Below are 57,671 nucleotides of genomic sequence, written 5' to 3'. Positions count from 1 at the left end.
GCTAATGCTAACCCTTGACGAACAATTTCCACTGGATTAGCATCTGTTCCCATATCAAAAACGGGAACTTCTAATTGTTGACCTAAAACCTTCAACTGATCAATCGCTGCTGGACGATAAACGTCACCAGCGATTAAAAGCGGACGAGCGTTTTCAGTTTTCATTAAGTGTTTTGCTAATTTACCAGTAAAAGTTGTTTTACCAGCCCCTTGTAACCCTGTCATCATAATCACTGTCGGGATTTTTGGAGATTTATTCAGTTCAACCGTTTCTGAACCTAACGTTTTCGTTAATTCTTCATCAACAATTTTTACAATTTGTTGGGCTGGTGATAAGCTTTCTAATACTTCGACTCCTACTGCCCGTTCTCTGACGCGTTTTGTGAAATCTTTGACCACTTGTAAATTAACGTCGGCTTCTAATAAAGCCAAACGGATTTCTCGCATCATTTCTTTTACGTCGGCTTCGGAAACTTTTCCCTTACGACGGATTTTACTCATTGCCTGTTGTAGGCGGTTTGTTAAACTCTCAAAAGCCATAGTTTCATTCCTCTATTTCTTGAATTTGTTCAATATATTTTTTGATTTCACTATCTTTGGGATAAGTTTCTTGAACATACTGCTGTAGTTGTTCAAGATATTCTTTCCGTACAACATAGTTTGAATAAAGATGTAACTTTTTTTCATATTCTTCTAAAATTTTTTCGGTTCGTTTAATGTTATCATAAACCGCTTGGCGACTAACCTCATATTCTTCCGCAATTTCTCCTAAAGAAAAGTCATCAGCATAGTAAAGCTCCATATAATTCATCTGCTTTTCCGTTAATAATGTCGAATAAAATTCAAATAACGCATTCATGCGGTTTGTTTTTTCCATTTCCATGAGCCGTGCTCCCATCTTCAATCCCTTATAGGTTACCGATTTCATAGGGAATAGTCAATCTTTTTTTACTAAGTTTTTACCTTTTAAAAAGAAATGTCCGCAAGTTGCCATGTTTCTTCAGAATAAACGGTCATTCCTTGTTGAATAAAATAAGCAGTTGCGACTCCAACTCCAGCTTTTTTAATGCCAGAAAATTGTCCATCATAAATCAGCTGGCTGCCACAGCTGGGACTTTTTTCTTTCAAAATCAAGGTTGTAATTTGTTGGGCTTTTAATTTTTGATACGCGCGTTGTGCCCCTGCTTTAAATGCCTCAGTGACATCTTCCCCGTTATCCGTATATACATAAGCAGTATTCGCCCAAACATCGAAGCCGTCCCCGCCAATGATTTCTGCTGGCGGACGTGGAATGGGCAACTCTCCTAAAACTTCGGGACAAATCATTATTGCTTTTCCATTAGTTACAAGTTGTTTTAACGCTTCTTGTTCTTGAGATTTTCCATCGTAACGGCAACAAATCCCACCTAAGCAACTACTAATACCAATCATTCGCTTCTCCTCATTTCATTTCTCTATTATACCATGAGTTGACTTTTCTCAAAAGTAGCATTCTCGCTTACTTTAAAGTACGTTCTTCCTCTAAAAATATGTTAAACTAACAATAGTGAAATATACACTTATTTTCAGAAATTTCTTGAAGGAGTTATGTAAATGAAAAAAGTTCTTGTCGTCGATGATGAACCATCGATTTTAACTTTGTTAACCTTTAATTTGGAAAAAGAAGGCTATCAGGTGACTACTTCCGAAGATGGTAAAAACGGCTTCGAATTAGCTTTGTCTAATCAATATGATTTTATAATTTTAGATGTAATGCTTCCTGGTATGGATGGCTTAGAAATTACCAAAGCACTTCGTCGAGAAAAAATTGACACGCCTATTTTGATTTTAACTGCCAAAGATGAACAAGTAGATAAAATCATCGGCTTAGAAATTGGGGCAGATGATTATTTAACAAAACCTTTTAGTCCCAGAGAAGTCCTAGCACGCATGAAAGCTATTTTTCGTCGTTTAAAACCTACCACGACCGAACCGCTTCAAGAGGACACACCTAAAGCTCCGCTTGTGATTGGCGAGATTCGTGTGGATGAACAAAATTATGAAGTCTTTGTGCGCAATCAGCCCATTGAACTAACACCGAAAGAATTTGAATTACTCGTTTACTTTATGAAACGCAAAGATCGGGTCATTAATCGGGAAACCTTGTTGGAACGAATTTGGCAATATGACTTCGCTGGACAAAGTCGCATCGTCGATGTCCACATTAGTCATTTACGTGATAAAATCGAGCCCGATCCCAAACGGCCCGTTTACTTAGTAACTGTCCGTGGCTTTGGCTACCGTTTTCAGGAGCCAAAACGATGAAAAAGAGACTGCGGATTGAATATTTTTTAGTTGCGGCAGTCATGCTTTTATTATTTGTCGGGAGTATTGCAGCGACCAATTTTTTCTTTCAAAAAGAAATGGTTGCTCAGCAAGAAACCTATTTAAGAAGAAAAAATACCCTTTTAACAGACCAGTTGCCCCCTTCCGTTTTCGAAAAAGGGCAACTGACAAACCAACAACAACTCCTTGTCACCCATGCGTTAGATGATGCAGAAGAACGGGTAACTTTGTTGCAAAAAAATGGTACCGTCTTTTTTGACAGCAGCCAAAATGAACCGCTAGAGTCGCACAAAAAACGACCTGAAATCGCTGCGGTTCTATCAGGAGCTACCTATGGTTCAGCTTTACGAAAGAGTAAAACGTTAAATAAAGAACTTCTGTACGTTGCCACGCCTGTTTTAAAATCAGGAGAAATCGTTGGTATTATTCGGATTTCGGAACAAACCGCGCTATTTTCTAAAAATATCCAATCTTTTCGTCGCTATATTATCTTTACATTTGGCATCTTGTTCCTACTAATTACCTTGTTTATCTTTTTATTGTTACGGCAAAAAAATCAACCGCTAGTGACTGTCTTACCGATTCTGAAACGAATGCTTAAACATCCAGATGAAAATCGATCCATTATCCAGCAATCTTCTGAATGGAATGAACTTTACGAAACTATTAACTTACTGAGTCAACAAGTAAGTCAAACGTATAAAGCGTATACGTCTGCGGATGAGCAATTTCACGAACTTTTAGATGAGTTGATGATTGGTGTCTTTATCATTGATACGCAAGGACGGCTTCGTCTGTTGAACCCTAAAATGCAGGAAATGTTAGGACTCTCTGCTAAAAATATGCAAAGCAATTATCTTGAAGTGATTCAAGACGCCGATTTGATTCATTTAATCCATCAAGTCGTCGCTGAAAAAAACAGCTTACATCAAGAAATCACTGTGACACAGGGACCAACACCTTTACGCTTAGATCTTTCTCTTCGTTACTTGGATGATCAAAGTGCCAATGATTATCAAGTGTTAGGAATTGCCTATGATTTAACGCGCGTTCGCCAACTAGAAAAAATGCAAAAAGATTTTGTATCAAACGTGTCTCATGAATTAAAAACGCCTGTCACTTCTCTTTTGGGCTTTACCGAGACACTCATAGACGGCGCCAAAGAAGATCCGGAAGTCCTTAATCAATTTTTGCACATCATGCAAAAAGATGCCCAGCGTCTGCAACAATTAATTCAAGAAATTTTAGAACTTTCTCGGGGCAGCGCGACAATTCCTTATGCAGAGCAAGAAATTACTTTAGAAAAATTTATTACAGAAATTCTCGGTTCTTATCAGCAACAATTGGCAGCAAAACAGCTGAAAACAGTCGTTCATGGTCTGCCAGAGAGCCAGTTTTTCACCAAATACGAATTGTTTTATCCAATCGTGAAGAATCTAATTGAAAATGCCATTCAGTATTCCCAAGAAAATGGTCAGATTACTATTTCTTATGCTATAGAAAATCAGCAATTACGTTTATCTGTTCAAGATACTGGCATTGGCATTAGTCAAAAAGACCAAGAACGGATCTTTGAACGGTTCTATCGTGTCGATAAAGCACGTAGCCGTCATTCTGGTGGCACCGGTCTAGGTCTAGCTATTGTCCAAAATTACACAGAATTATTAGGCGGTAAAATCGCCATTGATAGTCACTTAGGCTTAGGGACCACTTTTACAATCACCTTGCCTTTAACAAAAAAAGAAGCCTAAAAAAACTCAGCCAATCCTGTTTATTGGCTGAGTTTTTTTGTTTATTTTTCAGTTACTTTTCCATTTACATCACGTTCTACTTGCATATCTGTGATGGCTAAATAACCTAAGTCTTTGACAATTGTTTTTTGAACATCATCGGTGACCATATAGTCTAAGAAGGCTTTTACATCTTTATTAGGCTCCCCTTTTGTATACATATGTTCATAAGACCAGATTTTCCATGAATTGTCTTTCACGTGTTCTTCTTTTGGTTCAACACCATCAATGCTTAAGGCAACGGTGGAATCATCCATATAAGAAAAAGCTAAATAGCTGATTGCTCCTGGTGTTTGTTCAACAATTTTACGAACTGTTCCCGAAGAATCTTGTTCTTGTGATTGAACTGGTTTAGCTCCATCTAAGCCCCATTTTTCAAATGTTGCTCGGGTGCCACTTCCGTTTGCGCGGTTTATTACGACGATTTCTTGATCTTTGCCGCCCACTTCTTTCCAGTTTTTGACTTTGCCAGTAAAGACATCAATCAATTGTTGCTTCGTTAAATTCTTCACGCCGACTTCTTTGTTGACCACTGGTCCCATACCGACCACGGCCACCCGATGATCGACTAATTTAGAGGCATCCACGCCATCTTTCTCTTCGGCAAACACATCGGAATTTCCAATGGTCACTGCGCCATCTGCAACTTGCGAAAGTCCTGTTCCGCTGCCGCCACCTTGGACAGAAACTGTATAATTAGGATGTTCTTGTGTAAATTGATCTTTCGCAGCATCTACTAACGGTTGTAAAGCGGTGGAACCAACAGCGACAATTTTAACTGGTTTGTTACTATCCGCTTCGCTGGATTTTTCAGTTGTGCCTCCTTGAGCTCCGCACCCAGTTAATAATAACCCTAGACTCAGCATAGTTGCTGCAATTACACGTTTTTTCATCTTTGCACTTCCTTTTCAATTAGTTACAAGTTTAGTCTACCAAGACTCTGTTAATTCTGTTTCAATTAAATGTAAATAAAAGGTAAAGGTGTGTAAAGAATCTATAAAGGCTAGTGCGTTACGCGTTGTGTCGCCATGTAATGTGCAATTCGTTCCATGGCCGTTGTTAATTTATCCATATCGGACGCATAACTAATTCGGACGTATCCTTCTGCTTCTGGGCCAAAAGAAATACCTGGAATCAACGCTACTGCTTCTTTTTGCGCTAAATCAATACAAAATTTCATAGAATCTTGTTCATAACCAGTAGGAATCTTAGCAAAAATATAAAAGGCGCCATTTGGACGTGCAACCTCAAACCCCAATTGAGTCATCTGTTCATAAACAAAATCGCGCCGTTTCCGATACTCTTCTTTCATAATTTCAGCATCATGCATTCCTTCGATTAAGGCACGAACAGCCGCTTTTTGAGACACTGTTGCAGCCGCAGTAACTAAATACTGATGAACTTTAATGATCTCCGCTGTTAAAATCGCTGGTGCAAAAATAAAGCCAATCCGCCAGCCTGTCATGGCATGTGATTTCGACAAACCGTTAATTAAAATCGTTTGGTCACGTAACATTTCAGCAATCGAAACATGACTCTCATCATAAGTTAACTCACTATAAATTTCATCGCTAATCACAAAAATGTCGTATTTTTTTAGAACATCAGCAATTGCTTGCAACTCTTGGCGGTTATAGGTGACACCAGTTGGGTTGCTAGGATAATTTAAAATAATTGCTTTGACTTGTTCCCCATGCTCGGCCATTGCCGCTTCAATCATTTCAGGGGTCAAGACAAAATCGTTGCCTCGTGTATCCAAATATACCGGTTCCGCCCCCGCCAATGTAATAATTGGTTCATACCCTGGGTAAATAGGTGCTGGCAATAGCACTTTGTCACCTTGTTCTAAAATTGCTAATAACGAAGCTGAAATCGCTTCTGTTGCTCCAACTGTTACTAAAATTTCTGTCCCAGGCTGGTAAGTCAAATGGTACTTTTCTTTCATAAAATAAGCGGCTGCTTCACGGACATCTAATAAACCAGACATCCCTGTATAATGAGAAAAATTCGTATCAATTGCTTCTTTGGCTGCTTTTTTGACATGCTCAGGTGTGTTAAAATCCGGCTCTCCTAGCGTTAATTTTAAAATACCTTCAATTCCTGAGACTTGTTCGTCAAATTGACGAATTAAAGAAACAGCAATTTTATTTACTTGACGATTAAAACGATTGGTTAAATCCATTTAGCTTCACTCCTTCAGTTGACGTTATAGTAGCACAAATTGACCGTAAAATGAATGATTTTCTCATTGTTTCGCTAGATTTTTATTATAAATATCTCAAAAAAACGACAGAGAAGAAAATAGGAGAACTTTGTCCTTTTCAACAAAGTTCTCCTATTTATTTATTTTTCGAAACGCCATGTCCGAATTTCAAACGGACGTAATGGTGCATCAACTTCTATCGCTGGTGTCAACGGTTCTTCTAATACATTTGTTAAACAAGTCGCTGGTTGTGTCTCTTTGTGAAGTTCACAAGGAATATTTTGCGCTGTTAGATTAAAGCCACGAACGACTAAATGATTTGTTTGCTCTTGACGTTTAACGGCTGTCCAACCAATTGGTCCTTCTGCCGTTGTCAAATAGACATGGTTCGGTGCTAGTTTACCTTCATGACGCGTAGTAGTAGCTGCAGTAAAAGGAATTTGTGCACTATAGGCTTGTTGATACGTAGCAAAGCGTTCTTCTGGTTTTCCATGCAATGACAAACCATATTTAAAGGTATATTCTCCTTGGCATTGTGCTTCTGGTGTCGCAAAATAGCCCCAATCACCTAGTTCGCCAACACAACGAATTAATGTGACCGCAATGGTTCCATCTGCCAATACTTCATACTCATTTAAGCCTTCATTGAAGATAGTCACGCCTTTATTTTGGTCATGAACATTCACAAACGCTTGTTGGTGCTGCGGGTTTGTTGGATTTTCCCATGCGTCGCTTACTTGATTTGGTCGTGTCACGACTTCATAAATACTATCCGCTTCGTGTGTTTCTGTGACCATGCCAGTTGGGAAAAGCACGCGTAAACGATGATCTTTGATTTGATTATTAATGGTTGTTTCAAAGAATAATTGGTTACTTTCTTTGATCATTGTAACCACTGTCGTTATTTCGAACGGGCGAAGCGTCGTTGAACGTTGTGCTTGGCGTTCTCTAAACTCACGAACAGCCTTTTGTTCTTCTTCTAATCGTTCATCTGCTGAAACTGGTAACATGACGGTTTGTTTAATTTGATAACTTGCTTTTACAGGGGAATTTTCTTTATTCGTAATTTCAGCCGTTACATTTTCGGTTGTAATTCCTTGGTCTTCGGTCGGTTTGAAAAAGATATATTCATTCCCAATGTCGCCAGTATCTTCAAATGTTAACAATTTTGAAAATGTTTCTCCTGTTTTTTTGTCAGCAATGGTTAAGCTACCATTGTTTTCAATTTTCACTTGAATAAATTCGTTTTCCATTTCATTTGTTGCTGGTTGAGCCAAAAGACTTCCTTCAAAAGCTTTCGTTTCTCCTTGAATCAATGCAAAGCTATCCCAAGAGAATGGCGCCATTTCTTTGACAGATAATTCGACCATTAAGTATTTAGCCATGTACGGTTGACGGAAAGCATCTTTAGGTAAATCGTAACCAAAACGAACATCTTCTTTGACAATACGGCTTGCAACGGCTTTTCCAGTTGGATCAATCACTTGATAATCTGGGGTGGCTTTTTGTTTTAATTCATGATAAAGATCTTCAGGTTTTCCTGTATAAAATGGCAATCGTTCAATCTCCACTTCCACAGTGACAACCTCCGTTTTCTGATAGCCACTAGTATTAAATAAAACAAACGGGTGCGCTTTTTCTGGGAAAACACTTGTATCAATTGCTTCTGTTAATTGTCGTGTTGCTTCATCTGCTAAGAAATGCCCGACATCATTGGCATTTTCAAAGCGAGTCATCATGCCTCGGTGAACCTCGTCGACAGAACAGCCACAAATACTATCGTGCGGATGGTTTTGAAGCAATGTTTTCCAAGCATAATCAAATTGCTCATGTGGGTAGTCGCCAGTTACTTCGTAAGCCATTGCTGCTAAAGGTTCTGCGATATTTTCTAATTGGCGTTGGACTTTTGTGTTCCACTGTTTTAAATAGACGCGAGCAGAAGAAGTATTGGCTAATGTGTACCAGCCATCCGTTTCTTGACTCGTTAATTCGCCTGTTACTGTTCCTAAATCTTCTGGTAACTCCTCTTGAACAGCTTTCAAATAGTCATCGAAATTGGAATGAATAAATTCATATTCTGGGAATAGTTCATTGGCTAAAGCGATGGCCTTAGTAATATCTCTTTGTACCGGTTGGTGGTCGACCCCATTCATCATCAATAAATGGTTTGTGGAAGCGTAACGTTCCACATCAGCCAATTTTTGTTTCCAAAAAGCGATTGCCGCTTCTTTTTCTGAAGGAATTTCGTTCCCGTTACTATACCAGTTCGCAAAAAGCAAGCCGAAAATTTTCGTTTGGTCAGGACCTTCCCACCACATTTCAGAATATTGTGAGCTATAGTCGCTTTCTAAGACTTGATTATCAAAGCCAATCGGTTTCACCCCACGTCCAAAGGCAGCCGCAGGCAGATTTGCTAATTGCATCATTTGAGGCGTTTGACCCATGTTACCAAATGTATCCGGGAAGTAACCTAATTGAACTGGTGCTCCCCATTTTTGACTTTCTAAATGCCCAATCAGCATGTTTCGAACATTGGATTCAGAGCTAATTAAAAAGTCATCTTGTAAAATATAAAATGGTCCGATTTTTAGTTTGCCTGCTTGGACAGCTTTTTTCACGGCTTCTTTTTTCTCTGGGCGAACTTGTAAATAGTCGTCTAAGATAATCGTTTGTCCATCTAAATGGAAACTGTTAAACTCTGGATCATTTTCAATTAAATCTAATACATTATCCACTAATTCAATTAAGCGCATATGATGTTCTTCATAAGGAAGATACCATTCACGATCCCAATGACTATGGGAAACAATATAGACTTTTTTCTTTGTCATCACTTTTCCTCCTATTTTTCCACTCGGATGTCAAAATAATCCATAACTAATTCACAAAACATCATATTAGCCCATGAAAACCATTCTCTTGTATAATTTTCAGGATTATCTACGTCAAAACCTTCATGCATCAAATGAGTCCCCGCATCTGTGGCAACTAATAAATCTAAAATTCGTTCTTTTTCTGCTTTATCTTTGGTTGTCATTCCTTCCATTGCTAAAGCAATCGGCCACACGTAATTTTCTGGTGTATGCGAGCTACCAATCCCTTTCGCATATTTGCCTTCATAGAAGTAAGGATTTTCTTTACTTAATAAGGTTTGACGCGTTGTTAAATATTGTTCATCCTCTGTTGAACAATAACCCAGATAAGGGGCTGCTACTAAATTGGGAACATTACTGTCATCCATCACGCTTGCATTGCCTAAGCCATCCACTTCATACGCATAAATCGTTTCGTTATTTTGATTTTTTGTTCGTCCAAATGTTTGGATGCCTTCTTCAATCTCTTCTTGTAATTTTTTAGCAATCGCCACAATCGTAGCATCTTCTAAAACATCAGAGAAAATTTCTTGAATATAGCCTAAAATTACGACTGCAAACATATTAGAAGGAACTAAGTAACCATATTGGCAGGCATCATCACTAGGACGGAAGCCTGACCATGTCATCCCTGTTTTGCCGACTGGCGTTCCTTTCCCTGCTTCAACCAACGTATCTTCTTGACGCCACGTATCTCGTTCAAATAAATAAGGTGACTGTGCGTGATCTTGTTCTGTTGTAAAAACGTTGAGAATTTTTTTGACGCCTTCCACAAAATCTGAATTAAATTGTTCGGTCATCCCAGTATTTTTATAAAGTAAATAGGCTAATTGGACCGGGTAACATAATGAATCAATTTCATATTTCCGTTCCCAAATCCAGCCATTCATTTCGGTCTTATCAGTTTGATGGCCTGCATGATTATCTGTTTCATTAAACGCATTGGCATATGGATCAATGCAAATATAACGAAACTGACGCTTAACCAACCCAGCAATCATTTGAGCAAGGTCTTCGTCTTCTTTCGCAATCACTAAATAGGGACGAACTTGTGCTGTTGAGTCTCTCAACCACATTGCTGGAATATCGCCTGTTAATAAAAAGGTAGTACCATCTTCTTGACGTTTCACTGTTGTTAGTAAAGTATTGGCAAAGGCCGCCTGAAAGTTTTTTGCCCAATCTTGATGTGCTTCACCGCATTTTTCTGTAATTGTCTCCATAAATGTTGCTACGGATTTTGGAACTTCTGTATAAACCATTCTCGTCACCTCTTAAATTTGATATATCATTTCACAATTGAATTATAGCGTTTACATTTCACTTTGTCTAGTGATTTCAATCATTTTTTTCATTTTAAAACCAATTAATTTATGGTAAACTATAAATAAGATATATCTTATTGTGAGGTGAAATGAATGAAGCAACCATTATATCAACAAATTATTGATTATTTACAAAATGAAATTGATTCAGGGCGATTGCCTGTTGGAGCGCAAGTGCCTACCGAAAAAGAATTATCGGCTCAGTTTAACGTCAGTAGAATTACGTCCAAACGAGCGCTAACTGAGTTGGAAACGCAAGGCGTAATCCAACGTCACCAAGGAAAAGGAAGTTTTGTTCAAGCACCAAAGCACCCTCTCCATACCTCTTTAAATAAAGTTCTTTTTTTATTGCCTTTTGCAGACGATTTATCAGTAGGAAATTTCTATAGCGGTTTGGCCCCTACTATTCAAGCAGCTGGTTTAGAAGTCTTTATGACCTCGCCTAATTTTTTGAGAGAGAAAAATGCTGCGGACATTGTGAATGAGTTTGCCGGGCTTGTCTATTATGCTGCTACTAGTAATGACTATCTCGACTTACTGTTCGAGTTGGCTTTGATGAATTTTCCAGTCGTTGTCTTGGATAAAAAGATCCATGATTTGCCTTTTGCAACCATTCAATCAGACAACTTTGCTGGTGGTAAAACAGCAACCGAACGCTTAATTGGCTTAGGACATACAAAAATTGGATATATCCTTTCAGGAAGTCCAGCCCTACAATCCGTTCGGCAACGTTATTTAGGTTATCTCCAAGCTTTAAAAGAAGCCAATCTGGCATTTCATACAGCAATCACGGAAACCAATCTCTTAGATGAACACAACTTTAAACAGTATTTTGAGGCGCACCAACTCACAGCCGTGGTCTGCGATAATGACTTCAGCGCGTTACATTGTTTACGAAACTGTAAAAACCTAGGTATTCATGTGCCAAAAGAATTATCGATTATTGGTTTTGACGATATTCAAGCAGCAGCATTTGTCGAACCGCCATTAACAACCATGGCACAAGACTTTAAAGAAATGGGAAAACTAGCTGGCGAAGTGTTATTACAAACGATGCAACAGGACGTTCAAGTCATAGAAGACATTCAAGTGCCTGTCACATTAATTGAAAGAGAAACCATTTCTACTGTTTCAAAATGAGCCAAAAAAGAAGAGCGTGGGACAAAAATCACTTTGGATTTTTGCTCCACGCTCAAAAACTAATAAACGGCGGGAACAGAAGCAACTCCTTCGGAAATAAGCCGAAATTCTCCAAAAATTAAAGAACAATTTTCGGAAATTCCTTCTTATTTCTCGGAGTTAAACACTTCTGTCCCGACCTCTTCTTTTTATTCCTTAGTGCTAAACGTTTTGGTATCTACCTCTTTTTTAAACAACGCTTTTAGTTCTTTGATAAAGTAGCGACCAATCGGACTGATTTCCCGATTTTTGGGAAAGAGTAAACAAATACGATTTTCCAAAGCTGGCGCCAATGGCACTAACCGAATTTCTTTCTTCGTAAAACCCGTTACGACACCTGAACCAGAAGCATAAGCATTGGTTTCTACCAACAAATTCATTAAAGTTCCACGATCCGTAGTATGAATGACCGATTCCTGTTCAGGAATTTCAACTAAATCTTCAGAAAAATAGGAAAAATTGCTTCCTTCTTGATTAAAGCGGACTTGTGGATAGGGAACTAATTCCTCTAAATGAATTTCTTTTTGCTTGGCTAAAGGATGATGATTTCCTAAAAAAATGTGTGTATTAAAAGTACTAATTACCTCGTAGGCTAGATTAGCTTGTTCTAAATACCGTTCAATACTGACACTATTTTGTTCATTTAAATAAATAATCCCCAACTCACTGTGAAATCCTTTGACGTCTTCAATTACTTTTAAGGTTGTGGTTTCAAAGACACGAAAATCTTTATATTGATCCCCATACTTTTTAAGAACTTTGGCAATTACCTCACCTAAAAAATCGTAATGTTGCGAAGAGATGGAGAATCGTTCGCTGGTCACTGTCTCGCGATAGCGATTTTCCAATAACTCCATTTGAACTAAGACTTTCTCTGCTTGTTCTAAAAAAACCATTCCTTCTTCTGTTAAAAAAGCGCCCTTATTGGTACGTAAAAAGAGGGAAATCCCTAGTTCTTCTTCTAATTCTCGAATACTATTTGACAAGCTAGGTTGTGTAATAAATAGTTTTTTGGCTGCTTCCCGAAAACTCCCATTGTTAGCTATGGCAGCAACATACTTCATTTGTTGAATATTCAACACTTTTTCCTCCACACACTAATCATTTGAAAAATAAATCTTACGCCCATTCAACGGCTGAAGGGGCCGATTGTTAAAGGCCAACATACCTTCCTTGATCTTATTTAAAAAGGCTTGATCCATTTTTTGAATGGTATCAAATACAAACCATTTCACTGGACCCTTAGTTGGCGGTGTTGTTAACGAGCCTACATAATGGTAGTGTAGACGTTCCTCTGGTAAAAAGATTGACGGATTAAACCATTGTTGGTGCGTGCCGTTTTCCCAGTCCATCGGATGATTCGCTTCTGAAAAACGATTTTCTTCCTCTGTGATGGTAAACAGGCAACCGACAACTAAATTTTCGCCAGCATCATTCATATGAACCAAATGGAATTCTAGCGGATACTGCTTTCCCGACAGCAAATGTTCGCTAGGCATATGAAAATGGATATCGGTTAAATGATACGCAACATTTTCAAACATTACGTAACTTTCCGTATTTGGTGGTACAAAATGAAACGTATTTTTGAATTCTTTTTCAGTGAATTCTTCTTTTTTATAATGAAACGTAATCTGAGAATTTACTGTCTCAGCACTTTCTTTTTCTAAAGCAATTGGCGATTGATAAGCAAACTTAGCACCTTCTGCAAACCAGTCACATAGCGTATGCCAATGTTCCGGTCCATCGTTGCCTGTATAGCTCCATTCAACGTCCATATTTTTTATTTTTTTCATACACTCTTCCTTCATTTCCACATAGTAATCAGGTAAAACTCATGTTAAAACTCTATCCTAACATCTTTTCTACGTCAAACAAAAGAACTTAGATCATTACGCTCCTCGGCAAATGACCTAAGTTCTCCTACCGTTAAATCTGGTTACTGAAAATGATACTAAAAATCAGACGACAAGAACCATCTTTAGTTCAACGGTTATTTGCCCCAGTTTTCAGGATCTTTTTTCCATTCTTGTAATAAGGTAACATCTTTTTCTTCGATATAATTTGCTTCTAATGCAGCATCAATTAAAGTTGAATAATTGGTTAACGTTAGTAACGTCATCTGTTTATCTGCAAAATTTGCCGTTCCTTTGGGTAACTCATAAGTGAAGATTGCCGCAACGCCTAAAACCGTTGCTCCTTCACGTTCCGCCGCTTCTGCCGCTTCTAACACGCTACCGCCGGTTGAAATTAAATCTTCGATAACTACCATTTTTTGTCCTTCAGAAATTCGGCCTTCAATTTGATTCCCTTTGCCGTGATCTTTGGCTTTACTGCGGATATAAACCATTGGTAATCCTAAAATATCGGCTACCCATGCCGCATGTGGAATCCCTGCGGTAGCTGTCCCAGCAATCACTTCGACTTCTGGGAAAGTCTCTTTAATTTTTGCCGCTAAGCCTTCTGCAATTTCTTTACGCACAGCAGGATAACTCATTGTGATACGGTTATCACAATAAATCGGGCTTTTTATGCCACTAGCCCAGGTAAAAGGCTCATTAGGGTTTAAAAATACCGCTTCAATCTCTAATAAATCTTTGGCAATCTTTTTTGCTACTTTTGTCATGTTACTTTCCGCTCCAGTCTTTTTTGATTTCTTGATAGGCTTCATAAGGATTTTCTGCTTGGGTAATAGGTCGGCCAACAACGATATATGTGGACCCGATTTCGCGAGCATGTTGCGGCGTAACGACCCGTTGCTGGTCACCTACTGCACTTCCCGCTGGGCGAATACCAGGTGTTAAGCAAATAAACGTCTGCTTGGTTGCTTCTTGAATACCACGTGCTTCTAATGCTGAACAAACCACGCCATCCAGACCCGCTTTTTCCGCACATTTAGCATAATGAATGACACTTGTCTCTAAAGAAACGTTGATTAATTGATCGTGGTGCATCTCTTCTTCACTAGTAGAAGTCAACTGGGTTACAGCAATTAACTCAGGAACCTTAGCGCCTGGCTGAGTCCCTTTGATTAGACCTTCCTTAGCTGCTTGCATCATTCGAACGCCCCCTGCTGCATGGACATTGGTAATGGCAACGCCTAATTTTGCTAAATTTGTCATCGCTTTTTCCACAGTATTCGGAATATCATGTAATTTTAAATCCAAGAAAACATCATGTCCTTGTTCTTTAAGCCAGCGAACAATCGCTGGTCCTTCTGCGTAAAAAAGTTCCATCCCCACTTTAACAAACAAGGCTTCTTCCTTAGGAAATTTTTCTAAAAAAACAGCCACTTCTTTTTGCGTGGGAAAATCTAACGCAATAATTGGTCTATCGTGCATTTTGCTGCCCCTCTCTCACTTCTTTAATTAATTGTTCCAACGATTCAATACCTAACTCTTCCATTCGCTTAGGTAATCCGTCAATCAACTTCGGACAAATATATGGATCTGTAAAGTTGGCCGTACCAACACCGACAGCGCTAGCACCTGCCATGAACATTTCCAAGACATCATCCACTGTTTGAACACCGCCCATTCCAATAATTGGCAACTGAGAAACACTGGCGACTTGTCGGATTAAGCGAATAGCAACAGGTTTAATGGCTGGTCCAGATAGTCCACCAGTTTGATTGGCTAAAATAGGTTTTCTCGTTTTTAAATCAATGCGCATCCCTAGCAATGTATTAATCATAGAAAAACCGTCTGCGCCCCCTGCTTCAATTGCTTGGGCGATCGGCACAATGTCCGTTACGTTTGGTGATAGTTTAACATAAATCGGAACAGAGGCGACTTTTTTGACTGCTTGTGTTAATTGAAAAGCAACCTCTGGATCTGTACCAAAAGCTATGCCGCCATGTTTCACATTAGGACAGGAAATATTCAGTTCAATTGCTTTGACGTTAGGCGCTTGCCCAATTTTTGCGCAAACAGCCACATAGTCCTCTTCGCAAGCACCTGCAACATTTGCGATAATCGGTAAGTTAGGGTATTTTTCTAATTTCGGTAATTTTTCTTGCATAACCACTTCTAAACCTGGATTCTGCAATCCAATGGCATTTAGCATACCACTAGGTGTTTCAGCTACACGTGGTGTGGGATTTCCATATCGTGCTTGGGGCGTTGTTGCCTTAATCATAATTGAACCTAATTGATCAAGGTCATAATAGTTAGCATATTCTTCCCCGAACCCAAAGCAACCACTGGCGGGAATAATTGGATTTTTTAATGTTAAACCTGGAATTGAAACGGCTAAAGGATTTTTCATCATAAGATAACCTCACTTGCTTTAAAAATCGGACCTTCATCACAGACCTTGACACTTTTTGCTCCAGTAGTGTCTCCTTTTTTATGGCAAACGCAGGCATAGCAAGCCCCAATTCCACAGGCCATCCGTTCTTCTAAAGAAAGGTAAACGTGTGGATGTGTTGGAAATAAAGAATCAATTGCTTTTAACATACCATTCGCACCACAAGCATACACTGCATCAGGGATCCGTCCTTTTGCTAACGCTTCTGACAATAAACGGCCCACGTTGCCATGAGCGCCAAACGAGCCGTCATCTGTGGCAAAATGTGTTTCTCCTAATGCCATAAATTCTTGTTGGTAATAAGCAACCTCTTTTGATGCATAACCAAGAAAATGAATCACTTTCACGCCTTTTTCATTGAGTTGTTTTGATAATTCATACAATGGGGGAATCCCGATTCCTCCGCCAACGATAAAAGCAGTTTGACCAGCTGCTACGGTAGTTATATCAAAGCCGTTTCCTAAAGGACCTAAAATATCTAATTGTTCACCAGCCTTCATGGTGGCAAACACTTCCGTTCCAGCGCCTTCGACTCGATAAATCAAACGACAGGTTTCGTTCGAATGATCAATTTGGTTGATGCTAATCGGTCGCCGCAAAAGTAAATCTGCACGCGGAACCTTGATATGCACAAACTGTCCAGGTCGTGTCATGTCTTTCACTAACTCGCCTTGTAAGTCTAACTGATAAATCCGTGGCGCTAACTGTTTTTGAGCTACAATGGTCATCATTTCTTGCTTTCTCTGCATCAGTGTCCTTCACTCCTTTATTCTCTGATTCCCCTATAAATGATTTTCTATTTCTTCGTAAAAGAATCTGGAACAGTCCTCCTGAGACGATTGTTCCAGATTTTTGCTTAAATGGCTTCTGTCGTAAAGGCTCTTGATTCTAAAACTTTTAAAATCGCATTCGCTGTGTCAAGTGAGGTAAACAATGGAATCCCATGTTCGACTGCTTCCCGACGGATTGAAAACCCATCTTGGTTGGCACTGGAACGATTTTTATCCATAGTATTGATTACCACTTGCGCATTCCCATTGCGAATGACATCCAGCACGGTTTCCCCTTCAGGATTAGAAATTTTCGTCACTTTCTTAACAGGCAACTGATGCTTCGCTAAAAAGTCAGCGGTTCCTTCCGTTGCGACTAAACTATAGCCAATTGCTGAAAAACGCTTAGCAATTTCTAAAGCCTCTTCTTTTGTTTCATCAGCAATGGTGAAAAGTACAGCCCCATAACTTGGCAAATGCAAGCCAGATGCTTCAAAGGCTTTATACAAGGCTTTTTCTAAATAATAATCACTACCCATAACTTCCCCAGTTGATTTCATTTCAGGCCCTAAGTACGTATCTACTTTTTGTAGTTTCGTAAAGGAGAACACAGGGGCTTTCACATGAACTTGTTTACTTTCAGGATATAATCCATCTTGATATCCTAGGTCAGTCAGTTTCTCACCAAGAATCGCTTTTGTAGCAACTTGGGCCATCGGAATCCCTGTGATTTTACTTAAGAAAGGAACTGTTCGACTCGCACGAGGATTCACTTCAATCACATAAACACGATTTTCATGAATAACAAATTGAATATTCATCATACCTACACAGTTTAAACCAAGTGCTAGTTTTTTTGTATAATCGGCAATTGTTGCCTGAATTTCTTGAGAAAGATACTGCGGTGGATAAACCGCCATTGAATCGCCAGAATGCACGCCAGCTCGTTCAATATGTTCCATAATCCCTGGAATTAGTACTGTTTCACCATCACAAATGGCATCAACTTCACATTCTTGTCCCAATAAATAGCTATCAACTAAGACAGGATGTTCTGGAGAAGCTTTGACTGCATGTCGCATATAATCTTCCAAATCCTTTTGATTTTCGACAATTTCCATTGCACGACCACCTAAAACATAACTTGGACGCACTAAAACGGGATAGCCGATACGATCAGCAATCACGACTGCTTCTTCTGCACTTGTGGCTGTATCTCCTGGTGGTTGAGGAATCGCTAACTCTTGCAAAGCTTGTTCAAATAAATCACGATTTTCCGCACGATCTAAATCTTCAATCGTTGTTCCAAGAATTTTAACGCCTTGTTTTGTGAGCGGCTCAGCTAAATTAATCGCTGTTTGTCCACCAAATTGGACGATCACGCCAATCGGATTTTCTAAATCAATCACATTCATGACATCTTCTAAAGTTAATGGCTCAAAGTATAATTTATCAGAAACAGAGAAATCTGTTGAAACTGTTTCAGGATTACTATTCATAATAATTGCTTCATAACCAGCCGCTTGGATTGCTTTGACAGAATGAACGGTTGCATAATCAAACTCGACCCCTTGACCAATGCGAATGGGACCAGAACCTAATACTAGTACAGAAGACTTTTTCGAAACATTGCTTTCGTTTTCCACTTCATACGTGCTATAAAAATAAGGCGTGTGTGATTCAAACTCTGCAGCACACGTATCCACCATTTTATAGACGGGCACAATTTGATTGGCTCTGCGGAAGTCAGCGATGGCTTGTTCTGTTTGTCCCCAAAGTGCTGCGATTTTCCGATCAGAAAAACCATTTTGTTTGGCTTCTTTCAAAACAGCTACGTTGTCCACGTGACTTTCAAGGGCTGTTTCAATTTCGATAATGTGTAAAAGTTTATCCAAGAAGAATAAATCAATTTTCGTTAAACTTTGTAATTCTTCGATGCTATATCCTCTGCGAATGGCTTCTGATAAGTAGAACAATCGATCATCTTGCGCATGGACCATTTTCTTCGTTAATTCTAAATCACTGACATGACTTAGTTCTTCTAACTCGTTGTGATAAGCACCAATTTCTAAAGAACGAACTGCTTTTAATAAGGATTCTTCAATATTGCGGCCAATTGCCATGACTTCCCCGGTTGCTTTCATTTGCGTTCCTAGTTCTCGAGCACCTTTTTCAAATTTGTCAAAAGGCCAACGAGGAATTTTGGAAACAACATAGTCCAAAGCGGGTTCAAATTCGGCATAAGTGGTTCCAGTAACTGGATTTTTCATTTCATCTAATGTTAAACCAACAGCAATTTTTGCAGCTAACTTCGCAATGGGATACCCTGTGGCTTTACTAGCAAGTGCAGATGAGCGAGAAACACGAGGATTAACTTCAATCACATAATAATTAAAGCTATGCGGGTCCAAAGCTAATTGAACATTACAGCCACCTTCAATTTTTAATGCACGAATAATTTTCAAGGACGCATCTCGTAACATTTGGTATTCATAATCTGATAAAGTTTGACTCGGAGCAAAAACAATCGAATCCCCAGTGTGAATGCCGACGGGATCAAAGTTTTCCATGTTACAAACCACAATCGCATTATCAGCCGAATCACGCATCACTTCATATTCAATTTCTTTAAAACCAGCAATACTTTTTTCAATTAAACATTGTGTAACTGGTGATAATTTCAGACCGTTTTCGGCAATCTGACGGAGTTCTTCTTCCGTATCACACATGCCGCCGCCTGTTCCACCTAAGGTAAATGCGGGACGAACGATAATTGGATAGCCAATTCGTTTGGCAAAAGCCACGGCTTGTTCCACCGTATTGACAATTTCACTTTCTGGAATCGGTTGTTCTAATTCTTCCATCAATTGTTTAAATAAATCACGGTCTTCCGCTTGGTCAATCGCACTGAGCTTTGTTCCTAGCAATTCTACATTTAGCTCATCTAAAATTCCTGATTCCGATAATTCCATCGCCATATTTAATCCAGTTTGACCACCTAATGTTGGTAGAAGAGCATCAGGACGTTCTTTCCGCAAAATTCTTGAAACAAATTCTAAAGTAATCGGTTCAATATAAACATGATCCGCGATTTCTTTATCGGTCATGATGGTCGCTGGATTTGAGTTTACTAAGACAACTTCATACCCTTCTTCTTTTAGCGCTAAACAGGCTTGTGTGCCTGCATAGTCAAATTCTGCTGCTTGTCCAATAATGATTGGTCCTGAACCAATCACCATGATTTTCTTGATGTCCGTTCGTTTTGGCATTAGTTTTGCTCCTTCCATGCATCCATTAATTCCATAAATTCGTCAAATAAATGAAGACCATCGTGCGGTCCTGGAGCCGCATCTGGGTGATATTGCACAGTAAAAGCTGGATAATCTCGATGACGCACGCCTTCAACCGTTCCATCATTAACTTCCACGTGGGTCACAAGTAATTTTTCTGGATCAATTGTTGCTTCATCTACGGCATATCCGTGGTTTTGTGAAGTGAAATCAATGCGTCCTGTTGCAATTTCTCGTACAGGATGATTCAAACCGCGATGTCCAAACTTCATCTTATACGTATCCGCACCATTTGCTAATGAAAATAACTGATGACCTAAGCAGATGCCGAAAATCGGAACTTTTCCTTGGATTGCTTGAATCATTTTAATAGCTTCAGGCACATCTTTGGGATCTCCAGGCCCATTTGTCAACATGACACCATCGGGACTTAATTCTAAAATCTCTTCGGCCGTTGTATTATAAGGCAACACGGTTAAGTTGCATTGCCGTTTTGATAATTCTCGCAAAATACTATGTTTCAACCCAAAATCAACGACGACCACATTACGCCCAATACCTGGACTCGGATAAGGCTTAGTGGTGGAGACTTGTGCCACTTGATTTTTCGGCATGACTGTCGCTTTTAATTGATCAAACGCATGCGGCAAATCATCCACGGCATCAATGATGCTCCCCTTCATTGTTCCAGCTGATCGTAACTTACGAGTCAGCGCACGCGTATCAATTCCTGAAATTCCCGGAATCCCTTTGCGCTTTAAAAATTCATCCAAGGTCATTTGTTGACGCCAATTTGAAGCAACCCGCGCATGCTCTTTAACAATGACACCTTTACAGGTTGGTGCAATGGATTCATAATCATCTCGGTTGACCCCGTAATTTCCAACTAATGGATACGTAAAAGTAATCATTTGTCCATTAAAACTTTGGTCAGTAATTGCTTCTTGGTAACCTGTCATGCCAGTAGTAAAAACAACTTCTCCTACTACATTGCCTTCTGCACCAAACGCTTTTCCTTCAAATACTGTTCCGTCTTCTAAAATCAATAACCTTTTCAAACCTACTGCGCCTCCTCCGACCAAGCTAATGCTCCGTCAACAAATGTCATAAGTGTCTTTCCTTTGACTGTCCACCCTGTAAATGGTGTATTGACAGCCATTGATTCAAATGCTTCTGCATCAATTGGTGCAGCTGTTGCTAAGTCAAAAACTGCAATATCTGCTGGTGCACCAATTGTTAGTGTTCCTGCGTTTAATCCAAAAATTTCTGCCGGTTTCACTGCCATCCAATCAATCACTTGTTCTAATGTGAAAATGCCTGTTTCGACAAAGTTCGTATAAATCAATTGGAAGGCCGTTTCACTACCGACAATACCAAAAGGTGCGTTTAAAAATGATTGTTGTTTTTCTTCTAAACCATGGGGCGCATGGTCGGTAGCAATACAGTCAATCGTGCCATCTAACAAGCCGTCAATCAATGCTTGTCGATCTGCTAAACCACGTAATGGCGGGTTCATTTTCCAAAACCCTTCGTCACCAGGAATATCCTCATCGACTAAAATTAAATGGTGTGGCGAAACTTCGGCTGTTACGTGAATCCCTGCTTTTTTAGCATCTCGAATAACGCGCACGCTTTCTTCTGTTGAAACATGACAAACATGATAATGAACGCCTGTTTCTTTTGCTAAAGTAATATCCCGAGCAATTTGTGAAGCTTCCGTTGCACTTAAAATCCCTGGTAGGCCTAATTTCTTAGAAACTTCTCCTTCATGCATCACACCACCAAATAATAAAGATTCATCTTCCGTGTGCGCAACAAGCGCCATATTTAATGCAGCCGCTTCTTTCATGGCTAAGTACATCGTTCCTGCCGTCTGGACACCAACACCATCATTCGTAAATGCAAAGGCGCCCGCTTCTTTTAAGGCCTTCTGATTGGTTAAAACTTCACTCCGTAGCTCTTCTGTAATGGGGGCATATTGTAAAACTTTCACGACTGCATCTTTTTGAATTAAGTCGTAAACCTCACTTAATTTTTCAGCCGTATCTGGTACTGGATTCAAATTGGGCATTGCGCAAACCGTAGTAAAACCACCGCGAGCAGCAGCTTTACTACCCGTTTTAATCGTTTCTTTATACGTAAAGCCTGGTTCTCTAAAGTGAACATGCACATCCACCAAGCCTGGCGTGATTAGTTGCCCGTTCGCATCAAACACTTGCTCAAAATCTGCTTCGTCAAACGATTCCCCGATTGCGTGAATCACACCATTTTCTAGCCAAAGTGCTGCCTCAATCAATTGATTCTCTTTTTTGATGATTTTTCCATTCTTAATTAACGTCTTCATTTCTCCACCTAGGCCTTTCCATGTAAAATTGCTTCCAAAATTGCCATGCGCATAAAGACTCCGTTACTCATTTGCGCGACGATTCTTGATTGCAGACTTTCCACTAATTCATCTGCCAGTTCAACATCCCGATTGACTGGCGCTGGATGCATAATAATTGCGTGTTTCTGTAAACGAGTTGCCCGTTCGTTGGTTAAACCATATTCCAAATGATAGCCTTCTTTTGAAAAACTTTCCTTACCATCATGACGTTCGTGCTGCACGCGAAGTAACATCATCACATCGACTTTTTCAACAATTTCATCTAGCGGCACATATTGTCCATAGACATCAAACTGATGATCATACCACTCTTCTGGACCTGAAAAATAAATTTCAGCGCCTAAACGGTTTAATAACTGCATATTTGATTTAGCAACGCGAGAATGTGTAATATCTCCCACAATCGCCACTTTCAAGCCTTCAAATCCACCAAATTCTTCATAAATGGTCATCAGATCCAATAAACATTGTGTAGGGTGTTGTCCACTCCCGTCCCCACCGTTAATAATAGAACATTGAATCGTTTTACTTTGAATCAATTCATCGTAATAATTTTCTTTACCATGACGAATGACTGCTACATCTACACCAATTGCCGACATCGTTAGTACTGTGTCGTATAACGTTTCTCCTTTTTGAACAGAACTTCTACTTGCTTCAAACTCAATCACTTCTAAGCCTAATTTTTTCTCAGCTACCTCAAAACTTTTATGTGTTCGAGTACTATTTTCAAAAAACAAGTTTGTTGCAAAATATTGACGTTCTTCTGGGTGCCATTTTGCCCCCTGTTTAAATTCTCCTGCGCGACGGATTAACCCCATGACTTCACGGTCGGTTAAAGCCTCAGCAGTTAAAAGATGTTTTAAACTAATTCGTTCAGATGTAATAATCATTCGTCCAGTCCTCCTACTGTTCTTCGCTACGTGCGTTTTCCGGTAAAATTAAATTCAAAACAATTCCTAAGACGGTTGCTAATGCCATTGAAGACAATTCAAAGGTTCCTACTTTGAAGACTAAGCCACCAATGCCGATGACTAAAATTACTGAAGCAATCAATAAATTCTTTTTCTTATCAAAATTAATCTTATTATCGATTAAGATTTTCAAACCACTTGCGGCAATCACACCGAACAAGACGAAACTAATTCCTGAAATAACTGGTCCTGGGATACTTAGAATCAAGGCACTTAATTTTCCAACAAATCCTAAAGCTACAGCGAACACCGCGGCTCCACCAATCACGAAGACACTGTGTACTCTTGTAATTGCCAACACGCCGATATTTTCACCATAACTTGTAACTGGCGGTCCACCAACAAAACCTGCTACAATTTGCGCTAAGCCATCTCCCATTAAAGTTTTAGATAAGCCTGGGTCTTGGAAAAAGTTGCGCTTGGTTAATTTATTCAAGACCATTAAATGACCAATATGTTCTGTCATTGTTACAAAAGCAATTGGTGCCATTGTTGTAATGGCATTTAAATACAATTTCGGTTCATATTGAACAAAAGGTACTTCAAAATTCGGTAAAGCAAACCAAGCAGCTTCTTTAATAGGGGTTAAGTCAATAATTCCGAAAGCTAAAGCGACTAGATACCCACTAACAATTCCCAAAAGAATTGGAATTAATCCTAGGAAGCCTTTGAAAAACATGTTGTAAAAAATGGTTAAGCCTAAAGTAATTAAGGCTACGACAATATATTTAAAATCATAAACGTTGTTGTTATACATTGCGTTATTTGCGGCATTAGCTGCCAAGCCTAAACCGATAACCATCACGACAGGTCCTACAACGATAGGCGGTAAAATTTTATCCAACCAGTCGGAACCAATTTTTTTAATGATTAATGAAACGATTAGGTATACCAAGCCGGTTGTCATAGCACCTTGGGCAATGGCTGGATAACCATCACTCTTCATTAACATCTGCATCGCTGCAATAAAAGCAAAGCTACTGCCAAGATAAGCGGGGATTTTTCCTTTTGTAGTAATCAGATAGACCATTGTTCCTAATCCTGAACTGACTAACGCAATCCCTGGGTCAATTCCTACTAAGATTGGTACTAAAACCGTTGCACCAAACATCGTAAATAAATGTTGTAAACTTAGGCCAACCCAGTGAAAAGCTTGCGGTCTGTCTTTAATATCTAAGACTGCATCCTCATTTCGAAATTCTTTTTCTGACAACGTTGTTCACTCCTTTTTATTCGTTTCCTTTACTGATCATAATACGATCTGCGCCGTCACGCTCTTCCATTTCCACAATAATTTCCTCAGTTTTTGATGTTGGAATATTTTTCCCTACATAATCGGCACGAATCGGTAGTTCCCGATGCCCACGATCTACTAAGACTGCTAAAGAGATTTTTCTTGGACGACCTAAATCCATAACAGCGTCCATCGCAGCACGAATGGTCCGGCCCGTGTACAAGACATCATCCACTAAAATAACTTCTTTACCTTCAATTGAGACTGGTACGTCAGAAGAATGTAATTCAGGTTCCTCCATATCTTTCACATCATCACGATACAAAGTAATATCTAATTCACCAACTGGCACGTCAATATCTTCTAATTGTTTTAAGCGTTCGGCTAGACGTTGTGCAATGTATATCCCACGCGTTTTAATTCCTACTAAAACAATGTCTTGAATTCCTTTGTTTCTTTCAATAATTTCATACGAGATTCGAGTAAGCGCTCGTTTCATTGTGACTGCGTCAACAACTTCTTTCTTTGGCATAATAATTTCCTCCTCATTTCTTTTTTATCTACGTCCTCGCTGTCTTGGGGTCAGCGATTCTTCCTTCAATTGAGCAGCTGAAAAATAAGTGGATTTTTATTGAAATTGTCCTGTTATTTTTTCCAACAAAAAATCCTCCTACCCGTATGAGGATAGGAGGATGTTGGTTACAGTTTAAAAAGGTACAAGGGTACCATGTAGCCCACACAACTTACTAACTAAGCGCACCTAGTGTTCTTTTGCATGATTCCTTCTTAGCCTCACGGGACTAAACTTAAAGGTTACAGTTATTTAGTTATTTTTCTTCTTAAAAAAGAGTTTACCTCTTCTTCAGAAAAAAATCAATGATTATTTCTTAATTGGTGTAAAGTTTTTTCAAAAACTTCTGGTAAAGGTGCTTCAAAGACTAATTGTTCACCTGTAGTAGGATGTGTAAAGCCTAATAACTTCGCATGTAAAAATTGTCCATTGCCAGGCAATGTTTTTTTCGGTCCATATAATGGATCTCCAGCTAATGGATAACCGATATATTTCATGTGAACACGGATTTGATGTGTCCGGCCTGTTTCTAGTTGTAATTCAACTAAGGTAAATGCATCAAAACGCTCTAAAACAGTAAAATGCGTGACTGCTTCTTTACCGCCTTCAATGACCGCTTGCATTTTGCGGTCAACCTTGGAACGACCAATAGGCGCATTTATCTCTCCCTTATCGTGAGGAATAACACCGTGGACCAAGGCAACGTATTTACGTAATGATGTTTTTTCTTTTAGCTGTTTCGCTAATGATTCATGGGCTTGATCATTTTTAGCCACCATCAATAGCCCCGAAGTATCTTTATCAATTCGATGAACAATTCCCGGTCGCACCACATCATTAATCGCCGATAAGTGATCCGCATGATGAAGTAACGCGTTTACTAATGTACCCTTGGGATGCCCTGCCGAAGGATGAACGACCATGCCTTGAGGTTTGTTGACAACAATCACATCATTGTCTTCATAAACAATGGTCAATGGAATATCCTCTGCTACCATATCTAGAACTTCTGGTTCAGGAATTGTTACAACAATTTCATCGCCTGCTGTAACTTTGTAATTTGCGCGGACCGTTTCACCGTTAACTGTTACGTGTTTTTCTTTTAACCATTGTTGAATTTGCGAGCGGGAATGATTGGGTAAATGTTCACTTAATACTTTGTCAATCCGGCCTTTTTCTGTTTGAATCGTTACGTTAATTTGTTCCATTTTTGCCTTCCTTTGCTGCTTTTTCATCTAAAATCAAATAAATAAATATACAAATAACGCCGACCACTAACGTACTATCTGCAACATTAAAAATAGGAAAATTCATAAAATCCGTTTGGAGCATGTCCACCACGTAGCCTAAACGTACACGATCAATAAAATTCCCAATGGCACCTGCTAAGACAAAAGATAAACCTACAGAATACCAGATACTTTTTTTATAATTCTTAATTAATAAATAAATAATCACGACACTAACAATTACTGTGATGACATAAAAGAATATCATCTTTCCTTCTAATAAGCTCCAAGCGGCTCCGGTATTTCTTAAATGGGTCAGCGACAAAAATCCAGGAATGAATTCTTTTGTTTCACCCAAAGAAATGTTTTGGACCGTCAAATATTTGCTCCATTGGTCAAGCCCTACTAATAAGGCACTGATTAAAAAATATACTACTAACAATCGCGTCATTCCTTTTCTCTATGAATACTTGCTAAATCTCTTGGTCGAACAATGCCTACTAACTCACCATTAGGATGGCCACTTTTACTAATAAGCACAGCTTCTAAGCGTGGCTGCTCCCGAAACATTTGTTCAACTTCAAAAACGGTTGCTTCAATTGAAACAAATTGATAGTTGCTGCGTTTATAATTTGATGCCAACAATTCTCGCACCGTTCGGTTGGCAATGTGAACTTCTCCTTTGGTGCTCTCAATGGCAAACCATACACCAATCCCTCGAACCGTGATTAATCCTTTAAATACACCTTTTTCATAAATCGGAAATTGAGAATATTGTTTTTTTGCAATAATCGTTAATAACGTTTCTAAAGAAGTGGTGATTTCAAAAGCTGTAACACGTTTCGCAAATTTAGGCACTACTTTTTCTGGTTTTGTTAAAGCTTGTTCAATCGTTTCAATTCGTTGAACTGCCCATTCGTTTGGCTCTGCAATTACAAAATCATCAGCAATTCGCTCATGAACGATGGCATTTCTTAACTGAGCCATTTGAAGCAAATCCTCTTCAAATTGAGCAATCTGTCCTTTTTCTTTTCGGGAAAGACGTCTTGTCATTTCACTGAATCCCATATTGACAGGATTGTTCAGTCTCTCTCTCATCCACTTTTCAATGCGATTAAAGTGTGCTAAAAATGTATCTGCTCGTTCCCCCATAGTCGTTGCTCCTTATAATAAACTACGCAATAAATTTCCGTCATTATTTTTTATTGAGCTACTTTCAAGTATATACTAAAAATAGGTCTCAGGAAAGAGCGGCTTTAAAAGAGACCGCTCGCTTGACCCGTTTCGTCCACATCCATATTTAACGCAGCAGGAACTTTCGGCAAGCCAGGCATCGTTAAAATGTCACCCGTTAACGCCACGATAAACCCTGCACCGATTTTTGGAACTAGTTCACGAATTGTAATCGTAAATCCTTCTGGCCGTCCTAATTTTTGAGGATCGTCAGAAAGTGAATACTGTGTCTTCGCCATGCAGATTGGTAATTGATCCCAACCATTTTTTGTAAAGTCTGCGATTTGTTTTTGCGCTTTCGGAGAAAAAATCGCCTGTTCCCCGCCGTAAATCGTTTGTACAATGGCTTGAATTTTTTCTTCAATAGTTTGGCGAGGATTATATAAAGGTTGAAACTGTTTTGTATTGGCTTCAATCTCTGCTACTACTGTTTTCGCTAGATTCGTGCCACCTGCGCCACCTTGCGCCCAAACACTTGTTAACTCGACGGGCACGCCTAACGCTTGGCAGGCTTCTTTCAACAGTTGAATTTCCTTCTCTGTATCCTGTGTAAACTCATTAATTGCAACAACTACTGGTACATCATAACGTTGCATGTTTTGAATATGTTTTTCTAAGTTGGCAAAGCCTTTTTGTAACGCTGGTAAATTTTCTTCTGCTAACTGATCTTTCGCCAAACCGCCATGCATTTTCAACGCGCGAATCGTTGCCACAATCACAACGGTATCGGGTGCTTTTCCTAAAGAAGGTACTTTAATATCTAAAAATTTTTCGCCACCCAAGTCGCCACCAAAACCTGCTTCTGTTACGACATAATTCCCTAGATGCAAAGCCGTTTTTGTCGCTAAAATACTGTTACATCCATGAGCGATATTGGCAAAAGGACCACCGTGAACAAAAGCTGGAGTTCCTTCAATCGTTTGAACTAAATTAGGTTTTAAGGCGTCTTTTAATAATAAAGTCAGTGCACCTGCCACGTTTAAATCTTTAACCGTCACCGGCTCTCTTTGATCATTATAGGCGACAATAATCCGACTTAAGCGTTCTTTTAAGTCCGTTAAATTTTGCGCTAAACAAAGAATCGCCATAATTTCGCTTGCCACAGTAATATCGAAACCGTCTTCTCTTGGTACACCTTGGAAAGGACCGCCTAAACCAACAACGACCTGTCTGAGCGCACGATCATTTAGATCCACTGCACGTTTCCAAATCACCCGCCGAGAATCAATCTTTAATTCATTTCCTTGCTGTAAATGATTATCTAGTAACGCAGCTAAGGCATTATTGGCTGTCGTAATCGCATGCATATCACCAGTAAAATGCAAATTGATTTCTTCCATTGGTAATACTTGTGCGTAACCGCCACCTGTTGCGCCACCTTTAATCCCCATCACAGGACCTAATGATGGTTCTCTTAGGGCAATAACTGTTTTTTTATTGATTTGATTTAATGCATCTCCTAAACCAATGGTCACGGTTGATTTTCCTTCTCCTGCTGGTGTTGGATTAATCGACGTAACGAGGATTAATTTACCTTCTGGCTTCGCTTCTAAGGATTGAAGCGTTGGAAAATCTATTTTCGCTTTGTATTTTCCATAAAGTTCGAGCGAATCTTCTGAAAGACCGATTGTTTCGGCAATCTCTTGAATAGGTTTTAATGTTGCTGCTTGTGCAATGTTAATATCTGTCTTCATAACGGACCCCTTTTCAATTCTTTATCGTCTTTGTGACACATTGTTTCTTTTAAATTATAGCTTGTATTGAATAGAATGGCTAGAATAACCTTTTTTAAACAACCCAACCATTGACGTTTGGTAGCCTTTTCTCGTATAATGAAAGTGTCTTTACAAATCTAAAAGGAGCGTGAATTGGATGCAAAAAGGAATTGTCAAATGGTTCGATAACAGAAAAGGTTATGGTTTTATCGTTTACAACGAAGAAGATGAGATTTTTGTCCACTTCACTGCTATAGAAGGTGATGGATTCAAATCACTTGATGAGAATCAATCTGTAGAGTTCGAGATAATGGAAGGCAATCGTGGGCTACAAGCAGCACATGTCAAAAAAATAGATAACTAAAAAAGCTGAACCAACAGCGCTTAGCTCCAAAAAGTAAGTAAACGTAGCGTTTGTTTCAGCTGATTATTTTAAGATTTTGAGAGTGGGTCACCAGTCGTTTCGACTTATGACTCACTCTTGTTTTTTTCTTCTTTTTTATGAAGGCCCAAAGAATGATCTTCTGCTACCTTCAATTCAGGCTTTTTTATCTTAAGTGCCTCAAGAAATAACGGAATCGTTTTCTTTTTCATTAAAAAGACTTTTGAGCCTTCCTTAAATTCTGAGGAAAAAATTTCGATGCTTTTTTCATTGTAGGTTACTTTTTCTATCTGAGAAAGCGGAAGTGCTTTTTTGCGAAACCACAAAACATCTCTGACAATTAAAGATGTTTCTGTCATGTTAAAAGACCGCGCAATTCCTAGATACGCAAACACAAAAAATGGAACCATCACCAGATTACTAATCAAGTAAGGACCATTATTTTCCAATGCTAAAATTAAACTAATAAATAATATACAAAATGTGCAAGACCAGTAAATAATTGTTGATGCTAATTCTGGCTGCCAATAGAATTTCTGTTTTTTCATAAAGTGCCCTCACTACTTCTGGATCAACGCCGCTAAATTTAAATATGTTATAATAGTAACATACTTTTTTTAAGAACAAAAAGAAATTAGGAGTAATTTTATGTTAAGAATTTATGTAGATGCTGCAACAAAAGGCAATCCAGGTGAATCTGGCGGCGGTATCGTTTACCTCACCGACCAATCGCGGCAACAATTGCATGTGCCTTTAGGCATTGTTAGTAATCACGAAGCCGAATTTAAAGTGCTGATTGAAGCTTTAAAACAAGCGATTGCCAATGAAGACAATCAACAAACCGTTCTTCTCAACTCAGATAGTAAAATTGTTGTCCAAACCATTGAAAAAAACTATGCTAAAAATGAAAAGTACCAGCCTTATTTAGCAGAATATCAACAACTAGAAAAGAATTTTCCTTTACTCTTAATCAAATGGCTACCTGAAAGTCAAAACAAAGCCGCCGATATGCTTGCACGGCAAGCATTACAAAAATTTTATCCCAATAAAAAGTAGCACAGATTAGTCAATGCTTTTCCTTTATTAATTTGATAGTTAAGCGTGGAGCAAAAATCCCTAGTGATTTTTGCTCCACGTTTAAAAACAGATAAACAGTTCTGTCTCGACTCCTTCTTATAGCCACTTATTCTTTTGTCGTTATTTCCGCAAATTGCCCATTGGTTAGCGAAAGGATTGCTTCAGGCGCTAATTCAATTTGCATGCCACGTTTGCCTGCAGAAACAATAATTGCAGAATATTGTTGAGCTTCTTCAGCCAAATAGGTGGGAAATTGTTTTTTCATCCCAATTGGTGAACAGCCCCCACGAATATAGCCTGTGGTTGCTTCTAAATCTTTTAAGTGAAGCATTTCTACCTTTTTGTTACCACTAGCTTTCGCTAATTTTTTTAAATCTAATTCTTGATTACCAGGAATGACAGCCACGACTGGACCTGTTTTATTACCTACTGTAACCAAGGTTTTAAAAATTCGTCCTTTGTCAATACCTAAACTTTCAGCGACACTTTCTGCACTTAAATGATCTTCGCTCCAAGCGAATTCATATTCTTTATATGGTACTTTATGTTGTTCTACCATGCGCATCGCATTCGTTTTTTGTTGTGTTTTTTTCTTTGCCACTTTTTTCACCTTCTGAATCACTTGTTTTGTTCGAATGTCTTTAAATAATTTCTTAATACTTGTACGGATAGTTGGCCCGGTGCGGACGCTTGCTGGGCTGAGCCAAAAGTTAGTGCCGACCCGAACAGTTGACCTGTTACGCGACTAATCATCCCTAACTGTCCCATTGACATAGTAACGATTGGGACGGATGCATAATGGGTGTACATTTCATTGGTTGCTGAAAGTAACGTAAGTACATCTGTCGCATCTTGTGGCATCACAGCTATTTTACAAATATCCGCCTGACGCATTTGCATTTGGCGTAACCGCGCGACAATCTCCTCTTGCGACGGTGTTTTCTGAAAGTCGTGATTACAGAGAACAATTTTAATCCCCATCTTTTTAGCTTCGTAAATTAACGTATCTGCCGCCAGCGGATTCGCAAATAATTCAATATCTAATAAATCCAACGCACCCTTTTTCACTAATTCATGATACAAAGCAAAATAATTTTCCTCAGAAAAAGCCATTTCGCCGCCTTCTTTTTGTGTACGAAAAGTTAACAATAACGGTTTTTGCCCCAACCGTTCCATTACTTGTTGTGAAAGATTACATACATCGGAAAAATCAGCGACATTTTCATAATAGTCTAAACGCCATTCCACCAAATCACAATCTAGTGTTTGGCTCGCCGTTGCTTCGGCCAAAATATCCTCGGCTGTTGGAGCAACAATGGGCACCACAATTTTGGGATTCCCTTCACCTATTCGCACATTTTTGACTATAACTGGCTTCACAGTTCCACCTAACTTCCTCGTTTGTTTTTCTCTCTTCATATCATACCATTTCTATTCTTTTTTGCAATTTAAAGAGCTACAAAGACACCTAGAATTAGGAATTCCCTAACACTAAATGCCTTTGTTTGGGTTATTTAACTCTTTCTGTTGTTACGTTAAACTTCCGTACTTTGTAACTGATACATATCCGCATAAAGGCCACCTTCTGCCAGTAACGTTTCGTGCGTTCCTCGTTCTACAATCTGCCCTTTGTCTAAAACTAAAATCAAGTTTGCATCACGAATCGTCGAAAGGCGATGCGCAATCGCAATTGTCGTTCTCCCTTGACGCATTTTGGCTAATCCTTCTTGAATCAATCCTTCTGTTTCTGTATCAATATTAGCGGTTGCTTCATCTAAAACTAAAATTTTGGGATCAGTCACAATCGTTCGTGCAAACGAAATTAATTGACGTTGTCCGCTAGAATAACTCGCTCCTCGTTCAATGACTTTCGCATGATAGGTATTGGGTAACGTGTGAATAAATTTATCTGCCTGAACAAATTCCGCAGCCTGTTTAATTTGCTCATCTGTAATATTGGGATTCAGTAAACGGATATTTCCAGCAATATCTCCATAAAACATGAAAGCGTCCTGTAATACTAAGCCCATCTTTTCCCGTAATTCTGTCATGGGAAAATCACGAATATCACGATCATCAATTAAAATCTGCCCTTCATAAAATTCATAGAAACGCATGAGTACATTAATAATTGAACTTTTACCACTTCCTGTATGACCGACTAAAGCGACGGTTTCCCCAGAATTTGCGACAAAGCTAATATTTTTCAATACTTCGTTTTTGCCGTCATAAGAAAAAGTAACATTGCGAAATTCAATTTTCCCGCGAATAATTTCCCCATTCGCACCTACTGATTGTTGCGGCGTTAATTCTTCCGTATCCATAATTTTTAAAATACGACTACCTGCGACAATCCCATCTGTAAAGATACTTAGGAAGTCCATCATTTGTGTCATCGGATTAAAAAAAGCTTGGACATACGTTACAAAAGCATAAATCATCCCCGCTTCTACAGGAGAATGTAAAGCATCGATGCCAAACATAGTTAAGGCCAATGCAATCGCCAACGTATACAACAAATTAATGATAGGACTTAATAATAACGAATTCATACGAATCATTGCTACTCGTGTTTTTAAATAATCATCATTGGTTTCCTCAAATTCTTTTTCCAAACGCTTTTCTTGGCGAAATTGTTGAATGATTTGCATCCCAGAGATGTATTCATTTAGTTTGGTGTTTAATTGACTTAATTTTTCCCGCATACTGCGATATAATTTTGAACTAAATTTTTGGTAATACCAAATCACAACTAATAAAATCGGCAAGAAAATTAGACAATAAAATGAGATTTCTGGACTGAGTTGAAACATTGCAAAAAATGACGAGATTACGGCAAAAATTCCTGTAATCACCATTAGGAATACATACCAGAATTCAAACAATGTTTCTGTGTCATTTGTAACACGAGACACCGTCGAACCCGCTGGTGTTTGATCAAAATAACGCATACCTAAAGTGTGTAATTTTTCAAATAATTTCACTCGTATATATTGATACGTTTTTAAAGAAGCCATCGAATACAAATACCATTGGAAAAACCAAACAATACTTTTGACAATGACACCAAAAAAATAAATAGCAGCAAAAGTTAGAATCACTTGCATTGTAGCAGTTTTAGGCGTTAAATAATTATCCATAAAAACTTGAATGACTCTAGGCAAAAGAATATTGATAATTGATAAGCCAAACGCAAAGAGAATAGCTGTGTAAAACATGCGTCGAAACGGTTTGGCAAAACGAAACAAACGCTGAACAATCGTTAATTGTTCTTTCAGCGGTAACTCTCTGGACCATTCGGATTGATACTTTTCTTCCATTAACTCTCACTCCCTTCAATTTTCGCTTCTAATTGCTGTTTTTCCCACATCCGCTGATACCAACCCTTCTGAGCCAGTAACTCCTGATGTGTCCCCCGTTCAATAATTTTCCCTTCATCCAACACTAAGATTTCTTTTGCATGCATGACACTACTTAAACGATGCGCTGTAATAATAGTGGTTTTTTCTTGGCGCGTTTCTTTTAGATTTGATAAAATCGCCTCTTCAGTCTTCGCATCGACTGCAGATAAGGCATCGTCTAAAATTAACAATTCTGGTTCAACAATCAAGGCCCGTGCAATAGAAATCCGTTGTTTTTGTCCTCCAGAAAGCGAAACGCCACGTTCCCCAACCATTGTGTCATAGCCTTCAGGAAACGCTTTAATTTCTTGGTTAATAAATGCTAATGCTGCCGCTTGTTCAACTGCTACTTGTTCCAAGTGTGGTTTAGCAAAACGAATGTTATCTCGTACCGTCATGGAAAAGAGAAAATGGTCCTGTGGCACGTACCCCATTGCACCCATCAATGCATCTAATGTGTAATTTTTAATGTTATGTTTTCCAAAGGAAATCGTTCCTTGGTATTGGTCATATTCACGCATCAACAATTTCAAAATAGTGGTTTTACCAGCGCCTGTTTTGCCAACAATCCCCAAGGTTTCTCCTTCTTGCAACGAAAATTGGATATTTTCCAACGCCACCGTCTCTTCTTTTGGATAAGAAAAAGAATCAATCTTCATTGAAATTGTCCCTTGCGCCATTGTTTTGATGGCATCTTTTCGTTCGATAATATGCGTTTTTTCATGCAATAATTCGTTCACACGATCGTAACTAGCATTCCCACGTTCCAACACATTAAATAAGCGCCCAATCGCAAACATTGGCCAAACTAGCATCCCAATATAGGCAATGAAAGAGACCAACTGACCTAAACTAATCGTTCCTTCCATGATGAAACGACCACCAATAATAATTGTCAAAACATAAGAAACACCAATAATCAGCGTAATAAAAGGATCAAACAGTGCATCTAAAAAGTTCGTTCGTTTATTTTTGACGATAGCATCATCAATTTTCTCTGTAAAATCAGCAAGATCTTCTTTTTCTTGCCCAAATGTTTTAATGACTTTAATTCCAGTGATACTTTCTTGTGTTTTATCATTAATCGCTGAAAAAGCAGCTTGTGAATCTCGAAAGGCATCATGCAACTTAGAACCTAGAACTCGTGAAGTGACGGCTAATAAAGGCAGCGGTAATAAAGCAATTAATGTTAAGCGCCAATCGACAAATAGAACCATTGCGATAATCGTTGTTCCTCCCGTAATCACAGAGTCGGCAAACGTTAAAATCCCAGCTCCAGCAACATTTTGGATGGCATTTAAATCATTGGTTGCATGCGCCATCAAGTCACCTGTCCGATATTTCTGATAAAAGATGCTATCCATTTTTGTGAAATGATGAAATAATTGAGTCCGTAGCTCTTTTTCCAAACGAGCCGCACTCCCCCAAATATGCATCCGCCAAATATAGCGAAAAAGATATTGGGCAAGCCCAGCACCAATCAAGAGTGCAACCCACACGATAATTTTCGTTAAGCGAATTTCTTTGTTAACGATTTCATCTACAACGACGCCAATAACTTTGGGCGGGACTAATTGAACAAGAGCGACCATCATTAATGAGAAAACCCCAATAATATAACTTTTTTTCTCTTGCTTAAAAAACCAGCCTAATTTTTTGAATATGGACATTCAGTTGTCCCTCCTTTTACTTTGTTGTTCTACGAAGACTACTTTCGAGCTAGAAGGTTTCTTCGTTATTGTTGTTTTTGATTAAACGTTTCGCTCTTTTCCTCCTAGATTATCCTATTCTCCCGCAAAACAACAAAAAAACGGACTGAAAATCAGCCCGTTTTTACACTTATTCATGATTACCTGAATAACCTTTACTATTTTCCTTGGTTTTTCATTTGTTGCATCATTTGTCTAACCTTTTTCTCTGACGGTTTTTGACCCATTGATGCCATCATCATGCGTAACATATCCTCATTAACGGGAGGATTTTTTTTGAAATAATCTTGCATATATTTGCGTGCAAGGAAAAAGCCCCCTGCAGCGCCTACTAATAAAGCGATTACTGCGATTAATACTACCCAACCTGTTGCCATTGAAACTCTCTCCTCTCCGTATAGTTTTGCTCTCAATGAATTATTTTACTAGAAATAGCAAAAAAAGAAAAGTTCTTTTTGCGGGATTTCTCTTAAATAATGAAAAAAGTCTGATTTTTTTGCAAAATAGTGATTAAAAGTCAAAAATATACGCTCTTAAATGTCAATAGGACCTTTAAGAGCGATTGTTGCTTTAGTTTTGTCCTTGAATTTTTTCTAATAATTCTGGATCAAATGTTTGATTTTTTAACATCGCAATTTCAAAGCCGTAAGGGGCCTTTTTATTTTTTTTGTCTTCTCCGACATAAGGTGTTTCTAAAATTTTTGGTAAAGCAGCTAATTTTTCATGGTGAACCACACCGTTTAAAGCTTCAAAACCAATAGTGCCAAAGCCAATATTGGCATGACGATCTTTATGTGAGCCCATAGGATTTTTAGAATCATTCACATGAATAACTTTTAAACGATCCAATCCGATAATTTTATCAAATTCAACTAATACGCCATCAAAATCATCTTTTACATTATAACCTGCATCATTAATGTGGCAAGTATCCAGAGTGACAGAAAGTTTATCATTTAGCGTAACTCCGTCAATAATCGCAGCTAGTTCATCAAACGTACGGCCAATTTCGGTTCCTTTACCAGCCATTGTTTCTAAAGCGATTTGAGGGATTTGCTCTTTCCACAAGACTTCGTTTAGACCTTTAACAATTTGTTTGATGCCGGCTTCTGGACCTGCACCAACATGCGCACCTGGATGTAACGTGATTTGCGTTGCTCCCAACGCTTGTGCTCGCTCAATTTCTTGACGCAAAAAGTCTACGGCAAAACCGAAATTTTCCGTTTTGATTGTATTGCCTAAATTAATAATATACGGGGCATGAACGACGATATTACTTAAATTGTGTTCTTTCATAAAAGCTTGCCCAGCTTCAATATTCATTTCTTCAATCGGTTTCCGGCGCGTGTTTTGTGGCGCACCTGTATAAATCATAAAGGTTGTTGAGCCATAACTAGCCGCTTCCTCGGCAGAGCCTAATAGCATTTTCTTGCCACTCATACTAACGTGTGATCCTAATAACATGTGGTTCCTCCTAATAATTCTTCTTTTTCTTTTGGTAGTGTTGATACTGTTGCAGCCATTCTTCTAGCGTGATTTTTGTTACTAATTCGCCAATTAGTTCATAAGGTATTCGCTTAGGATTAGTGAAGCGAAGACAACTTTTCCCCATGTTTAGCTTTGTTGACACTTGTTCCTGATAGGCTTCTTGAAACCAACTTCGGACGGCTTCATTTCCCATTAATCCCATGTGATATAAAGCTACTTGCCTTTTAGTAGCGCCTAAGCTGATAAATGGTAACGGTTCATCACCACGGTTAAGATAGCCTTCTGGAAATACTGAAAGCGGCACAACAAAGGTTGGCATGCCATATTGCATTGTTAATTCAAATCCTGCTGGCAAATTTTGCGAAACGGCGTCTAATACTTGCTGATAAGCAATTCGCCATTTTGGTTCGACTGTTTCGATGTATGCTGTAACTGTTTCAATTGACTGCGCCATTATTTCTTCCTTTGCTGATAAAGAGCTTTGGTTTTATAGCCTTCTTTTAAAATGGCTAACATTTCAGTTTGCCGCTTTTTCCGTGTCTCCGCTCGCTTCGCACTAAATACATACCGCGCCCACTCTTTTTGATAACCAGGCGTTAATGCAGCGAATGTCGCTACAGCAGCTGGTTCTGTTTGTACCAACGCTTCAATTTCCGGTAAATATTGAACATAATCTCCAACAGCAGAACTGGTCTGATTCTTCGCTGGCTTTTTAAGAACATTCTTCATGCCGACAACCGTAAAAGTCTCATCTAAACTAACCATGCGATTAAATTTTAAGGTTGAGCCTTTAATATACCCATCTGCCTCGTTTACTTGTAATGTTGGAAAAATTTCATCTCGGTGGACAAAAGTTGGATACATTTTATTGCCTTTTTTCGGATAAGCCACATATAACAACCCATTTTCTACTAAATGTTGACCTTCAATCACCATTGAAACAATCTCTTGAAATTCCGCCATCGTTTTCACAAATGCAAAAATCAGCTCAACTGGTTCTGAGGGTAATTGCTGCGCGGCTGAAGCAAATTCAGATAGATACTCTCCCTGTGGTCTATTTAAAATAACTAGTTGCTGATACTTCGTTAAGTTTAACTTTTCGACAATTGATTTCATAACCTACTCCTTATAGCGACTGCACTTTTTATTCTAGCATAGCACAAGTTATCTGTAATTGAATATGCCCAATAGTAAAAAAGAGTTTTTTGTAACAGAATTAATCCCAATTTATCTTTTTTAAAAGCGAAAGCTTGGAACCTGTTGTCTAAACGACCTTCGTCCCAAGCTTTCATTTTTTTAGTATTTTAACAAGAAATATTTTTTCTTACCGCGACGAATCACAGTAAATTGTCCTTCGATTTTATCAGTTTCTGTCAATTCAGCTGCTAAATCTTGTCTACGTTCTCCATTGACGTAAATCGCTCCATTTTGAACATCTTCACGGGCTTGACGTTTGGATGGTTCTATTTTTGAGGTAACTAATAAGTCAACTAAACTTAATTGATCCTCTGGTTGCACCTCATACGTTGGTACATCTTTAAAGCCTTGTTTAATTTCTTCTGCTGTTAAGCTTTGGATATCTCCGCTGAATAAAGCTTCTGAAATTTTAACCGCTTGATGATAGGCTGCTTCACCGTGGACTAAAGTAGTCACTTCTTTGGCTAACGCTTTTTGCGCAGCACGTTGACCTGGGTTCGCTGTAAATTCTTCTTCAATTGTTGCAATTTCATCCAATGTTAAGAAAGTAAAGTATTTCAAGAATTTCACGACATCACGATCATCTGTGTTAATCCAGAATTGATAAAATTCATATGGCGAAGTTTTTTCCGCATCTAGCCAAACTGCGTTTCCTTCTGTTTTACCAAATTTGGTACCATCTGCTTTTGTAATTAAAGGCATGGTTAAGCCGAATCCTTGAACTTCTTGTTCTCGGCGTAATAATTCAATCCCTGAAGTAATGTTCCCCCATTGATCACTGCCGCCTAATTGCAATAAACAGCCTTCTGTTTCGTACAATTTCAAGAAATCATACGCTTGTAATAATTGATACGCAAATTCAGTATAAGAAATTCCTGTTTCGATTCGGCGTTTCACGCTTTCTTTACTCATCATATAGTTAATTGTAAAGTTTTTTCCAACATCACGTAAGAAATCAATTAACGAAAGCTCTCCAAGCCAATCATAGTTATTTGCTAGAATCGCTGGATTTTTTTCATCTTCAAAATCGATAAAACGTGACAACTGGCCCTTAATACTTTCAGACCAAGCTTTCACTGTATCAAGTGTGTTTAAACTACGCTCTGCATCTTTGAATGATGGATCACCAATCATGCCTGTTCCGCCACCAACTAAAGCAATGGGCACATGACCATTTTGTTGGAAACGACGTAACATAAGAATTGGCAGTAGATGCCCGATGTGTAAACTGTCTGCCGTTGGATCAAAGCCGATATATAATTTAACAGATTCTTCATTTAATTGTTTTTGTAAGGCTTCTTCATCTGTGACTTGGTAGACCAACCCACGGGCTTTTAATTCTTCAAAAAAAGCTGAATTCATGATTTTCCTCCTATAGTAAAACATAATAATAGATCAAATTCCCCTATTCATAGTAACCGATTCTGTCACACTTGAAAAGTCAAAAAATGAGATTTCCCTATTTTCTCTTAAGTTTTTTCAACAAAAAATGGCAATTGGTGTAGAAACTATTCATAGAAGCTTTTTTTTGCTATAATAACACAGAATGTATCATTTTATTGAGGTGAAGCTTTTGAAAAATAATTCAAGTAACAATAAGCAAAAACCAACGACCTCTTCTGGCGGCAATGTCTTTTTACTTATTTTAAATGTCATTATTCGCGTTTTTCAGTCATTAGTGGTTTTTGGGGTTATTCTGATTGTCTTAGGTGGCTCTCTTGGCTTAGGTATTGGAATGGGCTATTTTGCTTTTCTAGTTGAAGATACACAGCCCCCAACGAAGGAAGAATTGCAAAAAGAAATCAGTGATATTACCGAAGTGTCAAAAATGACTTACGCAGATGGTACTCCGATTGCTAACATCAAATCAGATTTAATTCGGACACGAATTAATGGCGATCAAATGTCTCCATTGCTAAAAAAAGCCATTATTTCAACAGAAGATGAATATTTTGAAGAACATCATGGGGTGGTACCAAAAGCGCTAGTTCGAGCGTTGATTTCTGATGCGACAGGTATCGGCGGTTCTTCTGGTGGTTCAACATTGACTCAGCAATTGGTCAAGCAACAGATTTTAACTGACGAAACGACTTTTAAACGGAAAGCCAACGAAATTTTATTAGCTTTACGTATTGAAAAATACTTTTCTAAGGACGAAATCGTGACAACTTATCTAAATGTCTCCCCTTTTGGTCGTAATAACAAAGGTGAAAATATTGCAGGCGTGGAAGAAGCAGCCAAAGGACTCTTTGGTAAAAGTGCCAAGGACTTGAATCTTCCTCAAGCGGCCTTTATCGCAGGTCTTCCCCAAAGTCCTATTGTTTACACGCCCTATACTAACACTGGTGCCTTGAAAGACGATTTGTCTTTAGGAATGAAGAGAAAAGATTTTGTTCTTTTCAGTATGTACCGAGAAAAAGCTATTTCGCAAAAGGAATATGAAGAAGCCAAAGCTTACGACTTGAAAAAAGACTTTTTACCAACTGAACAGGCCAATGTCAATACAGAAGGCTATCTATACTACACGGTGTTAGATAAAGCAGTTGAGATTGTCATGGATTTAGATATGAAAAAAGCTAAAGTTAATCGTGATGATTTAGATCAAGTTGGTTTAGATCAATATGAAGAACAAGCACGTCGCGAAATCCAGTCGCAAGGCTATACAATCCAATCGACCATTGATCAGAATATTTACAACACGATGCAAACCGCTGTCGCAAATTATGGTTATTTGCTTGATGATGGCACTGCAGATGTCAATGGGAATACAATGATTGAAACTGGCAATATTTTAATGGATAACGCTACTGGTCGTATCCTTGGTTTTATCGGCGGTAGAAACTTCGATATTAATCAAAACAACCATGCCTTTAATGCCGATCGTCAAGTTGGTTCTACGATTAAACCAATTTCTGTCTATGGCCCTGCGATTGATCAAGGACTCATTGGTTCTGAAAGTCGTCTGGCCAACTACCCAACGACTTATGCTGATGGTACAGAATTTGTTAATTCCACAAATGTGGATTTAAATCAATTCGTGACTGTTCGGAATGCCTTGAATTGGTCTTTCAATATCCCTGTCGTTCATGTTAATAATGAGCTAAGGAAAAAAATGGGTGATGATAATTTCTCTTACAATCACTACTTAAGTAAAATGAACTATCCAGCTTCAGATGCTTGGGCTTACGAATCTGCGCCATTGGGTTCAGTAGAAACAAATGTTGTAACACAAACAAACGGCTTCCAAGCGCTTGCTAACAAAGGTAAATATCAAAAAGCCTACATGATTGAAAAAATCACAGACAATAGCGGACATGTGGTCTACGAACACAAAGATGAAGGAACGCAAGTTTATTCACCGGCGACCGCTTCTATTATGAATGACTTGTTGCGCTCAGTGGTGGATTCTGCGAATACGACAAAATTCAAACCAACATTAGCTGGCTTGAATCCTCATTTAGCCAGTGCTGATTGGGTCGGAAAAACTGGGACAACTAATGACTATAAAGATTCATGGCTAATTGTCTCTACCCCGACTGTGACACTAAGTTCTTGGTCAGGACATGATCTACCAGCGCCAATGACGACGACCAGCGGCGACAATAACGGGAATTATATGGCGAACTTAGCTAACGCGCTGTACTATGCGAATCCAGAATTGTTTGGCATTGGTCAAAAATTTGAATTAGACCCAAGTGTCATTAAATCAAAAGTTTCTGAATTTACTGGTGAAAAACCTGGCTCAATTACCTATAATGGTGCCAAGTTCAATACACCTGGCAAAACAACGACTTCATACTATGCCAAAGATGGTGCACCACAAAGTACCTATAAATTTGGGATCGGTGGAACAGACAGCAATTACGCTTCTTACTGGGGAAATCTTGCTCCACGTGCCACTACAAATAATAACAACAACAACAATAAAAACAACGAAAATAAAAAGAACAACTAAAGAATTTGGTAAGTTAAGCTTGTAACCAAAATTATGTAAAAAAGTAGAGACGTAATTCATCAATTGATGGATTACGTCTCTACTTTTATTGTTTCTCTTATTCTTTACCATCGATACTAGCTCGAGCTATTCAAAAATAGCTCCTACATTTAATGAAATAATATGCAGCAATCAACCTATTTTAACTAAAATAATCCCTTTCTGTTTCTCAAAACAATAGCAGATACTATTAAACTTATTAATACATAGACAACTATCATCTTTAAAGAAAAATCAAATGTGAGACCTATCTCATCCATCGGCTCATACCCATTTCCTCCATTAATAATTTTGGGAAAATTCATATAAGATGTAAAGAAAAATTTATTGGAAAGCATGCTAAATCCTGAAGATAATACCACACCAACAATTAGCAAGCTATGAACAATCAAATTTCCAGTAAATAGTGAAAGCAAGAAACTGAATACTGTCAATGCTAATAACAGCATACCAAACATAATTAGGCTTCTCGACAAATAGTTAGAAAGAGAAATGATTGTAACACTTTGTCCCTTTTCAATAATCGCGACTGGATAATCAGGGTTTCCCAGACCATTTTTGAAAAATGCACTGATTACAGAAAGAAAGATTGACAGATAAGAAACCAATCCGACTGTAAACAAAATACTACTTATTTTAATAGAATATTTTTTCCATAGTTTTAAGGGAAGGCCATTCCATAAAGAAACAGTATTTTTTCTTTTTTCTAAAGTTGCGAGCGCTATAATCATTAAACTAGGGATAATTAATAATAATGTATATGGAAAATCCATCGATAAAAGAAAACCTAGGTAATTCAAAGCAGGCATTTTAGCAACTTCAGAAGAATCCACTTGTTTGATCCTGTTTTCAGATAAATATTGCAATTCTTTGACTCTTTTTTGTTGCTCAATAATTGGTATACTGTACAACGTTCCTTTTAACATTGCGTTTAAATTACTTTCTTCCAATTTTTTCTCAGCTTCTAATAAAGCCCATTCATCACCAATTTTGATGGCATTAATTGCTTTCCTTAATTGCTCACTTTCATCTTCTATCTCATTTAAAGTTTCTTTTGCTGCAGGTTCATTTTTCATTTTTTCTTTCGCTTGTTCGTTATTTTTGATTCGGTTTTCATATTGCATTTCTTTAAAAGAAAGTTGTTGGGGTTGAGCTAGCAGCGGATAAATTAACATTAAAATAAAGGCTACAAACACAAACCACAGACTCTTCTCTTTCAATATTTTTATCGTTTCTATCTTAAGCATTTCTTTCTTCTCCTCTTAAATATAAGTTATCATATTGTTCACGTAAAGAAAGGTTACGTTGATCATTCTCAACCAGCTTTTTATTTTTCATAAATAAAATACGTGTACATGTGTGTTCAACATTATACAAATCATGAGAAGATAAAATAACTATTTTATCTTTGGAAACTATTTCTTTTAAGCACATTATGAATAAACTAACACTAGTAGGATCCAAGCCATTAAAAGGTTCGTCTAACAAAAGTATTGTTGCATCACTTGCTAGGTACATCGCTAATAATACATGTTGTTTCATTCCGAGAGATAATTTTTTTATTATTCTATTTTGATATTCTTTCATCTTTAATTGTTCAAAAATATGCTCTATATCGCTATTACTTTTCCAAGCGGCTTTAATATATTCAAGATGTTCTTTCGGCGTCAAATAATCATATAAATTTTTACTACTTTCAAGAAAAAATAGTTCTTTTAAATACGTTGCACTTCTACTATTGTAATCAATCTTATTTAAACTAATATTTCCATTTTTTCTAGGGATTAAACCAGATATAGCATTAAAGAACGTGGTTTTTCCAGTTCCATTAGGAGCAACTAAGCCAATTATTTCACCAAATTCAGCTTGCATAGATAAATTTTTTATAATTGTTCTATTACCATACTCGACAGTTAATTCTTTTACCTTCATAGAAACACCTCTTTTTTTAATCTAAAGATACCATAAGCAATGCTTTACCGACCGATTTTCTAATCAACTTAATCTTATTTTAATTTTCAATCTTACTGTGTATTAATAGCAGAATGCAAAAAAGTACAAGAAGAAATCATTTTCATGATTTCTTCTTGTACTTTTTTGCATTTCTAGTAGAATTTTCTCTTATTTTGTTGAACCTTTTTGATCAATTCCATAAGGTAAAACAACTGTTTTTTCTTCAATTTCTTCTTTGTTCATTAGTTTTGTTAATAAGCGCATTGACACGGCACCGATATCATATAAAGGTTGTGTAATACTTGATAGACGTGGACGAGAGACTTCTGTAAGCAATGAGTTATTGCTTGTAATGATTTCAAATTCTTCTGGAACTTTCACACCAGCATCTAGCATCCCATCTAATAAACCAATCGCTAGCTCATCATCTGTAACAAAGGCAGCAGTTGCCCCACTATTACGGACACGCTCAGCCAAATTAATCCCTGCTTTAAATTTATATTCAGATTCAAAAACTAAGCCTTCATTATAAGACAAGCCATTTTCCGCTAAAGCTTCTTTGTAGCCTTTCATTCGGTTTTGACCATTAATTGGATCGATTAATGCACCACTAACAAAAGCAATTTTTTTGTTCCCATTTTTCGCTAAAGTCGCTGTTGCATCTTTCGTTGCTTCTGTGTAATCAATATTAACGCTACCAACTTGTTCGTCTGGATCAATGGAACCTGCTAAGACAACAGGTGTTTTTGAACGTGAAAATTCACCACGAATATCATCTGTAATGCGATGACCCATAAAGATAATCCCATCTACTTGCTTGGCAAGTAAATTGTTTAATACAGTAACTTCTTTTTGATCGTCTCCATCTGAATTAGCTAAAATGATATTGTATTTATACATTGTAGCCACGTCGTCAATGCCACGTGCTAATGAAGCAAAAAATGCATTACTAACATCTGGAATAATGACACCCACTGTTGTCGTTTTTTTACTTGCTAAACCACGTGCGACTGCGTTAGGACGGTAATCTAAGCGATCAATCACTTCTAAGACTTTTTTACGCGTTGCTGGTTTTACATTGGGATTACCATTGACAACACGAGAAACAGTAGCCATAGATACATTTGCCTCTCTAGCAACATCATAAATTGTAATTGTTTGTTTTTCCATGTTTCTTCTCCTATAAATATGAATTTGTTCTCATTTTCTGAAAACACTGTTTACATTTCTTTCCTAGCCTAGAATATCAAAATTCTTCTATTTTTGCAACCGTTTTATCGTTTTTTCATGAAAATTTACTTTCCATTTCAAAAGGAACTTTTTGTCATTTCATGTTATGATAGTACTGTGATTCACTTCAGAATAAAAGAAAGAAGGATGTTTTATGAATCAAGAAAAAATTGCCGATTTAAAAAATTGGATGCACCAAGAAAAGATTGACTTCACTTATATTAGTGATCCTGGTCATATCGCTTACTTTTCCGGTTACGAAAGCGAACCTCATGAGCGCGTGTTAGCTTTGTTTATCGCTGCGGACGATCAATCATTTTTATTTACACCTGCATTGGAAGTCGAAGATGCCGAAAAGAGTAGTTGGACTTATCCCGTTTATGGTTATTTAGATAGCGAAAATCCTTGGGAAAAAATTGCGGCTTTATTAAATAAACGAACACAAGGCACACCACGCTTTGCTTTAGAAAAACAAGCTCTTTCTTTAGCTCGTTTCGATCAATTGAAAACCTATTTCCCAGCTAGCGATTTTTCTCATGATGTTACTCCTTTAATTGAAAAACTTCAATTAATTAAAACAGAACCTGAAATTCAACGTTTACTAGAAGCTGGTAGTTGGGCTGATGTCGCTTTTGAGATTGGCTTCAAAGCAATTCAAGCAGGCGTTGCGGAACAAGAAATTGTTGCAGAAATCGAGTATCAATTAAAACGTCAAGGTATTCGCTCAATGAGTTTTGATACGTTAGTCTTAACAGGAAAAAACGGAGCTAGTCCTCACGGGGTACCTGGCGAAACAAAAATTGAGCCCCATGACTTAGTGTTATTTGATTTAGGTGTCGTTCATAATGGCTATTGTAGTGATGCCACACGAACAGTCAGCTACTTGGAACCTTCTGATTTCCAAAAAGAAATTTATGGAATTGTCTTAGAAGCACAATTAGCAGCAACTGAAGCGGTGAAACCTGGTGTTACAGCAGGCGAATTAGATGATATTGCCCGAGGTGTAATCACAAAAGCTGGTTATGGTGAATACTTTAACCATCGCTTAGGCCATGGCATTGGAACCACTGTCCATGAATACCCATCGCTGGTTCATGGCAATGATTTAGTCATTGAAGAAGGTATGTGTTTCTCTATTGAGCCCGGTATTTACATTCCTGGAAAAGTAGGCGTTCGTATTGAAGATTGTTTACACGTAACAAAAACAGGCTCCGAACCATTCACTAAGACAACCAAAGAATTGCAAATTATTGAATAGCATAAAAATAAAATGAGGCCATCAGTCAACCGGACTGATGGCCTCATTTCTAAATTTTAAGGTAAGCCGCTGAACAAAAGCAACACGATCCGTTGCTAACTTTCATAAGCTAAACGCTTGTTACCCTTTAAATTCTTTTTTTACGTCTTTCGCTGCATCTTTAACATCTTCTTTTGCTTCTGCAGCTTTTTCAGGAACATCTTTGGTGGTTTCTTTTGCTTCATCGACACCAGCAGAAACAGTTTCTTTGGCCGCTGCCGCAGAATCTTTAACGTCAATATAGATATCTTCTGCTGCATCTTCGGCAATTTCACCTAAATCTTCTGCGTGATCTTGAGCATCGTCAGCTGCTTTTTTAAATTGATCAGATAAATCACCTGTTTGTTTTTTAAAGTTATCAAGCATGTCGCCAGAAACACCTTGTGCTTTATCCAATGAATCTTTTGTTTTTTCTTTGACAGAACCTGCCAAATCAGAGGCTTGATCTGATAAAACGCCGGCTTTTTGTTTTGCGATTTCTGTTAATTCTGTTCCTTTTTGAACAGCATAATCTGTGTAATCTTGCGCTTTGTTTTTTAAATCATCTGTTTGATTTGATAAATCATCACGTAATTCTTTACCTGATTTTGGTGCAAGTAATAATGCGGCAACGGCTGCTGCTGTTCCACCAATTACTGCTCCTAAGAAAAATCCGCCTTTTTTAGCCATAAAAATCTCCTCCAATTAGTTATTTGTTTTTTTATTTTTTGAACGCATTGCTCTAAAAGCAGAACCGCCTACTTTACTCACTAAACCAGCTTTCGCTGTGCCTTTCCCTACGGTTCCTACCTTTGTAATCAAATGTTTACTTGAGGTGTTCAATTCAGAGACACTTTCGCTTAAATCAGCAACGGCCGTAAACAACGGATCAATCGTTGCCACTTTTTGATTCACATCTGTCAATAGTTCATTGCTTTTAACAAGCAAGCCTTCCACTTGGCGACTCAATACATTCACATCGCTAGTCACGACTTTGATTGTTGTATTTGTTTCATCAATTGTATCTTCAATTTTTGAAACAACTTGAGAAACTTTATATAACACAAGTACTAAAAAGATGACTAAAACAACAAATGCTACCGCTGCAATTAAGGCAGCAATTTCCCCACCTGACATATCATTACTCCCCTCTGAAATTTTATTTATAATCTTAGGATAACACCAACTTATATTTTTCACAACTCATAAAGCTAAGAATGACAATTTATTTTATAAAATTCTCATGCCCTTTTCTTTAAGAAAAAAAGCGTAAAATTTCCTTCTAACGAATTGAAATTTTACGCTTATTTTTATTTATTTTTCTTTTGGTTGCTCTTTTTTCGCTAATTGAGCACCTAAATTAATAATGTATTCTCGTAAATTATCTTTTACTTCTGGATGAGTCAAACCATATTCAATGCTTGTTTTCATAAACCCAAATTTACCGCCAACGTCGTAACGTTCTCCTTTAAACTCACGAGCAAAAACGCGTTGTGTTTTATTTAAAGTGTCAATCGCATCTGTTAACTGAATTTCGTTACCAGCGCCTGGTTTTTGATTTTCAAGTACATCAAAAATTTCAGGGGTTAATAAATAACGGCCGATAATCGCTAAATCACTTGGTGCTTCCTCGGGTTTTGGTTTTTCAACAAAATTCTCGACATTGTATAGTCCTTTTTCGATTTCTTTTTCTGGGTTGATAATACCATATTTTGAAGTATCTTCATGGGGCACTTTCATTACAGCAATCGTCGAAGCATGTGTTTCTTCGTAATCATCCATTAATTGTTTCGTTAATGGCACTTTATCTTCCATTAAATCGTCGCCTAACATCACGACAAAAGGTTCATTGCCAACAAATGCTTTCGCTTGTAAAACAGCGTGTCCTAAGCCTTTCGGATGGGATTGACGAATAAAATATAAATTAACATCCGTTGTTTCTTCGACTAATTTCAATAAATCGGTTTTATTTTTTTCTTTTAAATTATTTTCTAATTCAACATTTGAATCAAAATGATCTTCAATCGGACGTTTGGCTTTGCCTGTCACAATTAAAATATCTTCGATTCCTGAAGCTAGTGCTTCTTCTACAATAAATTGAATCGTTGGTTTATCAACAATCGGTAACATTTCTTTTGCCATCGCTTTGGTAGCCGGCAAGAAACGTGTTCCTAACCCAGCTGCTGGAATAACTGCCTTTTTAACTTTCATCTTTTTTCCTCCTAAAAATCAAGTGTAAATTCGTTTTCGGTTTTGCCATCGCGCAACATGATTTCTTTTGCTGCTTGTTGTACATCTTCGTCATTGTACAAGACATTGTAGATTGTTTCTGTGATTGGCATTTCGACTTCTAATTGTTGTGCCAATTCATAGGCTGCTTTAGTTGTTGAAACACCTTCCACAATCATACCCATGTTTTCTAAGACTTCATCTAACTTATGGCCTTTTCCTAATAAATTACCCGCACGCCAATTTCGAGAATGGACACTTGTACAAGTAACAATTAAATCCCCAACACCACTTAAACCAATAAATGTTAATGGGTTTGCTCCCATCGCAACCCCTAAACGACTAATTTCTGCTAAACCACGAGTCATAATTGCCGCTTTGGCATTATCACCAAAGCCTAAGCCATGAATCGCTCCGGCGCCCAAAGCAATAATATTTTTTAAGGCCGCCCCTGTTTCTACACCAATCACATCATCATTCGTATAAATTCTAAAGTAATCATTCATAAACAACTCTTGCACATACACAGCGTCTGCTAAATTTTCGCTTGCTGCTGTAATGGTTGTGATATCATGAACAGCGACTTCTTCTGCATGGCTTGGACCAGATAAAACCACAATCCCTTGCCGTTTTTTTGCTGGAATCTCTTCTGCTATCACTTCTGAAATCCGCTTATGTGTACCTTGTTCGAGCCCTTTACTTGCATGAATAATAATTGGTTTTGTTTTTAAATGTTGGGCCACTTCTTGTGCTACTGAACGAATGGCTTTAGTTGGTACCACAAACAGTACCGCATCCACATCTACTAAAGCAGTAGCTAAATCAGTGGTTGCCTGAATTGAAGTAGGTAAGATTAATTCTGGTAAATAATGTTTGTTGGTGTGTTTTGTATTTATTTCATCGATTTGCTCTGGTTTATTTCCCCAAATACAGACCTCGTGTCCATTTTCGGCTAATACTTGAGCTAAAGCTGTCCCCCAGGAACCTGGACCTAAAACAGCGACTTTTTGTTTCATCGGTGAAACTCTCCTTTCGCTAAACAACGTTACTTCTTTAGTTTACCATATTCTTCGATCAAGTTGGATTAAGAAGTTGTTATTTTTTTCTTTTGTTTCTCCCGATTGTAAAATTTCAAATTGGGATTTCTTCTACGAACGATCACAATAACAATTGCTGCCACGAACATCACTAAAGACAACAATTGTGAGACACGAATGTTACTAAACGCATACAAACTGTCCATCCGTAAGCCTTCGATGAAGAAACGGCCGAAAGAATACCATATTATATAACCTAAAAAGACTTCGCCTTCTTTTAAAAAGTGTGGCTTTTTGCGTAATAACACTAAAACGATAAAGCCTAAAACATTCCAGACAGATTCATATAAAAATGTTGGTTGATGATACGTTCCGTTGATATTCATGTTATCAATGATAAACGTTGGTAAATGGAGATTTTCTAAAAATTGTCTGGTGGTCGCTGGCCCATAGGCTTCATGATTCATAAAGTTGCCCCAACGACCAATTGCTTGCGCTAAAATCACACTTGGTGCGGCAATATCTAAAAAAGTCCATGTAGAAATGAAACGATGACGCGTAAAGAAAAACAGCGCCAGTCCCCCACCAATAAGACCACCATAAATCGCTAAGCCACCATTTCGAGTAAAGAAAATTTCAATCGGATTGTCTACATAGTCTTGCCATTGAAAAGCGACGTAATACAAGCGCGCGCCAACAATTGCTGCAGGTAATCCCCAGAGCATAAAGTCAAAGACATCATCTTCTTTTAAACCAACACGAACGGCTTCACGACTACTTAGCCAAACAGCTAAAGCAATCCCTGAAACAATAATAATTGCATACCAATAGACGGGAATACCGAAAAGGCGAAATGCAATTGAATTTACTTGAGCTAACATCATCACATCTTCTCCTTCTATTCTCCTGAATTTTCTTCAATCAAACGGGTTAAGCGCTCTTCGAACGTTTTTGTTGCATCATAACCCATTGTTTTCGCGCGGAAGTTCATTGCTGCCACTTCAATGATAATGGCCACATTTCGGCCGGTCTTAACAGGAATACGAATCTGAGGGACATCAACGTTAGCTATTTCAACCATTGCATCATCACTACCAAGACGATCATATTTCTTGTCTTTTTCCCATGCCTCTAAATAAACGACCAATTGAACTTGCATAAAGCCACGGACCGCACTAGCTCCAAACAGGTTCATGACGTCAATAATTCCGATACCACGAATTTCAATTAAATGCTGCAAAATTTTTGGTGGCTCTCCAACCACGGTTAATTCATCTTGCTGATAAACATCGACACGATCGTCTGCGATTAGCCGATGTCCACGTTTAATAAGCTCTAAAGCTGTTTCACTTTTACCAATACCGCTATCTCCTTGAATCAAAACACCAAGTCCATAAACATCAACTAAAACCCCATGGACACTTGTGCGAACAGCTAAACGGCCATCTAAATAACTGGATAGTTCCCCTAGTAAACGGGAAGTTGAAATCGGTGAACGTAATACAGAAACGCCATTTTCTTTTGCTGCTGTAATTAATTCTTCGGGGATTTCTAGTCCTCTGGATACTATAAAGGCTGGAGTATCTTTCGCACATAAACGGCGCATCACTAATAAACGCTCTTCAGGCATCATTCGTTCCGCAAAGGTAATTTCTTTGCTCCCAAATAATTGTAAACGGTCATGGGAATAATAATTAAAATACCCAGTTAATTCTAAACCTGGCCGGGAAATTTCACCAGTTTTGATTGTTCTATTTAAGCTTTCTTCATCTCCGTATACTACTTCTAAAGAAAGATTTTCTACCAGTTGATAAATCTTTACCACTTCTGTCATATCGAATGTCAGTCCTTTCTGCTACTTGTTATATTTTATCATTTAAAAATACAAGTTTCTAGCTATTCACTAGATAATTCCTAGAATTATCATATTTCAAAAAAATGAAACTATTTTTCAGTGAAATTACCTATGCTATTTCTGTTACTTGACTATTTCAGAAAACTTTGTATACTTGAAGCCGATCCTTTTAAGAAAAGAGGAAACTTATGAAAGAATATTTAAAGGAAAAAGCCCATCAATTACCGTTAACGCCTGGTGTTTATTTAATGAAAGACGCAACCGACACAATTATTTATGTGGGTAAAGCCAAAAAATTAAAAAATCGCGTGTCGAGCTATTTTATTAATAGTAATCAACATTCTCGAAAGACGATGCGTTTAGTCAAACAAATTATAGACTTCGATGTTCTCCATACTGACACAGAATTGGATGCACTCCTCCTAGAATGTCAACTGATTCAACAGTATCGGCCGCGCTACAATCGCCAAATGAATGCTTATGAACAATATTCTTATGTATCGGTAGCCGTTAATGAGCGGCAATTAGAGATTAAACTCTTAAATATTCCCACTAAAGAGAACTGTTTTGGTCCTTATTCGATTCGCCGAAAATTAAACCGTTTAAAAATAATTTTGGATAGTATCTACGATCTCGTCCCAACCAACTATTGGCATCAAACCTTTCAAAAAGAGAGTGCCATTCCGACCGAACTATTTCAACAAGAATTGTTCGACTTTTTCCATAATCAAGGACGAGAACCAATCAAACGAATTGCTCAACAAATGCAAGAGGCTGCTGAAAAACAAGCCTTCGAAAAAGCGGCAAAACTCAAAGAAGATTGGCTCTTTTTGACGCGCTTTGCAAACCAAAATCAACGAATTAGTCAAGCTAACCAACGAGATTGGCAACTGATGTGGTTACCTTGTCAGAAAAAAATCAAATACTATTTAATTTACCAAGGCTTGGTGGTAGCAACACGTGTTGTAACTAAACAAACGTTTCAAAAATATTCATCGCTTGAACTAGCAAAAAAAATCATGCCCAAAAAACCACCGAAAACAATTGAGCATTACTCGAAGCAACAAGTTGATTTTTTAAACATTTTATATGGCTATATCAGCCGCCATCCAGAATGTCACCTAGAAAATTTAACCATCGAAAAAGCCTGAAGAACGCATTTTATGCTACGTTCTTCAGGCTTTTTTTATTCATATTTAGATAAATTGTGATCCGTAACGATCGTATTGACAATTGACATAATTACAGCCATTAGCACCGCTGCCCAAAAACTTGAGAAGCCAAAGTTCATTTCCCCCACAAAAAACGAGGTCATTTGTAAAATCGCTGCATTGACAACAAAGCTAAATAGACCAAACGTTAATAAAGTAAATGGGAGCGACAAGATTGTTAAGACTGGTTTCACCAACATATTTAGGATTGAGAGAACAAAGGCGGCAATAATTGCAGGCATTATGCCTCTCACATGAATCATGCCAGGAAAAACAACTGATAAAGAAATGAATGTCAGTGTATTAACAACCAATCGCTGAAAATATGTCATTAAAAGTCACTCCATTCGTCATCATCAATTTTTTCCGCTTCTTTACGTTGCTTTTTATTGGCAGCATAAGGATTTTCATTGCGAACATTTCTATTATAAGGATTTTGATGGCCGTAGCCGCGATCGCTTCCTGTTCTTCCAGAAGGGATCAAGACTGCTAAGGCAATGTATAAGAGAATGCCTGGAAATCCTGCTGAGAAAAAGCTGAGCAAGACATAAACGACACGAATAATTGTTGGGTCAATTCCTAGCCAATCAGCAATCCCAGCTAAGCTTCCTGTTAAAACCACGTTATTCGGAGATTTTGTTAGTTTTCTTTTCATATGTTTTCACCTCGTCTACTAAATTTTACACTAGAAAGGCTGATTCGTCAGCCCATCTAGCTTAAAATTATTAATTATTTATCCGTATCTTTTAGGAAAATACTTCCCGTTGTTGTAGAAGCATTAATTTGAGCCATTGATTCTTCCAGTACACGTCTAAAATGTAATTGTTGATTGCCGCGATCTTTCTTTTCACGAACAACTTCAATATCTGTTAAACGGCTGTTAATACTACCTAAATTAGTTTTCACTTGCCCTTCAACACCTAAGTCATTTGGCAAGGCCAATTTGATATTCCCATTTGCAGAGCTTGCTTCAACACGGCGAAGCGTTTTTTCTTTAGCTGTAATGCGGATATCTCCATTAATCAGAGAGACACTTAGACTTTCTGGTGCCGCGGAAATAGACACATCACCATTGACTGTTTCAATAATGTTATCTAAAATCGTTCCTTCTAGGACTTTAATTTCACCATTCACACCTTCAATTTCTAACATAGTTGCATCAATTTTTTTAAACGTAATCGTCCCATTCGTTGATTTTGTGTAAACATCTTTCGCTGTTAACTCTTCTACTAAGACATTTCCGTTTAATAATTTAACAGATACATGATCGTAAGTGCGTTTTGGTAAATAGAACGTTAAATCTGCTTTCACCCGTTTGTTTGGCACTTGGAAAGAAATCGTTTCATCATCCACATCAATGTCACTTCGTTCTAAGAAAGCTTCCATTGGTGAATCTCCTGCCATTTTACCATATAATTTGATTTTTGCTTCGACTTTCACATCTTCTTGATCCCAAGTTTTGAAAACCACGGTACCATTTGCTACCTTGACATCAATTAAACTTGCTTGTGGATTTGGATAGTTAAATTCATGTTCAAACTTAGTTGTTGCCACACCAGGAACTTTCATTTTAATGTCTTTCCATTCCACATTATCATTCATGGTGTCACTGAAAGAATTAAATGTTTTTTTCAAGAATTCTCCCACTTGGCCGCCAAATTCGGCAACTTTGCCGCCGACTTGGTTAAAGGTGTCTGTGGCTTGATCTTTCCACTCTTCAGAGAATTGAGAAGAAACTTTTTCTTTTGTATCATTCCATTGACCTTTCCATTGTTCTTTGCGAATGTTTTTTAGTTCTTCTTCCAGTGCTGTTTTTTCAGTACTTTGAGTCGCTAATTTTTCTTCTAATTGTGCAAGTAAAACGTGCAAGTCTTTTCGTTGAACTTGTTCATCTTCTGTTAATGCATCTAACTCTTCTTTTGTATCTAATGTTCCAATTTCTTCTGCGACTTCTTTAATTTCTTCTTTGATGCCGGCAATTTCTGCGTTGACTTCGTCCAATTCAGCCGAAGCACGATTGGCTTTTGTTGCTAACTCATCAAGAATTCTTTCTAAGTTTTCACGATCTTTTTCTGCACTGTCCTGTGTATTTTCTTCAAACGGATCAACAGTAGGTCCTTCTGATTCGCCTTTTTCTAATGCATCCATTAAATCTGCGACTTGATCTTCTTTATTTGTTGTTCCAATATTTTGTGTATCGACTTTTTCAGCAGCTTTTTCGATTTGTTTTTCATCTTTTTCAGTTGCCATATTTTCTAATAAAATTAACGCTTCTTCTGACGTTAGAATACCTTTTTTCACTAATTCTAATACGCGTTCTCTTTCTTTCATGGATATTGCCTCCTTAGCAAATTTTTCACTCAATAGTGTTTTCCTTACATGCATTATTATGCCTTGTTTTTGATCATTTGTCATAGGACTTAAGAACGATTTCTTCTCATTAGTAAGGACTAGTTTTATAAAATCAGTTCATTTTACGCTAAAAAAACTAGGAATTGGTCTAAAAAAGGCCGTCTCCTAGTTTTTTTTATTTGTTTTTCTTAAAATTGTTCGTCACGATTACTATTCAATTCGGTAATTTTACCAGTTGCCAAGTAAACAATCCACTCACAAATATTTGTGACATAGTCGCCAATTCTTTCCAAGTATTGTGCCACATGTAGATAATCAGTTCCGCTAATGACCGTTTCTGGATTAGCTTTCATTGCTTCTACGGCATGTTTGTAAATACTATCGAAATATTCATTAGTACGATCATCCATTTGTGCAATCATTCGTGCATCTTTTTGATCCGTTTTAACATAGGCGATTAAAACATTATCCACCATTTTTTTCACATAATCAGACATATCTGAAATTTCTTTTTCAATTTCAGGAATACGTGTTTCTCCTTTTAAGCGAATCGTTGATTTAGCAATTGAAACGGCATGGTCCGCCATTCTTTCTAAATCCGAACTAGCTTTCATAACAGTAATAATCATACGTAAGTCTGTTGTCACTGGTTGTTGTAACGCAATCATTTCAAAACTCTTTTTCTCAAGTTTGACTTCCATATCATTAATTTCAATATCGCGATCAATCACTTCTTGAGCCAATTTTTTATCATGATTAATATATGCCTTCACGGATTTATGGACGGCACTACTAACCATCATACCCATTTCATAAAATTGATTGTGCAGATTCAATAGTTCTTCTTCAAATTGTGTCCGTAACATTCTTTTTCCCCCTTTTAACCAAATTTACCAGAAATGTAATCTTCTGTTTGTTTTTCTTTTGGATTTAAAAATACTTTTTTCGTGTCATTAAATTCAATTAAATCACCTTGTAAAAAGAAGGCCGTTTTATCAGAGATCCGTGATGCTTGTGACATATTATGTGTCACCATAATCATGGTATATTTCTCTTTTAATGTTAACAGCATGTTTTCAATTTTACCACTAGAAACTGGGTCCAAGGCGCTAGTTGGTTCATCTAATAAAATAATATCCGGTTCCACAGCTAAAACACGAGCGATACAAACCCGCTGTTGTTGTCCACCAGAAAGTGAAAGTGCACTTTTGTGAAGTTTATCTTTGACATCCTCCCAAACGGCAGCAGCTTTCAAACTGGTTTCAACTGCTTCATCTAAGACTTGCTTGTCTTTGACTCCTTTTAGGCGCAAGCCATAAATCACATTTTCATAAACTGAAAACGGAAATGGATTAGGTTGTTGGAAAACCATGCCAATTTCTTTACGTAATTCAACGTTATCTGTTTTCGGTCCATAAATATCTTTTCCTTTATAGACGACACTTCCAGTAATAGTTACGTCTGGGATTAAATCATTCATACGATTCAAGCAACGTAAATACGTTGACTTCCCGCAACCAGAAGGACCAATCATGGCAGTTAATTCTCCTTGATTAAAAGTTAAATCAATGCCTTTCAATGCTTCTTTTTTCCCGTAATATAAATGTAAATCTTTTGATGAAATAATTTCTTTGCCCATCTTGCTCCTCCTAACCAAAATGTCCTGAAACGTAGTCTTCCGTTGCTTGAATTTTTGGTCGTGTAAAGATTTTTCTTGTATGGTCGTATTCAATGACTTTACCCATATAGAAGAAAGCTGTATAGTCACTAATCCGCGCCGCTTGTTGCATGTTATGTGTCACAATGATGATCGTGTAATCATCTTTTAAATTCACTAACGTTTCTTCAACCGTTCCTGTTGAAATCGGATCTAACGCGC

57 protein-coding genes (2 of these 57 running past the window's edge) are annotated in these 57,671 nt (G+C 37.9%); 8 read left to right on the top strand and 49 right to left on the bottom strand.

Annotation, left to right across the window (positions count from 1 at the left end; genetic code table 11):
• The 3 genes from ffh to IGI80_RS16835 all read right to left on the bottom strand — a co-directional run.
• Positions 1-539, bottom strand: partial view of a signal recognition particle protein gene (gene ffh / locus IGI80_RS16845; RefSeq protein WP_002360194.1) — the 5' portion only. The gene continues 880 nt to the left of window position 1, outside the view; 539 of the gene's 1,419 nt are visible here — the first part of the coding sequence; the start codon lies at positions 537-539; the stop codon falls past the left edge of the window.
• Positions 540-543: 4 nt separating this feature from the next.
• Positions 544-882: a putative DNA-binding protein gene (locus IGI80_RS16840; protein WP_002357429.1), complete on the bottom strand. Its 339-nt coding sequence runs from the start codon at positions 880-882 to the stop codon at positions 544-546.
• Between the two features lie 83 nt (positions 883-965).
• Positions 966-1,430, bottom strand: a complete 465-nt coding sequence (locus IGI80_RS16835; RefSeq protein WP_002364031.1) for a DUF523 domain-containing protein — start codon at positions 1,428-1,430, stop codon at positions 966-968.
• Between the two features lie 162 nt (positions 1,431-1,592).
• On the opposite strand from IGI80_RS16835, the gene IGI80_RS16830 reads away from it, so the two are divergent.
• On the top strand, positions 1,593-2,303 hold the full coding sequence (locus IGI80_RS16830) for a response regulator transcription factor (RefSeq protein ID WP_002360193.1): 711 nt from the start codon (positions 1,593-1,595) through the stop codon (positions 2,301-2,303).
• The gene (pnpS, locus tag IGI80_RS16825) at positions 2,300-4,075 is read left to right on the top strand and encodes a two-component system histidine kinase PnpS (RefSeq protein ID WP_002390658.1); all 1,776 of its coding nucleotides are present in this window, start codon (positions 2,300-2,302) and stop codon (positions 4,073-4,075) included. The genes IGI80_RS16830 and pnpS overlap by 4 nt, the downstream gene beginning before the upstream one ends.
• A gap of 41 nt (positions 4,076-4,116) precedes the next feature.
• Here pnpS and IGI80_RS16820 read toward each other — a convergent pair whose 3' ends face one another.
• The 4 genes from IGI80_RS16820 to IGI80_RS16805 form a co-directional block, all read right to left on the bottom strand.
• Positions 4,117-5,007, bottom strand: coding sequence for a phosphate ABC transporter substrate-binding protein PstS family protein (locus IGI80_RS16820; protein WP_002374731.1), 891 nt, complete (start codon positions 5,005-5,007; stop codon positions 4,117-4,119).
• A gap of 110 nt (positions 5,008-5,117) precedes the next feature.
• Entirely contained in the window at positions 5,118-6,296 is a 1,179-nt protein-coding gene (locus IGI80_RS16815; protein WP_438724198.1) for a pyridoxal phosphate-dependent aminotransferase, read from the bottom strand.
• A gap of 161 nt (positions 6,297-6,457) precedes the next feature.
• Entirely contained in the window at positions 6,458-9,148 is a 2,691-nt protein-coding gene (locus tag IGI80_RS16810; protein ID WP_438724197.1) for an alpha-mannosidase, read from the bottom strand.
• An 11-nt stretch (positions 9,149-9,159) separates the two neighbouring features.
• The gene (locus IGI80_RS16805; RefSeq protein WP_002357422.1) at positions 9,160-10,449 is read right to left on the bottom strand and encodes a glycoside hydrolase family 125 protein; all 1,290 of its coding nucleotides are present in this window, start codon (positions 10,447-10,449) and stop codon (positions 9,160-9,162) included.
• 156 nt (positions 10,450-10,605) lie between these two features.
• On the opposite strand from IGI80_RS16805, the gene IGI80_RS16800 reads away from it, so the two are divergent.
• Entirely contained in the window at positions 10,606-11,652 is a 1,047-nt protein-coding gene (locus IGI80_RS16800) for a GntR family transcriptional regulator (RefSeq protein WP_002398334.1), read from the top strand.
• A gap of 188 nt (positions 11,653-11,840) precedes the next feature.
• Here IGI80_RS16800 and IGI80_RS16795 read toward each other — a convergent pair whose 3' ends face one another.
• The 16 genes from IGI80_RS16795 to IGI80_RS16720 all read right to left on the bottom strand — a co-directional run bounded on the left by IGI80_RS16795 (position 11,841) and on the right by IGI80_RS16720 (position 29,380).
• Entirely contained in the window at positions 11,841-12,770 is a 930-nt protein-coding gene (locus IGI80_RS16795; protein WP_002361904.1) for a LysR family transcriptional regulator, read from the bottom strand.
• Between the two features lie 18 nt (positions 12,771-12,788).
• Complete coding sequence (locus IGI80_RS16790) at positions 12,789-13,502, bottom strand: carbonic anhydrase (RefSeq protein WP_002382382.1); 714 nt, start codon at positions 13,500-13,502, stop codon at positions 12,789-12,791.
• A 182-nt stretch (positions 13,503-13,684) separates the two neighbouring features.
• Entirely contained in the window at positions 13,685-14,317 is a 633-nt protein-coding gene (gene pyrE, locus IGI80_RS16785; protein WP_002360179.1) for an orotate phosphoribosyltransferase, read from the bottom strand.
• A gap of 1 nt (position 14,318) precedes the next feature.
• Positions 14,319-15,032, bottom strand: a complete 714-nt coding sequence (gene pyrF / locus IGI80_RS16780) for an orotidine-5'-phosphate decarboxylase (protein WP_002365730.1) — start codon at positions 15,030-15,032, stop codon at positions 14,319-14,321.
• Positions 15,022-15,960, bottom strand: coding sequence for a dihydroorotate dehydrogenase (locus IGI80_RS16775; RefSeq protein ID WP_002369312.1), 939 nt, complete (start codon positions 15,958-15,960; stop codon positions 15,022-15,024). The genes pyrF and IGI80_RS16775 overlap by 11 nt, the downstream gene beginning before the upstream one ends.
• A complete protein-coding gene (locus tag IGI80_RS16770) occupies positions 15,957-16,748 on the bottom strand; it encodes a dihydroorotate dehydrogenase electron transfer subunit (protein WP_002380354.1) in 792 nt (263 codons plus the stop codon). Before IGI80_RS16770 ends, IGI80_RS16775 begins: the two co-directional genes overlap by 4 nt.
• Positions 16,749-16,855: 107 nt before the next feature.
• Positions 16,856-20,038, bottom strand: coding sequence for a carbamoyl-phosphate synthase large subunit (gene carB / locus IGI80_RS16765; protein ID WP_438724196.1), 3,183 nt, complete (start codon positions 20,036-20,038; stop codon positions 16,856-16,858).
• On the bottom strand, positions 20,038-21,117 hold the full coding sequence (locus IGI80_RS16760; RefSeq protein ID WP_353966103.1) for a carbamoyl phosphate synthase small subunit: 1,080 nt from the start codon (positions 21,115-21,117) through the stop codon (positions 20,038-20,040). The genes carB and IGI80_RS16760 overlap by 1 nt, the downstream gene beginning before the upstream one ends.
• A 2-nt stretch (positions 21,118-21,119) precedes the next feature.
• Positions 21,120-22,403, bottom strand: coding sequence for a dihydroorotase (locus IGI80_RS16755; RefSeq protein ID WP_002357412.1), 1,284 nt, complete (start codon positions 22,401-22,403; stop codon positions 21,120-21,122).
• 8 nt (positions 22,404-22,411) lie between these two features.
• The gene (locus IGI80_RS16750) at positions 22,412-23,338 is read right to left on the bottom strand and encodes an aspartate carbamoyltransferase catalytic subunit (RefSeq protein WP_002357411.1); all 927 of its coding nucleotides are present in this window, start codon (positions 23,336-23,338) and stop codon (positions 22,412-22,414) included.
• Between the two features lie 13 nt (positions 23,339-23,351).
• Complete coding sequence (locus tag IGI80_RS16745) at positions 23,352-24,632, bottom strand: solute carrier family 23 protein (RefSeq protein ID WP_117749955.1); 1,281 nt, start codon at positions 24,630-24,632, stop codon at positions 23,352-23,354.
• 16 nt (positions 24,633-24,648) lie between these two features.
• A complete protein-coding gene (gene pyrR, locus IGI80_RS16740; protein ID WP_301280621.1) occupies positions 24,649-25,188 on the bottom strand; it encodes a bifunctional pyr operon transcriptional regulator/uracil phosphoribosyltransferase PyrR in 540 nt (179 codons plus the stop codon).
• 338 nt (positions 25,189-25,526) lie between these two features.
• Positions 25,527-26,432, bottom strand: coding sequence for an RluA family pseudouridine synthase (locus IGI80_RS16735; protein ID WP_002357408.1), 906 nt, complete (start codon positions 26,430-26,432; stop codon positions 25,527-25,529).
• Positions 26,419-26,895, bottom strand: a complete 477-nt coding sequence (gene lspA / locus IGI80_RS16730; protein ID WP_002360174.1) for a signal peptidase II — start codon at positions 26,893-26,895, stop codon at positions 26,419-26,421. The genes IGI80_RS16735 and lspA overlap by 14 nt, the downstream gene beginning before the upstream one ends.
• A gap of 5 nt (positions 26,896-26,900) precedes the next feature.
• A complete protein-coding gene (locus IGI80_RS16725; protein WP_002360173.1) occupies positions 26,901-27,605 on the bottom strand; it encodes a CBS domain-containing protein in 705 nt (234 codons plus the stop codon).
• A gap of 104 nt (positions 27,606-27,709) precedes the next feature.
• On the bottom strand, positions 27,710-29,380 hold the full coding sequence (locus IGI80_RS16720; protein WP_438724195.1) for a formate--tetrahydrofolate ligase: 1,671 nt from the start codon (positions 29,378-29,380) through the stop codon (positions 27,710-27,712).
• Positions 29,381-29,558: 178 nt separating this feature from the next.
• Here IGI80_RS16720 and IGI80_RS16715 point away from each other — a divergent pair, with 178 nt between their 5' ends.
• Positions 29,559-29,765: a cold-shock protein gene (locus IGI80_RS16715; protein ID WP_002357404.1), complete on the top strand. Its 207-nt coding sequence runs from the start codon at positions 29,559-29,561 to the stop codon at positions 29,763-29,765.
• A gap of 104 nt (positions 29,766-29,869) precedes the next feature.
• Here IGI80_RS16715 and IGI80_RS16710 read toward each other — a convergent pair whose 3' ends face one another.
• On the bottom strand, positions 29,870-30,331 hold the full coding sequence (locus IGI80_RS16710; RefSeq protein WP_002364050.1) for an EbsA family protein: 462 nt from the start codon (positions 30,329-30,331) through the stop codon (positions 29,870-29,872).
• A 100-nt stretch (positions 30,332-30,431) separates the two neighbouring features.
• Between IGI80_RS16710 and IGI80_RS16705 the strand changes: the two genes are divergently transcribed.
• Positions 30,432-30,839, top strand: a complete 408-nt coding sequence (locus IGI80_RS16705) for a ribonuclease HI family protein (RefSeq protein WP_010825282.1) — start codon at positions 30,432-30,434, stop codon at positions 30,837-30,839.
• A gap of 127 nt (positions 30,840-30,966) precedes the next feature.
• Here the strand turns inward: IGI80_RS16705 and ybaK are convergent, their stop codons facing one another.
• The 10 genes from ybaK to tyrS form a co-directional block, all read right to left on the bottom strand.
• On the bottom strand, positions 30,967-31,482 hold the full coding sequence (gene ybaK / locus IGI80_RS16700; RefSeq protein WP_002397353.1) for a Cys-tRNA(Pro) deacylase: 516 nt from the start codon (positions 31,480-31,482) through the stop codon (positions 30,967-30,969).
• A complete protein-coding gene (gene aroD, locus IGI80_RS16695) occupies positions 31,479-32,240 on the bottom strand; it encodes a type I 3-dehydroquinate dehydratase (RefSeq protein WP_002365737.1) in 762 nt (253 codons plus the stop codon). Before aroD ends, ybaK begins: the two co-directional genes overlap by 4 nt.
• A 155-nt stretch (positions 32,241-32,395) precedes the next feature.
• Positions 32,396-34,180 (bottom strand): ABC transporter ATP-binding protein, encoded by a 1,785-nt coding sequence (locus IGI80_RS16690; RefSeq protein ID WP_023894638.1) that lies wholly within the window; start codon positions 34,178-34,180, stop codon positions 32,396-32,398.
• The gene (locus IGI80_RS16685) at positions 34,180-35,931 is read right to left on the bottom strand and encodes an ABC transporter ATP-binding protein (protein ID WP_002397355.1); all 1,752 of its coding nucleotides are present in this window, start codon (positions 35,929-35,931) and stop codon (positions 34,180-34,182) included. The genes IGI80_RS16690 and IGI80_RS16685 overlap by 1 nt, the downstream gene beginning before the upstream one ends.
• A 197-nt stretch (positions 35,932-36,128) precedes the next feature.
• Entirely contained in the window at positions 36,129-36,347 is a 219-nt protein-coding gene (locus IGI80_RS16680; protein ID WP_002357397.1) for a YneF family protein, read from the bottom strand.
• 193 nt (positions 36,348-36,540) lie between these two features.
• Positions 36,541-37,434, bottom strand: coding sequence for a deoxyribonuclease IV (locus tag IGI80_RS16675; protein WP_002361913.1), 894 nt, complete (start codon positions 37,432-37,434; stop codon positions 36,541-36,543).
• A gap of 10 nt (positions 37,435-37,444) precedes the next feature.
• A complete protein-coding gene (locus tag IGI80_RS16670; protein WP_002360163.1) occupies positions 37,445-37,912 on the bottom strand; it encodes a DUF1801 domain-containing protein in 468 nt (155 codons plus the stop codon).
• Positions 37,912-38,574, bottom strand: coding sequence for a YdeI/OmpD-associated family protein (locus IGI80_RS16665; protein WP_002360162.1), 663 nt, complete (start codon positions 38,572-38,574; stop codon positions 37,912-37,914). The genes IGI80_RS16670 and IGI80_RS16665 overlap by 1 nt, the downstream gene beginning before the upstream one ends.
• Positions 38,571-38,750, bottom strand: a complete 180-nt coding sequence (locus IGI80_RS16660) for a hypothetical protein (RefSeq protein WP_002365741.1) — start codon at positions 38,748-38,750, stop codon at positions 38,571-38,573. The genes IGI80_RS16665 and IGI80_RS16660 overlap by 4 nt, the downstream gene beginning before the upstream one ends.
• 4 nt (positions 38,751-38,754) lie before the next feature.
• Positions 38,755-40,017, bottom strand: a complete 1,263-nt coding sequence (gene tyrS, locus IGI80_RS16655) for a tyrosine--tRNA ligase (RefSeq protein ID WP_002357324.1) — start codon at positions 40,015-40,017, stop codon at positions 38,755-38,757.
• Positions 40,018-40,201: 184 nt separating this feature from the next.
• Here tyrS and IGI80_RS16650 point away from each other — a divergent pair, with 184 nt between their 5' ends.
• Positions 40,202-42,610, top strand: a complete 2,409-nt coding sequence (locus IGI80_RS16650; RefSeq protein WP_002397359.1) for a transglycosylase domain-containing protein — start codon at positions 40,202-40,204, stop codon at positions 42,608-42,610.
• Positions 42,611-42,795: 185 nt separating this feature from the next.
• Here the strand turns inward: IGI80_RS16650 and IGI80_RS16645 are convergent, their stop codons facing one another.
• The 3 genes from IGI80_RS16645 to ccpA all read right to left on the bottom strand — a co-directional run bounded on the left by IGI80_RS16645 (position 42,796) and on the right by ccpA (position 45,772).
• The gene (locus IGI80_RS16645; RefSeq protein ID WP_002420132.1) at positions 42,796-43,896 is read right to left on the bottom strand and encodes an ABC transporter permease; all 1,101 of its coding nucleotides are present in this window, start codon (positions 43,894-43,896) and stop codon (positions 42,796-42,798) included.
• The gene (locus IGI80_RS16640; RefSeq protein ID WP_033917921.1) at positions 43,889-44,581 is read right to left on the bottom strand and encodes an ABC transporter ATP-binding protein; all 693 of its coding nucleotides are present in this window, start codon (positions 44,579-44,581) and stop codon (positions 43,889-43,891) included. The genes IGI80_RS16645 and IGI80_RS16640 overlap by 8 nt, the downstream gene beginning before the upstream one ends.
• A gap of 189 nt (positions 44,582-44,770) precedes the next feature.
• Positions 44,771-45,772: a catabolite control protein A gene (ccpA, locus tag IGI80_RS16635; protein WP_002357319.1), complete on the bottom strand. Its 1,002-nt coding sequence runs from the start codon at positions 45,770-45,772 to the stop codon at positions 44,771-44,773.
• Positions 45,773-45,986: 214 nt separating this feature from the next.
• On the opposite strand from ccpA, the gene IGI80_RS16630 reads away from it, so the two are divergent.
• A complete protein-coding gene (locus tag IGI80_RS16630) occupies positions 45,987-47,090 on the top strand; it encodes an aminopeptidase P family protein (protein ID WP_002379504.1) in 1,104 nt (367 codons plus the stop codon).
• A 120-nt stretch (positions 47,091-47,210) separates the two neighbouring features.
• Here IGI80_RS16630 and IGI80_RS16625 read toward each other — a convergent pair whose 3' ends face one another.
• From IGI80_RS16625 to hprK, 6 genes are all read right to left on the bottom strand, one after another.
• Positions 47,211-47,798, bottom strand: a complete 588-nt coding sequence (locus IGI80_RS16625; protein WP_002381831.1) for a YtxH domain-containing protein — start codon at positions 47,796-47,798, stop codon at positions 47,211-47,213.
• Between the two features lie 15 nt (positions 47,799-47,813).
• Positions 47,814-48,245, bottom strand: coding sequence for a DUF948 domain-containing protein (locus IGI80_RS16620; RefSeq protein ID WP_002357316.1), 432 nt, complete (start codon positions 48,243-48,245; stop codon positions 47,814-47,816).
• 177 nt (positions 48,246-48,422) lie between these two features.
• On the bottom strand, positions 48,423-49,319 hold the full coding sequence (gene galU, locus IGI80_RS16615; protein ID WP_438724194.1) for a UTP--glucose-1-phosphate uridylyltransferase GalU: 897 nt from the start codon (positions 49,317-49,319) through the stop codon (positions 48,423-48,425).
• 11 nt (positions 49,320-49,330) lie between these two features.
• Positions 49,331-50,353, bottom strand: a complete 1,023-nt coding sequence (locus IGI80_RS16610; RefSeq protein WP_010710294.1) for an NAD(P)H-dependent glycerol-3-phosphate dehydrogenase — start codon at positions 50,351-50,353, stop codon at positions 49,331-49,333.
• Between the two features lie 68 nt (positions 50,354-50,421).
• Positions 50,422-51,255, bottom strand: a complete 834-nt coding sequence (gene lgt / locus IGI80_RS16605; RefSeq protein ID WP_002381830.1) for a prolipoprotein diacylglyceryl transferase — start codon at positions 51,253-51,255, stop codon at positions 50,422-50,424.
• A gap of 17 nt (positions 51,256-51,272) precedes the next feature.
• The gene (gene hprK, locus IGI80_RS16600; protein ID WP_002357309.1) at positions 51,273-52,208 is read right to left on the bottom strand and encodes an HPr(Ser) kinase/phosphatase; all 936 of its coding nucleotides are present in this window, start codon (positions 52,206-52,208) and stop codon (positions 51,273-51,275) included.
• A 209-nt stretch (positions 52,209-52,417) separates the two neighbouring features.
• Between hprK and IGI80_RS16595 the strand changes: the two genes are divergently transcribed.
• Entirely contained in the window at positions 52,418-53,380 is a 963-nt protein-coding gene (locus IGI80_RS16595) for a GIY-YIG nuclease family protein (RefSeq protein ID WP_002361928.1), read from the top strand.
• A 35-nt stretch (positions 53,381-53,415) separates the two neighbouring features.
• Here the strand turns inward: IGI80_RS16595 and IGI80_RS16590 are convergent, their stop codons facing one another.
• From IGI80_RS16590 to pstB (IGI80_RS16565), 6 genes are all read right to left on the bottom strand, one after another.
• Complete coding sequence (locus IGI80_RS16590; RefSeq protein ID WP_002357307.1) at positions 53,416-53,772, bottom strand: phage holin family protein; 357 nt, start codon at positions 53,770-53,772, stop codon at positions 53,416-53,418.
• On the bottom strand, positions 53,772-54,095 hold the full coding sequence (locus IGI80_RS16585) for a PspC domain-containing protein (protein ID WP_002357306.1): 324 nt from the start codon (positions 54,093-54,095) through the stop codon (positions 53,772-53,774). The genes IGI80_RS16590 and IGI80_RS16585 overlap by 1 nt, the downstream gene beginning before the upstream one ends.
• 74 nt (positions 54,096-54,169) lie before the next feature.
• Positions 54,170-55,771: a daptomycin-sensing surface protein LiaX gene (liaX, locus tag IGI80_RS16580; RefSeq protein WP_438724193.1), complete on the bottom strand. Its 1,602-nt coding sequence runs from the start codon at positions 55,769-55,771 to the stop codon at positions 54,170-54,172.
• A gap of 209 nt (positions 55,772-55,980) precedes the next feature.
• The gene (gene phoU / locus IGI80_RS16575) at positions 55,981-56,658 is read right to left on the bottom strand and encodes a phosphate signaling complex protein PhoU (protein WP_002357304.1); all 678 of its coding nucleotides are present in this window, start codon (positions 56,656-56,658) and stop codon (positions 55,981-55,983) included.
• Between the two features lie 14 nt (positions 56,659-56,672).
• Positions 56,673-57,431: a phosphate ABC transporter ATP-binding protein PstB gene (pstB, locus tag IGI80_RS16570; protein ID WP_002357303.1), complete on the bottom strand. Its 759-nt coding sequence runs from the start codon at positions 57,429-57,431 to the stop codon at positions 56,673-56,675.
• Positions 57,432-57,441: 10 nt separating this feature from the next.
• Positions 57,442-57,671: the 3' portion of a phosphate ABC transporter ATP-binding protein PstB gene (gene pstB / locus IGI80_RS16565; RefSeq protein ID WP_002357302.1), read on the bottom strand. It continues 580 nt past the right edge of the window; 230 of the gene's 810 nt are visible here — the last part of the coding sequence; its start codon lies off the right edge, out of view; it ends in the stop codon at positions 57,442-57,444.

Origin of the sequence: Enterococcus sp. DIV1420a, from assembly GCF_051712165.1 — a bacterium.
In the GTDB taxonomy this organism is placed as follows: domain Bacteria; phylum Bacillota; class Bacilli; order Lactobacillales; family Enterococcaceae; genus Enterococcus; species Enterococcus faecalis.
This window is presented reverse-complemented; position numbering and strand designations above follow the sequence as displayed.

Excerpts from the sequence above, each read along its gene's own strand:
- IGI80_RS16690 (WP_023894638.1), bottom strand. The coding sequence starts at position 34,180 with ATGGAAGAAAAGTATCAATCCGAATGGTCCAGAGAGTTACCGCTGAAA.
- IGI80_RS16670 (WP_002360163.1), bottom strand. The coding sequence starts at position 37,912 with ATGGCGCAGTCAATTGAAACAGTTACAGCATACATCGAAACAGTCGAA.
- pyrE (WP_002360179.1), bottom strand. The coding sequence starts at position 14,317 with ATGACAAAAGTAGCAAAAAAGATTGCCAAAGATTTATTAGAGATTGAA.
- IGI80_RS16620 (WP_002357316.1), bottom strand. The coding sequence starts at position 48,245 with ATGTCAGGTGGGGAAATTGCTGCCTTAATTGCAGCGGTAGCATTTGTT.
- pstB (WP_002357303.1), bottom strand. The coding sequence starts at position 57,431 with ATGGGCAAAGAAATTATTTCATCAAAAGATTTACATTTATATTACGGG.
- IGI80_RS16640 (WP_033917921.1), bottom strand. The coding sequence starts at position 44,581 with ATGAAGGTAAAAGAATTAACTGTCGAGTATGGTAATAGAACAATTATA.
- lgt (WP_002381830.1), bottom strand. The coding sequence starts at position 51,255 with ATGTTAGCTCAAGTAAATTCAATTGCATTTCGCCTTTTCGGTATTCCC.
- IGI80_RS16830 (WP_002360193.1), top strand. The coding sequence starts at position 1,593 with ATGAAAAAAGTTCTTGTCGTCGATGATGAACCATCGATTTTAACTTTG.
- hprK (WP_002357309.1), bottom strand. The coding sequence starts at position 52,208 with ATGACAGAAGTGGTAAAGATTTATCAACTGGTAGAAAATCTTTCTTTA.
- IGI80_RS16815 (WP_438724198.1), bottom strand. The coding sequence starts at position 6,296 with ATGGATTTAACCAATCGTTTTAATCGTCAAGTAAATAAAATTGCTGTT.
- IGI80_RS16585 (WP_002357306.1), bottom strand. The coding sequence starts at position 54,095 with ATGAAAAGAAAACTAACAAAATCTCCGAATAACGTGGTTTTAACAGGA.
- IGI80_RS16810 (WP_438724197.1), bottom strand. The coding sequence starts at position 9,148 with ATGACAAAGAAAAAAGTCTATATTGTTTCCCATAGTCATTGGGATCGT.
- pyrF (WP_002365730.1), bottom strand. The coding sequence starts at position 15,032 with ATGCACGATAGACCAATTATTGCGTTAGATTTTCCCACGCAAAAAGAA.
- IGI80_RS16595 (WP_002361928.1), top strand. The coding sequence starts at position 52,418 with ATGAAAGAATATTTAAAGGAAAAAGCCCATCAATTACCGTTAACGCCT.
- IGI80_RS16630 (WP_002379504.1), top strand. The coding sequence starts at position 45,987 with ATGAATCAAGAAAAAATTGCCGATTTAAAAAATTGGATGCACCAAGAA.
- IGI80_RS16800 (WP_002398334.1), top strand. The coding sequence starts at position 10,606 with ATGAAGCAACCATTATATCAACAAATTATTGATTATTTACAAAATGAA.
- IGI80_RS16755 (WP_002357412.1), bottom strand. The coding sequence starts at position 22,403 with ATGAAGACGTTAATTAAGAATGGAAAAATCATCAAAAAAGAGAATCAA.
- IGI80_RS16820 (WP_002374731.1), bottom strand. The coding sequence starts at position 5,007 with ATGAAAAAACGTGTAATTGCAGCAACTATGCTGAGTCTAGGGTTATTA.
- ccpA (WP_002357319.1), bottom strand. The coding sequence starts at position 45,772 with ATGGAAAAACAAACAATTACAATTTATGATGTTGCTAGAGAGGCAAAT.
- galU (WP_438724194.1), bottom strand. The coding sequence starts at position 49,319 with ATGAAAGTTAAAAAGGCAGTTATTCCAGCAGCTGGGTTAGGAACACGT.
- IGI80_RS16735 (WP_002357408.1), bottom strand. The coding sequence starts at position 26,432 with ATGGAACAAATTAACGTAACGATTCAAACAGAAAAAGGCCGGATTGAC.
- IGI80_RS16840 (WP_002357429.1), bottom strand. The coding sequence starts at position 882 with ATGGAAATGGAAAAAACAAACCGCATGAATGCGTTATTTGAATTTTAT.
- IGI80_RS16720 (WP_438724195.1), bottom strand. The coding sequence starts at position 29,380 with ATGAAGACAGATATTAACATTGCACAAGCAGCAACATTAAAACCTATT.
- tyrS (WP_002357324.1), bottom strand. The coding sequence starts at position 40,017 with ATGAATTCAGCTTTTTTTGAAGAATTAAAAGCCCGTGGGTTGGTCTAC.
- carB (WP_438724196.1), bottom strand. The coding sequence starts at position 20,038 with ATGCCAAAACGAACGGACATCAAGAAAATCATGGTGATTGGTTCAGGA.
- IGI80_RS16710 (WP_002364050.1), bottom strand. The coding sequence starts at position 30,331 with ATGAAAAAACAGAAATTCTATTGGCAGCCAGAATTAGCATCAACAATT.
- IGI80_RS16675 (WP_002361913.1), bottom strand. The coding sequence starts at position 37,434 with ATGTTATTAGGATCACACGTTAGTATGAGTGGCAAGAAAATGCTATTA.
- IGI80_RS16590 (WP_002357307.1), bottom strand. The coding sequence starts at position 53,772 with ATGACATATTTTCAGCGATTGGTTGTTAATACACTGACATTCATTTCT.
- IGI80_RS16835 (WP_002364031.1), bottom strand. The coding sequence starts at position 1,430 with ATGATTGGTATTAGTAGTTGCTTAGGTGGGATTTGTTGCCGTTACGAT.
- IGI80_RS16715 (WP_002357404.1), top strand. The coding sequence starts at position 29,559 with ATGCAAAAAGGAATTGTCAAATGGTTCGATAACAGAAAAGGTTATGGT.
- IGI80_RS16645 (WP_002420132.1), bottom strand. The coding sequence starts at position 43,896 with ATGCTTAAGATAGAAACGATAAAAATATTGAAAGAGAAGAGTCTGTGG.
- IGI80_RS16725 (WP_002360173.1), bottom strand. The coding sequence starts at position 27,605 with ATGGGGGAACGAGCAGATACATTTTTAGCACACTTTAATCGCATTGAA.
- IGI80_RS16610 (WP_010710294.1), bottom strand. The coding sequence starts at position 50,353 with ATGAAACAAAAAGTCGCTGTTTTAGGTCCAGGTTCCTGGGGGACAGCT.
- IGI80_RS16750 (WP_002357411.1), bottom strand. The coding sequence starts at position 23,338 with ATGATTATTACATCTGAACGAATTAGTTTAAAACATCTTTTAACTGCT.
- IGI80_RS16665 (WP_002360162.1), bottom strand. The coding sequence starts at position 38,574 with ATGAAATCAATTGTCGAAAAGTTAAACTTAACGAAGTATCAGCAACTA.
- IGI80_RS16705 (WP_010825282.1), top strand. The coding sequence starts at position 30,432 with ATGTTAAGAATTTATGTAGATGCTGCAACAAAAGGCAATCCAGGTGAA.
- IGI80_RS16775 (WP_002369312.1), bottom strand. The coding sequence starts at position 15,960 with ATGATGAAAAATCCTTTAGCCGTTTCAATTCCAGGTTTAACATTAAAA.
- IGI80_RS16680 (WP_002357397.1), bottom strand. The coding sequence starts at position 36,347 with ATGGCAACAGGTTGGGTAGTATTAATCGCAGTAATCGCTTTATTAGTA.
- IGI80_RS16770 (WP_002380354.1), bottom strand. The coding sequence starts at position 16,748 with ATGCAGAGAAAGCAAGAAATGATGACCATTGTAGCTCAAAAACAGTTA.
- IGI80_RS16805 (WP_002357422.1), bottom strand. The coding sequence starts at position 10,449 with ATGGTTTATACAGAAGTTCCAAAATCCGTAGCAACATTTATGGAGACA.
- pnpS (WP_002390658.1), top strand. The coding sequence starts at position 2,300 with ATGAAAAAGAGACTGCGGATTGAATATTTTTTAGTTGCGGCAGTCATG.
- phoU (WP_002357304.1), bottom strand. The coding sequence starts at position 56,658 with ATGTTACGGACACAATTTGAAGAAGAACTATTGAATCTGCACAATCAA.
- IGI80_RS16790 (WP_002382382.1), bottom strand. The coding sequence starts at position 13,502 with ATGAAGGAAGAGTGTATGAAAAAAATAAAAAATATGGACGTTGAATGG.
- IGI80_RS16685 (WP_002397355.1), bottom strand. The coding sequence starts at position 35,931 with ATGTCCATATTCAAAAAATTAGGCTGGTTTTTTAAGCAAGAGAAAAAA.
- IGI80_RS16650 (WP_002397359.1), top strand. The coding sequence starts at position 40,202 with ATGTATCATTTTATTGAGGTGAAGCTTTTGAAAAATAATTCAAGTAAC.
- liaX (WP_438724193.1), bottom strand. The coding sequence starts at position 55,771 with ATGAAAGAAAGAGAACGCGTATTAGAATTAGTGAAAAAAGGTATTCTA.
- IGI80_RS16660 (WP_002365741.1), bottom strand. The coding sequence starts at position 38,750 with ATGAAAGCTTGGGACGAAGGTCGTTTAGACAACAGGTTCCAAGCTTTC.
- IGI80_RS16625 (WP_002381831.1), bottom strand. The coding sequence starts at position 47,798 with ATGGCTAAAAAAGGCGGATTTTTCTTAGGAGCAGTAATTGGTGGAACA.